Below are 57,194 nucleotides of genomic sequence, written 5' to 3' on the forward strand. Positions count from 1 at the left end.
AGGTACACCATCCCGAACTGGACGAAACGTTCCTCTACGTCGGCGGCAAGTGGGTGACCGAGGGAATGCCCTGGCGGCGCGGGCCGCGCCCGCCGCTGGTCGGCGAGCACACCGAGCAGGTGGCGCACGAGTGGCTCGTCGGGCGCCCCGGGCACGAACGCATCTCCACAGCGGACCGCGCACCGGCGCAGGCGCCAACCAGCCGGCGCGGCAAACCGTTCGCCCTCGCCGGCATCCGGGTCGTCGATCTGAGCTGGATGCTGGCCAGCGCCGGGGCTGGGCGGTTCCTGAGCGCCATGGGCGCCGAGGTCATCAAGGTCGAGCACCTCAGCCGCCCGGACCGGATGCGGTTCAGCCCGCTCGGCGCCTGCCCGCCCGGAGGCCGCCCGGAACGAGAACGGGCCACCTCGGCGCTGCCCACCCCGCAGATCACCGGGACCACCGGCAACCCGAACCGCAGCGGGTCCTTCATGGAGATCAACGCGGGCAAACTCGGTATGTCGCTGAACCTCAAGCACCCGCGCGGCCGTGAACTGCTGGAGGAGCTCATCCGCGATGCCGACATGGTGGTGGAGGGGTTCTCACCCGGGACGATGGCCCGCATGGGGCTGGGCTACGAACGGCTCAGGGAGCTGAACCCGGACATCATCTACGTCCAGCAGAGCGGCCTGGGCGAGTTCGGGACATACGGCCGGGCGCGCACGTTCGGCCCGAGCGCGCAGGCCATCTCGGGCATCAGCGAGATGTCGGGACTCCCTGAGCCGTTTCCGCCGGCCGGCATCGGCTATTCGCACCTCGACTGGTTCGGCGCCTACAACATGGCCACCGCCATGCTGGCGGCGCTCTACCGGCGCGACGTGACCGGAGAAGGCTGCCACATCGACGCCTCCCAGGGCGAGACGGGCCTCTACCTCACCGGTACCGCCGTGCTCGACCATGCCGTCAACGAGCGCCGCTGGTCGCGATACGGCAATCGCTCGCCGTACAAGCGGGCCGCACCACACGGCGCCTACCGCACCACGGGGGACGACCGCTGGATCGCGCTCGCGGCCTTCGACGACGACCAGTGGCGGGCGCTCGCCGAGGTCCTCGACCTGCCGGGCTGGGCATCGGACGAACGGTTCGCGGACCTCTCCGGGCGGTTGCGGCACCAGGATGCCCTGGACGAACTCGTCGGCTCGGCGACCGCCGCGTGGGACGGGTTCGAGCTGATGGCCGCCCTGCAGCAGCGGCGAGTCCCGGCCGGTGTCTGCCAGAGCGCCGAGGACCGCGTGGAGCGCGATCCTCAGCTGGCCCACCTCGGTTGGCTCGTCGAGCTCGAGCAGGCCGAGCTGGGCAGGTGGCCGGTCAAGGAACACCCCACCCACTTCTCCGAGACACCCACCTACATCGGCGGTCGCTGGAATCGCTCCGGGCCCAACTACGGGCAGGACACCGACTACGTCCTGGCGGAGATCCTCAAGCTCGACCGCGCCGAAATCGCCGAGCTTCGTGCACAGGGCGCGCTATGACGCGGCTCGCGCGCGCCCGCGTCGGAGGCCGGGCAGTTCACCACGGCTGGCTGGAAGGCGCCACATTCCGGCCGCTGCTCGGTGACGCGTTCGGCGGCCAGCCACATCCCGGTGCCGATCCGGTACCGCTCGACGAGGTGGAGTTGCTGAGCCCCACGGTTCCGCGAACCGTACTGGTGATGTGGCGGGCATTCCGGCAAAGCCCCGAGGACGTCGTGGATCACCCGCCCCACCTCGCCGTCAAGGCAACAGGGGCCGGGCCCGGCGCAGACCAGTCGCCGGTGGTCGTGCCGGGCCTGCTCCGGGGCAGGCTCGCCGCGGAGGCCGAGCTGGCCGTCGTGATCGGTCGCACCGCCCGGTCCGTCAGTCCTCGCGACGCATGGGACTCGATCGCAGGGTTCACCGTGGTCAACGACGTCACCGCGCCGGAGCTGCTGCATCCGAGCGGGGAATGGCCGGCGGAGCTGCCGAAGCTGGTCAGCGGTGCCTCGCTGGCAAAGTCGTTCGACACGTTCTGCCCGATCGGTCCGTGGATCGAGACCGCTGTTACGGAGGAGATGATCCGGGACGGCCTGGACATCATCACCCGCGTCAATGGCCAAGAACGTCAGCGCGGGTCGACGAGCCGCTTCAAGTTTCCGGTGGCGGACGTCGTGAGCTACGCCTCCCACGTGCTCACGCTGACCGCCGGCGATGTCATCAGCCTGGGCACTGTGGGGCCGGTGCTCGTCGACGAGGGCGACACCGTCGAGTGCGAGGTGGAGGGCGTCGGCGTCCTGCACAACACGTTCGTGGGCGGCCCGAAGGGAGGCACCGAATGAGCGTCTTCGACGGAGTGCGGGGCCTGCGCGGCGGCGCGGTCATCGCCGGCCCGCTGGAGGTCCGGTACGTCGACACCGGCGACGGCCCCGGCCGCGGCGGCGCACCGATCGTCCTCGTTCACGGCACCGGCGGTACGACCGGCACACACTTCGCCGATCTACTGCCGATGCTCGCCTTCCGCAGGCGGGTCATCGGCGTGGACCTCACCGATCCGCCCGGAGCCGCGACCCCGACGTTGCAACAGTTCGCCGCGCAGGTGGAAGCCGTGATCAGGACCGTCGCACCCGGCGAACCGGTCACCTTGCTGGGCTACTCGCTCGGCGCGGTCGTGGCGACGGTGGTGGCGAGCGACGCCCCCGAGCTGATCGACACGCTCGTCTTGGTCGCGGGCTGGCTCACCACCGACCGCGAACAGTCACTGCGGAACCGAATCGCGTTGACCCTGCACGCATCGGACCTCGACGCGCTCGCCCAGTTCCTCGTCTTCACCACGTTCGGCGCTCCCTACCTGTCGAAGCGGTTGCCCGCGGAGATCGACGCGCTCGTCGCCAGCTTCCGGGCAAGGATCGGCGCCGGTCCCGGATGGCGCGCGCAGATGGAACTCAACCGGACGATCGACGTCGCCGCCCACGCCTATCGGGTGCAGGCTCCGGCACTCGTCGTCGGCGCAACCTACGACAAGACGGCCCCGATCCATCACAGCAGGCTACTCTTCGGCGCCATCGATAATTCTAGATACGTCGAGATCGCCTCAGGGCACGGGGTCACCACCGAGCGCCCGGCCGAGCTGTACTGGCTGGTCGAGCAGTTCACCGCCAACCCAAAGCTCACCCCGCCGGGGTCGATCTGGCACAGCGCCCCGCTCAGCGTGCTGACGCCGACCGGCCTGGAAGGGCTGTCGATCCCGCCGGTATTGCCGACGCCCCAGCGCTGATGGAGCACGTATGAAAATCACCGATCCCCTGACCGCGGAGGCGGTCAGCCCGGAGGTCACCGACATTCTCATCGTCGGCAGCGGCTTCGCCGGGATCACGATGGCGACACAGCTGCGCCGCAGCGGCCGCCGCTCGTTTCTGATCCTCGAGCGAGCCGACGACGTCGGCGGCACGTGGCGCGACAACAATTATCCGGGCGCCCAGGTCGATGTCGCATCGCCGCTCTACTCGCTCTCCTTCGGGGCCGGGTTCGACTGGTCCCGGCTGAACGCGTATCAGCCGGAGATCTGGCAGCACCAGAAGACCGTATTCGCGAACGAAGGGCTGACGGAGCATTTCCGGCCCAGCACCGAGGTGTTGCGGGCCGAGTGGGACGACCACGCGAACCGCTGGACAGTCGAAACGACCCGGGGCACGTTCGTCGCCCGAGTACTCATCACCGCCGCCGGGCACCTGTCAGACCCGAAGATGCCAGACCTCCCCGGGCTGGACCGGTTCGAGGGCGAGATCTTCCACTCCGCGCAGTGGAGACACGAATTCAGCGTCGACGGCAAGCGGGTCGGTGTGATCGGGACGGGCGCGTCCGCCGTCCAGGTCGTGCCGGCGATCGCGGACGTCACCGAACATCTCATCGTGTTTCAGCGCTCCGCTGCGTGGTGCGCCCCGAAACGGGACCGTGAGTTCACCCTGGCCGAGCGGCGCATGTTCCAGCGGATGCCGGAGACCTTCCAGGCGTTGCGGGCCGAGTTGTACTGGACGCTCGAGAGTTCCGTGCCGCAACGCCACATGGTCGAGGGTGCGCTCGACCGCATCCGCACGATCGCGCAGGAACACCTCGCCGCCCAGGTCGCCGATCCCGAGCTACGCCGCAAGCTGACCCCCGACTACGAGATCGGCTGCAAGCGGATCCTGCGGACCGACGACTACTACCCGGCGCTCTGCAGGCCCGACGTCACCCTGGAGACCGCGCCGATCGTCGAGGTGACCTCCACCGGCATCCGCACCCCGGAACGGCTGCACGCACTCGACGTGCTCGTGATGTGCACCGGCTTCGAAGCGACCGACCTACCGATCGCCCATCGCATCGTGGGGCGTCAGGATGTCTCCCTGCACGAGTACTGGGATCGCGGCGAACGCGCATTCGCCACCACTAGTATGCACGGATTCCCGAACCTCTTCTTCATGAACGGCCCCAACGCCGGCCTCGGCGTGGGTTCGGTCGTGGACGTCATCGAGACGCAGGCGAGCTACATCCGCGGCGCGATCGACTGGATGGAGGCCCGGCACGCGGAGACGATCGAGGTCGACGCCAAGGCCGAGGACGACTACGTGGCGGGCATCGAGGCACGGATGAACGGGACCGTCTGGCTCGCCGGCGGCTGCTCGAGCTGGTACGTCGATCCGCGCAGCGGCAAGGTCACCACGCTCTGGCCCGACTTCGTCAGCCGCTTCCGCATGGAGAACGGCACGTTCGACCCCGCCGCATATCACTTCCGCGCGCGGCAAGACGCGTGATCACCGGGGGATCGATGGCCGCACAACACCAGAGTCCGGTCCTGGTCACCGGCGCCACCGGCCGCCAGGGCGGCCCATCGTCCAGCGACAACACACGGCGAGGAGCCTGAGGTGCAAGCGTATGCAGTAATGGCGAACGATCCCGCGATCCGCGCGATCGACGTGGACGTCCCCGAGCCGGAAGGCAGCGAGGTCGTGCTGCGCGTGGGCTATGCCGGCGTCTGTCACAGCGATGTCCACCTGCAGCTGGGGTACTACGACCTCGGCAGCCGTGGCCACATGCGGCTGACGGATCGCGGCATCCCCTATCCGCTGGTGCTGGGGCACGAGATCGTGGGTGTCGTCGAGCGGGTCGGCCCGGATGTCACCGGGACGCGCGCCGGCGATCTGCGGTTGGTGTACCCGTGGATCGGCTGCGGCACGTGTCATCGTTGCGCGGCTGGCACCGACCACCTGTGCTCGGCCGGACGGGTCATCGGCGTGAACCGGCACGGCGGATACGCCGAGCTCGTCCGGGTGCCGCACGAGCGTTACCTGCTGAACATCGAGGGTGTCGAGCCGGCCTACGCCGCCACGCTGGCCTGCTCCGGAGTCACCGCGTTCGGCGCCGTGCAGAAGGTGCTTCCACTGCCGCCGAGCACACCGGTGGTGGTGATCGGCGCGGGCGGTGTCGGCTTGACCGTCGTGGCGGTCCTCGTGGCGCGCGGCCACGAGCAGATCTGCGTGGTCGACGTCAACGAGGACAACCTCGAACTCGCCAGGAAGCTCGGCGCCTCGGCGACGGTCCTCGCCGGGCCGGAGCTGACCGCGGCCCAGATCACCGCCGTCACCGAGGGACCGGTCGCCGCGGTGATCGACCTCGTCAACAGCACCCAGACCGCGGCGGTGGCGTTCGACTCGCTTGCCAAGGGCGGGCGGCTGGTCCAGGTGGGGCTGTTCGGCGGCGAACTGGTCATTCCCACTCCGCTCATGCCACTGAAGGTCGCCACGCTGCAGGGCAGCTATGTCGGAAGCCTCGGGGAACTGCGGGAGCTGGTCGCACTCGCGAAACTGGGATCGCTGCCCCGGCCGCCGATCCTGACCGGCGTGCTCGATCGCGACGGGGTGAGCACCTCGCTGGGACGCCTGGCCGCCGGCGGCGTCCCCGGCCGGATCGTCCTCTCTGCGTCCCATCCTGGAGGTTCCGGCTCATGATCCGCATCGCGGGCACCGACCCGATCGGCGTCGTCGGCGCCGGGACGATGGGGTCCGGCATCGCCCAGGTCGCCGCCGTTGCCGGCCATCCGGTAACGGTGTACGACACGATGCCCGGCGCCGCCGAACGAGCGCTCGTGACCATCACCGACCGGGTACGCCGTCTCGTGGCCAAGGGACGGCTCGACATCGACGCCGACACCCTGCGACTGCGTGCGGCGACCACGCTGGACGACCTCGCGGAGTCCCGCTGCGTCATCGAGGCCGTCGCCGAAGATCTGGACGTCAAACGCGCGCTCTTCGCCGACCTGGAGAAGGTGGTTCCGGTCGGGTGCGTGCTGGCGACGAACACGTCCTCGCTCTCCCCGACCGCGATCGCCGCCCGGCTCCAGCATCCCGGGCGCCTGGTCGGCATGCACTTCTTCAACCCGGTCCCGCTCATGCGACTCGTCGAGGTGGTGAGCGGGCCGGCGACGGCACCGGAGACGGCCGATGCCGTCGCCGATCTCGCCGAGGCGTGGGGCAAGACCGTGGTGCGGGCCGCGCCCACCCCGGGCTTCATCGTGAACCGTCTCGCCCGCCCCTACTACGCCGAAGCGTTCCGGCTCATGGAGGAGCACGCGGCCACGCCGGCCACCATCGACGCCGTCCTCACCGAGGCCGGCGGTTTCCGGCTCGGCGCCCTCGCGCTGGTCGACCTCATCGGCCACGACGTGAACGAGGCGGTCACCCGCTCGGTGTGGGCGAGCTTCGACTACGACGCCCGCTTCGCCCCGTCGTCGCTCCAGCGGAGCCTGGTGGAGGCCGGCTGGCTCGGCCGCAAGAGTGGCCGCGGCTTCTACGAGTACACCGGTGACGCGCCGCCTCCGCCGGCGGACGCCGCCGCACCCCGCCCGACTCCGGCGGAGGTCGCCGATCACGGCGCCACCCAGCTGCGGTCGCTGCTGCGCCGGTCGGGCGCGGCCGTGCTGGAGCACGGGGGCGGTGAGGGGTTCGTGCGGCTGCCGACGGGCGGGCGCCTCGTGCGCTGCGACGGCCGCACGGCGACCGCGATCGCCGCCGAGGCCGGCGAACCGGTCATCGTCGTCGACCGCACGCTGGACGACGGCACCGCGACCGGCATCGCCCTGGCGGCGTCCGGCGGTTGCCCGCCCGCCGTGCTCGACGACGCCATCGGGCTGCTGCAGGCGGCCGGGCTGCGCGTCCACATCGTCGATGACGTGGCCGGACTCGTCGTCACGCGGGTCGTGGCGATGCTGGTGAACCTCGCCGTCGACGCGCTCCACCAGCGCGTCGCCACCGCACGGGACATCGACGCGGCGATGAAGCTCGGCACGAACTACCCGATCGGCCCGCTCGAGTGGGGACAGCGCTGGGGCGCGCCGACGGTGCTGCACGTACTGGAAGCAATGCAGCGATGGTACGGCGACGGTCGCTACCGCCCCTCGCCGCTGCTGCGCCGAATGGCCTTGACCGGTTGGGAGTTGACATGAGCAGAGCCCTCCTCGTCGACGGTGTCCGCACACCGATTGGGCGGTACGCCGGGGCACTGTCGTCCGTGCGCCCCGACGACCTCGCCGCACTCACCCTCCGGCGCCTGGCCGCACGGACCGGCATCGACCCGGCCGAGATCGACGATGTCGTACTGGGCAACGCCAACCAGGCCGGCGAGGACAACCGCAACGTCGCCCGTATGGCACTTCTGCTCGCCGGATTCCCGGAAACGGTCTCCGGCACCACGGTCAACCGCCTGTGCGGATCGGGCGCGGACGCGGTGGCGATCGCGGCGCGGGCGATCAACGCCGGGCAGGCCGACATCGTGGTGGCCGGCGGGGTCGAGAGCATGAGCCGGGCACCGTTCGTCATCCCGAAGGCGGCCAGCCCCTTCGCCCGCTCGCCGGAGATCTTCGACACGACGATCGGCTGGCGCTTCGTGAATCGCGCCCTGGAAACGGCCTACGGCGCCGAGTCGATGGGCGAGACCGCGGAGAACATCGCCGCGGAGTTCGGCATCACGCGGGCCGACCAGGACCGATTCGCGCTCAGCTCACAACTGCGCACCGCGAAGGCGCAGGCGGACAACCGGTTCGACGTCGAACTGACGGCGGTCGAAGTCCCGCAGCGCCGCGGTGCTCCTGTGGTCGTCGACCGTGACGAGCATCCCCGGGAGACGGACCTGGAGGCCCTCGCCCGGCTGCGGCCCGCCTTCCGTGCCGGAGGGACCGTCACCGCGGGCAACGCCGCGGGCGTCAACGACGGCGCCGCGGCGCTGCTGCTGATGTCCGAACGGGCGGTGGAGCGGACCGGGCTGACGCCGGTCGCGGAGGTCGTCAGCGCCGCCACCGCCGGTGTGCTGCCCCGGGTCATGGGTCTCGGCCCCGTTCCGGCGACGCGGAAGCTGCTCGACCGGACCGGCGTGCGGATCGGGGACATCGACGTCATGGAGCTCAACGAGGCGTTCGCGGCCCAGGCGCTCGCGGTGCTTCGCCAACTGGGCCTGCCCGACGACGCGGAGCACGTCAACCCGAACGGCGGCGCGATCTCGCTCGGCCATCCGCTGGGCATGAGCGGTGCCCGCCTCGTGCTGACGGCCGCGCGCGAGCTCGAGCGGCGAGGTGCCCGGCGAGCGGTCGTGTCGATGTGCATCGGGGTCGGTCAGGGGATCTCGCTGCTCCTGGAGCGTCGCCCGTGAGCCTCGTGGACGTTCGCCGGGAGGGCGCGATCTGGTGGCTCGCCCTGGCCCGGCCGGAAAAGCGCAATGCCCTGGACGCGGCGACGGTCGGTGCGCTGGACGAGGTACTGGCGCAGGCACACCGCCAGCCGTGTCTGCTCATCGTCCACTCGGCCACCCCGGGCATGTTCGCGGCGGGCGCGGACATCGCCGAACTGCGGGAGCGGGATGCGGATGCCGCGTTCCTGGCCATCAACGCCGGAGTGTTCGAGCGGCTGGAAGCGCATCGCTGGCCGACCATCGCCCTGATCGACGGCCCGGCCCTGGGCGGCGGCTGCGAGCTGGCGATGGCCTGCGATCTGCGGATCGCGTCACCGCGCGCCGTATTCGCCCAACCGGAGCTGGGCCTCGGCATTCTCGCCGGCGCGGGAGGCAACTGGCGGCTGCCGCAACTCGTCGGCGTCGGCATGGCGCGGCGCATGCTCTACACGGGCCTGCGCCTCGACGCCGAGGCCGCCGCCGACGCCGGCCTCGTCGACGAGGTCGCCGACGACGTCATCTCCCGAGGCGCCGAGGTCGCAGCGGTGATCACCCGCCAGTCGTGGCGCGCACTCGAGCTGACGAAGCTGGCGCTGCGCGCACACCGTCCGGCCACGACGAGCTTCGACATCACCGCTCAGGCGTTGCTGTTCGACAGCCCGGACAAGTACGAGCGGATGACCCGATTCCTCGAACGGAAGTCTCGCTGATCGCCCATGCCGGTCGGGGCGGCGTCCGGGGAGAGCCTGCCGCGACGCCGCCGCCGGTGCCCGCGGGTCAGCCGTCGAGCGAGGCGCCGAACGCGCCGACCACGTCACGGAGGTCCATGACCTCCGTGATCGTGGCGATCTTCCCCGCACGGACCCGCATGATGAGCACGACCTCAACGTTGATGCGGCCGCCGTCGCGCAGCGCGAGGGCGTCAACGTTGTGCGCGACGATCGCGCCCTGCGCCTCGTCCACGAAGAGGTCCTTCGTCGTGATCTCCGACTTGGCGGAGTCCAGATGCTGCTGGAGCTTGCCCAGGTACTGGCCGTAGACCTCGGCCTTGCCCAGGTAGACGCGTGCGTACTCAACACCGTTGCCGACGAGCTCCCAGGTCACGTCGTCGGCAAGCAGGGCGTCGAACAGGCCCGGGTCGGCGTCACCGCCGGGGCTGGTGGCGGCCAGGAACCGATCGGCGATCTCCCTCGTCGAGGGCTGGCCGGAAGCCGGGCCGCCATCCGCCGGCGTCCCGGGCTCCGACTCAGCCAGGACACCGTTGTCGTTTCCGCTCGCGGTCATGCGTCCTCCGAAACATGCTCGGCGCGTCGCCCTCAGATGGTGGCGCGGTTGGGCCGATTCTATCGAAACGACTCCGCGATGTATACGCTTCTTGTTGCGATCGTCATGAAAGCGCTACAGTCTTGGCAGCCCGCCGGCGGCTATCCCAGGAGCGTGAACGTGCCGAATCAGGAACCGTATCCGATCGTGAATGTGCGCGATGGCGCGTTGTGCGGCCGGGAGGAGGACGGGGTGCGCGCCTTCCTCGGCATACCGTTCGCGGCTCCCCCGGTCGGCGAGCGGCGGTTCGCCGCTCCGCAGCCGCCCACGCCGTGGACCACCGTGCTCGACGCGTCCCGTCCCGGGCCCGCCGTGCCGCAACCACCCGGCCGGCTCAACGCCCTCATGGGCAAACCCAGCGGCGAGTACTCCGAAGAACGCGCCCTCACCCTCAACGTCTGGGCACCGGCCGGCGCGAAGGATCTCCCGGTGCTGTTCTGGTTGCACGGCGGAGCGTGGGTCAGCGGCTCCGCCGGCTGGGGCTGGTACTCCGGGGCGCGCCTGGCGGCGGAGCACGAGATCGTCGTCGTGACCGCCAACTACCGGCTCGGTGTTCTGGGGTACCTCTGCTTCGCCGACCTCCTCGACGGCCTCGGCGACGGCAACTTCGGGCTGCTGGACCAGATGGCCGCGCTGGAGTGGACGGCGGAGAACGTCGCCGCCTTCGGCGGCGATCCGGGGCAGATCACCGTGGGCGGCCACTCCGCCGGTGCGCACTCGGCGGCGCTGCTCGCCGCCTCGCCCCGGACCGGTCACCTCGCACAGCGGCTCATCTTCCAAAGCGGCGGCATCACGCCCGCGGCACAGAGCCGGGAGCAGGCGACCTCGGTGGCCGCGGAGTTCCTCGCCGTCCTGCGGCTCGAGCGCCGCGGGGCGGCGACCGCCTTGCGGGACGCCGGCGTGGACCAACTCCTCGCGGCTCAGGTCGAGCTGATCTCCCGCGTGGCGGCGTCCGGCGTCGCCACGCCGTTCGGACCGGTCGCCGACGCGATCGCTCCTGCCGGCGGCGCGATCCAGTCGCTGGGATCGCGCTCGGGACTGGACGTGCTGACCGGATGGACCCGCGACGAGCTGTTCGGGTTCGCCAGGTTGAACCCCGCGGCCGCGTCGATAGGGCGTGACACCGCGATCGCGGCGCTGCGCGGCCAGTACGGCGACGAGACCGCGCCGCGACTCTACGCGCGGTACGAGGCACTCCGCCCGACCGCCACGCCGGCCGAGTTGGTCGCGGCGGTCAACGGGGACCGGGTCATGTTGTGGCCGGCGTTGCGCTTCGCGGAGGAACGCGCCGCGCGCGGCGAAACCACGTACGTGTACCGGTTCGACTGGGCCGGCTCCGCGTTCGGCGCGTGCCACTGTGTGGACCTGCCGTTCACGTTCGACCACCTCGAAGCCTGGGGCGACGACGCCGGCATGCTCGGCGACGTTCCACGAGACTCCCTGCGCCCACTCGCACGGGCATTCAGCGGCTCGATCGGCCGGTTCGTGCGCACCGGCCGACCGGCCACTCCCGGCGCCGGCGGCTGGACGCCCTATCGTGCCGGCGATCGGAGCATCGCGCGCTTCGACACGCCGGGCGTCGCAGCGGACGCCGAGCTCGGGCGGGCCGAGCAACTCGCGTTCGAGGACCTCGGGGTACCGCCCGTGTAGGTGCCGGCGGAGCGTCTCGCTGAGCCGGCCGCGGCTCAGCGAGACGCTCCCGTCTGAGCCGCGAGGAAGCGTTCCACGCATCGCACACCCCGCCGCGCTTCGGCCTCGATCCTCGCGATACTCATGATCTCCTCCAGCTGCGCGGGGCTGTGCGCGATCCCGAACGGCGCATACGCGCCGCTCGTCGCGGCCGCTTCCAGCAGCAGACGCTCGACGAACGCGCGGAGCAGCCGGCGCGCCGAGTCCCGGCGCGAGGCGACCCGCCTGGCAGAGAACGCGCTCACAGCAGACCCCTCCGTCCTGCTTCGTCGACGGCCTTGCGCTCGCCGAGATAGCTTGATTCCAGCAGCTCCACGTCGCGACGCAGCTCGGCGGCCGTACCTTCGGCCACGACATTGCCGTGCGCGAGGACGTATCCCCGGTCAGCGATCCTCAGGGCGGCCAGGACATGCTGCTCCACCAGCAGCACCGCCATGCCTTGCTGATCGGCGATGTTCCGGACGGTCGGCAGCAGCTGCTCCACGATGGCCGGGGCCAGGCCCAGGCTCATCTCATCGAGCATCATCACCTTGGGGTCCGACACCAGTGCCGCGGCCAGCGCGAGCATCTGCTGCTCCCCGCCGGAGAGCAGACCGGCCTTGCGGTCCATCAGCTTCGTCAGGGCCGGGAAGTGCCGCAACACCTGCGAGGTGTCGACCCGCGAGCGGCGGTGGCGCCGCAGCCGCAGATTCTCCGCGACCGTCAACCGGTAGAACAGCCCGCGACCTTCCGGGACGATGCTCACGCCCCGCCGCGCTACTTCGTAGGGGCGGGCGCCGCGCACCGGCTCACCGAGCACCTCGACGGTTCCGGAGAGCTTCGGCAACGCACCGGCGATCGTGAGCAGGGATGTGCTCTTCCCAGCCCCGTTGGCGCCGAGCAGGCACACGACCTCACCCGGTCGCACCGTCACATCAAGACCACGAACGACCGGCAGCTTCCCGTAGCCGCACACCAGTGCCCGGGTCTCGACCACCGCGCCGGCGGCGCTCATGACGCCACGCCCGGCGCGTTGGGCACCGGCAGCGGGCCGGCGGCGGCGGCCGTCGCCGGCACCGCCGCCGCGGGTCCGGTCAGGTCCCCACCGAGATGCTCGGTCCCGAGATAGGACGCCAGCACCCTGGGATCACGGCGCACCTCGTCCGGCGTTCCGGCGGCGATCTGCTTGCCGAACTCGAGGACGTAGATCCGGTCGCACACGCCGAGAACGAGGTGCATGTCGTGGTCGATCAGCAGGCAACCCACGCCGGTGGAGGCGATCTGTTCAAGATGGGTACCGAAGTGCAGGCTTTCGCTGGTGTCGAGCCCGGCGGCCGGCTCGTCGAGCAACAACACCGCCGGTTCCAGTGCCAGAGAGCGGGCGATGCCCAGCGCCTTCTGCCGGCCAAGCGGCAGTTCACTCGGCCGGCGTTCCGCGACATCGTCGAGTGCCATCAGCGCGATGGCCCGGTCGACCGACGCCGAAGGCGCAGGATTCGGCCGCACGGCGTCCCGCAGCAGCTTCACGGCGTCCCGTCCGATGTCATCGGCGACCCGCACGTTGTGCGCGACCGACAGATCCTCGAAGAGCTCCCCCGACTGCCAGGTCCGGACGAGTCCCTTGCGCGCGCGCCGGAACGCCGGCACGTCCGACAGCTTCTCCCCGCGCAGGTACACGTCCCCGGCACACGGTGTGAAGCCGGTGATGGCGTCGACCAGGCTGGTCTTGCCCGCACCGTTCGGCCCGATCAGCCCGACGATCTCGCCGGCCCGGACCTCGATCGAGACCCGGTCGACCGCCCGTAGCCCTCCGTAGGTCACTGTGATGTCCCGGGTCTTGAGCAACACGTCTCCGATCTCCCGCCGTATCGGAGCGATCCGCTCCACGGCGTGCGCCTCGTCGTCGGCGTCCCGCCCGGTCCGCGCCGGGTCAGGCGCGTCCGCCGCGCGCCGCGTCCGGAGCCAGGCGCTCAGTTTGTCGATGTCGGCCCGCGTCCGGCCGGCGATGCCGATCGGGTTGAGCACGACGGTCAGGATCAGCGACAGCCCGGTGACCAGGGGGTAGTACTGTCCCAGGTGCAAGGCGTTGTCGAAGATGACGAACACGATGCCGAGGGCGGCGGAGGCACCCGCCACGATCGCGCCGCTCGCGCTGGTGATGCCGGCCAGGTAGGCCATGGCGAGGAAGCTCAGGCCCACGAAGACGCCGAAGGAGCCCGAGGACAGCTGCCCGCGGCTGTATCCGATGAGCGTGCCCCCGAGTCCGGCGAGGAAGGATGCCAGCGCGAAGGCGGACAGCTTCACACCGGCGACACCGATCCCGATCGACGCCGCGGCCCGCTCGTTGGAGCGCACCGCGAGCATTTTCCGGCCGGTGCCGGCCCGCATCAGATTGCACACCAGGACGAAGACGACCACCACAACGATCAGCACCATGACGCCGAACTGGATTCGGGCGATGTCCCGGCCGCCGCGCACGGCGAGATCGAGCCCGAAGAGCCGGGGGTCCGGGATCAGGTTCGATGTCGATGACGCCAGCGCCGGATTGGCGAGGACGAACCGCTCCAGCGTCAGGGCCGCGGCCAGGGTCACGACCGCGAGCTGAGCCCCTCGGATCCGCAACGCGGGCAACCCGACGACGACGCCGGCGCACGCGGCGAGCAAGGCGGCGACGATCATCGACAGCGGGAACGGAAGACCCGTCCCGATCTTCGACAGGAACAGCCCGGCGGCGCCGGCGAAGGCGGCTTGCGCCAGCGAGATCTGCCCCACCATCCCGGTCAGCACGACGAGCGACAACGCGATCAGCGACGCGGCCAGACTGGTGATGAGGCCGAAGCGATACGTGCCCTGGGTCAACACCAGCAGCACCAGCCCGCCCGCAGTGAATGCGGCGACCACGACGGGACGATTCCGGGGCAGTATCACGGGCGGGAGCGCCGAACGCGTGTCGTCACCACGCGTCGGGATCGATCGACCGAGCAGGAACAGCGCGACGACGATCACGACGAACGGCACAGCGTCGGTGATGCCCTGCTTGGCCCAGGCCGGCCACCATGCCTTCGACAGGGACAGGAACTGCAACTCCGACTGCATGACGCCCAGCAGCAGCGCGCCGACGAGCCCGACCAGCAGTGAACGCAGCCGGGCGACCAGCGCCGCCGCCAGTGCCGGGACCACCAGCAGCGTCAGGATGTCCGGCGTGAGGACGCCGGTCGCGGGACCGGCGAGGATCATGATCAGGCCGATGAACAGCGACCCGAGGACCCAGGTGACCATGCCGAGCTTGTTCGGGGACAGCCGCGCGAACGACGCGGCGCGCTCGTTCTCCGCCGCCGCCTGGATCGCCAGGCCGGTTCTGGACTTCTTGAACCAGACGGCAAGCGCCCCGCCGGCGACGAGGACGATGCCGATGAGCCACAGCCGGTCCACGGCGACGGCCGCACCGCCGATCTCGACCGATCCTGTCGGCAGCAACACTGAACGCGGCCGGGCGTCGGTGCCGTACTTCAGTCCGACAGCCGCCTGCAGGGTGAGCATGACGCCCACGGCGGCCACGACTTTCGCCAGCACCGGCGCCGTACGCAGCGGGCGTGAGATCGCCACTTCGATGAGCGCCCCGATGAGCCCGGCGACCGCCAACGCGATCAGCACCGCGGCCCACGTCGGCGGCGGGTCGAGCTGGAATGAGGGCACCCACGGAATCGGAAGGGTGAGCTTGCCCTGGGTCAGGTCGTCGTACACGTACAGGGGCACGGTGGCCATGGCCGCCGCGGCGAAGTTGATCACGCCGGTGCCCTGATAGGTTGCGATGATTCCCAGGGTCAGTGCCGCATACACCGACCCGATGCCGAGACCGAGCACGAAGAACAGCAGGTACTCGCTCACGTCAAACCTCCTTCGGTTCCGAGCCTGTGGGTGCCACTCGCCAGTTCCCGCCGGTCAGCTGGTCGGCAGGACCACGCTGACGTCGACCGGCTGATCCGGAAGGACCTCGTTCTTCCGGTCGGCCGTCGCCTTGGTGAAGATGTAGCCGCCACCGCATGCTGTGGTGCCCGGCCACGTCGGCTTCGAACAGTCGTAACCGTTGGTGCGGAACAAGAGCGGGCCCTTGGTCTTGCCGATGTTGTCGTGGACGGTCTTGGCGGTCAGCGGATCACCTGGTATCTGCCGCAGCATGTCGGCCGCCCAGACGGCGACGAAGAAGCCCTGCTGCGCCTGCCCCCGGTTCTTCAACTCCTTGTGCGCCGCCATGTACCTGCTGAAGATGTCGAGGTCCTTCTGCGGACCGGCCGGAATCGGCGTCATCGTCGAGTTGTAGAAGGGGCTTCCGATGATCACGTTCTTGAGCATCGAAGGATTGAGCTTGTCGACGACCACCGAGCACACGCCCGCATGGATCAACCCCGTGTAGCCGGATGAACGCAGCGCCGGCACCGCGCCGAGACAGTCCGCATCGGTCGCGAACAGCGTGACCCCGTCCACCTTGGCGGACACCACGGTGGCCGCGAACGACGTCCAGTCGGTCTGCGCGGGGTAGAAGAACGGGCTGAGCTTCAGGCCGAGCTTGTCCGCCGCGGGCTTGATGACCTTCGTCATGATCGTGTGGTTCGCGGGCACGTCCGCCAGGACTTCCGCCACGGAGGTCGCCCCGAGTTTCTTCAGGGCGACCAGGCTGGAGGCGTAGCCCTCCTCGTTCGAGCCTTCCGAGATGTAGGCGTCACCCAAAGCGGTGTTCTCGGACGGACCGTACGCGAACGCGCTGACGTCAACGATGCCGGCCTGCTTCAGGACGGGCAGCGCGGCGTCCCCGGCGTAGTCGACCCCCTGCACCGCGAGGACGACGTTCTGGGAGACGAACTTGTTGGCGCAGTTCACCGACGACTCTGGGGTGACGTCCGTCTTGCAGATCTCCGCCCGCAGCGGATGTCCGTTGATGCCGCCGAGCTCCTGGTTGACGTAGTCGACGCCCGCCTCGAACCCCAGCCGCATGTCGGCGAGGGAGATCTGGCCGCCTTCCAGGCCGTGGAAGCCGACGAGCACCGGCGGCAAGCCGTTGTCCGCCGGCTTGCCGCCGCCGCCCGCGGTCACGGACGGCGAGTCGGCGTTCGCGCTGCCTTCGTTGCTCTGGTTGCCGCCGCACGCGGCGGCGAGTAACGCGGTCAGCACGCCGACCGCAAGCAGTGGAATGCGTCTCGGATGATTCACGATTTCTCCTGGCGTTGGGGGTGTGAAGCTTCCGAGCCCGTGCGATTCGAACATCCCCGTACCCGCAGACCTGAGGCTCGTGACAGCCGGATGCCGGGGCGGCGTCCGCGCGCCGCCGGTGGGCCTTGCAGTTGAGGTCGACCATGCTGCGGTCGTCCGGCCCGGCTGACGCCGACCATAGCGTCAATCAGACGCCCACAACAGATCCACATCGCCAAAATTTGAAGCGCGCTTGATTTTTCGGTTACGTCTCCAAGACGGCGGTCGCCGGGTACCGCCAGAAGACACGACGGCGGCGGCCGGACCCGCAAACTCGGGCCGGCCGCCGCCTCAGGTCGACGGGTAACAGGGGGTCAGTCGGTGGCCAGAACCGTTCCGCTCTTCGCCGCGAGCTCCTGCCACTGCTCCTCGGTGATACCGCCGGGCTGCTTGAGGTAGTTGTGGTACCGGATGAAGGTCTGCTCCGCCCCCGGCGGCGTCCACCCACTCACGAACAGCGTTTCCTCGTCGGTCGGATTCCAGAAGGTATGGATCGCGCCCCGCGGCACGAACAGATAGCTCCGTGGACCGAATACGTCGCGCTGATCGCCGGCGCGCATGCCGAGCTCGCCCTTGACCACATAGAACAGCTCGTCGTGCCCGGGATGCCAATGAGTGGGCGGACCCTCTCCGCGGGGTGCGATCCGATACTCGATGAAGGACGCGAGCCCGCGGGTGTGCGACCCGTCGGCCAGGATGCTCAGGAAGTCGGCGGACGACGGCTCCGGCATCTCGATCTCGCCGGGCGCCAGGATGACGATCCCCTTGTCGGTCGGTTCGCTCACGGTCGCCCAACCGTCGTGCGTATCTGCCATGTGGCCTCCGATGCGGCTCGTAGTGACGTGCTATGGCTTGAAGACCTGGAAGTCCGGATTGACGGCCGCGAGGCCCACCCACTCGTAGTTCACCCGCGCGCTGAGCACCGCGTGACTGGCCCCGGTGTGCGCGTCGCGCCACACCTGCGCGAGCGGGCTCGCGGTCGCGTACGAGCTCGAACCGGCCAGGTTCATCAGCTCGTCGATGGCCAGCGTGACCAGCCGGGTGCCGTGGGCGACGCCGGCCCGCGTCCTCACGAGCTGTTCGTCGGAAAGCATCTCGGCCTTGGCCGCGGCGGCGTCGAGCGTCCGCGCCACCTCAGCCAGATGCAGCCGTCCGCTCTCGACCCGCATGATGCACTCCCCCAGGCTCGCCTGGAATGCCTGCGAGTCGGCGGCCTTCTCGTACGGCGTCATCATGATCGGCCGCTTGCGGCCCAGTTCCGACACGAGCTGACATCCGTGCTGCCCGATACCGACGATCACCGAGCCGAGGAGCAGGGCAGAGGTCTCGACGATGGGAAGCCGCAACTCCGCCGGCAGGCCGGGATCGGTACATGCGTCATAGCCCATGACCTTCTTGAAGGTGGCGACGCGATGACTCGGCACGAACACGTCCTCGACCACCGTCGTGTGGCTGCCCGTACCCCGCAGGCCCACGGTCTCCCATGTCTTCTCGATGGTGACGTCGCCGATCGGGAGGATGGCCTGAAACTCGGCGTTGCCGAGCACTGCCCAGTCGTCGTGCATGATGCCGGAGCTGAACGGCCAGCGCCCGTTGACGATGTAGCCGCCCTCGGTCTCGGTGAACGTGCTTGCCAGGCTCGTGACGGAGGCGAGACGGGCTCCGGGGTTGGGACCGTACACATCTTCCTGCGCCTGCTGCGGGAATCGTGATGCGTAGAAGTTTCCCCCGTTGGTGATCATCGTGACCCAGGCGGCGGATCCACACCGCCTCGCGACCGCCTCGACGACCGCGCTCGCCGTCTGAGCGTTTGCCCCCAGGCCACCGTGGCGCGCGGGCGCGAGCATCGAGAACAGGTGCGCGTCGGCCAGCGCTTGGACCACCTCGGGCGCCAGCTGGCGCTCCCGGTTCGCGTATTCCGTGCCGGCGGCGATGACATCGGCGACCGCGTCGACCTGGCGAAGCAGTCGATCCTGGAGTTCGCGCTGATCGCCAACGGAACCGGTGCTTGCTGCGACTTCAGCAATGGTCATCAAGGACTCCACTCATAACTTGGATCTGTGCAGGACCTGGATCTCGGTGAACCCGTAGAGACCCCAGGGCCCGTTCTCGACGCCGATGCCACTCCATTTCGCTCCGCCGAACGGCTGGTGGGGCTGGAGTACCAGATGGGTGTTGACCCACGCCGTCCCGCACTCCAGACGGGCGGCCACCGCCGCGGCCCGATCGGCGTCGGCGCTCCACACGGATCCGGAGAGGCCGAAGTGCGTCGCGTTGGACCGCTCGATCGCGTCGTCGAGGTCCCGGTAGGGGATGATCGGAAGAACGGGACCGAATTGCTCTTCGTCGACGATGCGGGTGCCGTCCTGCACGCCGACGAGGATCGTCGGCTCGTAGAAGTAGCCGGGGCGGTCGAGCGCGCGTCCGCCGGTCACGGGCTTGGCGCCGGCCGCGATGGCGTTCTCGACGAGTTCCGCGACCCGCGCGAGTTGCGGCTTGTTGTTGAGCGGGCCCAGTTCGGTTCCCGCTTCGGCCCCGTCGCCGACCCGCACCGATCGCGCCTGCGCGGCGAGAGCCTCCGCGACATCGTCGTACAACCGCTCCGGCACGTACACCCGCTTGACCGCCGAGCACACCTGGCCGTTGTTGCGGAAGGCCGCCCAGAACAGTCGTTGCGCGATGGCGGCCGGGTCGACGTCGTCCAGGAGAATCGCCGGATCGTTGCCGCCCAGTTCGAGCGTGACGCGCTTCAGATCGGGGGCCGCGGCCGAGGCGACCCGCTTACCCGTGGCCACCGAGCCGGTGAACGAGATCTTCCGAGGAATCTCGTGTCCCGTCATCCATGGGCCCAGTTCGTCGCCGCCCGCGACGACGTTGAGCACGCCGGGCGGCAGGACTCGGGCGAGCAGCTCACCCATTCGCAGCGTGGCCAGGGGCGTGAACGGCGAGGGCTTCAGCACCATGGTGTTGCCCGCCATGAGCGCCGGCGCGATCTTCCACATGGCGAGACTGAGCGGGTAGTTCCACGGCGTGATCGCCGCCACGACGCCCAGCGGGCGTCGAGTGACCTCGACATACGCCTGGTCGTTGTCCTGGATCACCTCGCGGGGCAGATCGAGGTCCGCGTAGTACCGGCACCAGGTGGCCGTGCTCGCCGCCTCGCGCCGGGCTTCCGCCAACGGCTTGCCTTGTTCCGCGGTGAGGATCGACGCCAACTCGTCGACAGCGCCGGTGAGCACGCCGGCCGCGGCTCGGAGCACCTCACGCCGGGCCGATTCGTCCGTGCGCCAGCCCCGGTAGGCGGCCGCCGACGACCGCATGGCGGCGTCGAGTTGCTCGCGAGTGCATTGCGGAGCCTGCTCGAAGACCTCGCCGGTGGCCGGGTTGACCACCCCGAAGGTCGAGTCGGTGCCGACGGCCTTTCCGTCGACGGTCAAGGTGTACTGGCTCATCTGGACCTCATCACTCGGCGCCGGGCCGGACGGGAGCCGGTCAGCTATTTGCATTCCAAGCCGGTGAGCAGCCCTTCGTCCTGCCAGGCGCACAGCAGGTGGTCGAAGGCGACGATCCCCGGCGAGTACGAGCCGTTGCGACGGAACAGCAACAGGTTCGGATTGCCCTCGTTGTTGTAGTACCCGGGAGTGCACGACTGCAGGAACTCGATATTCGCCCGGGACGCATCGATGACCGTCCGCACCCAGTTGTTCTCGGCCTCCTCGATCACGTCGACCGTGCCGGCGCCGCGCGTCCTGGCCTCGCCGATGACGTAGGAGATGTGCCGGCTCTGGGCATCGAGCACGTGCGTCTGGTTCGAACTGATGCCGACCTGCGCAAGCGCCACGATGAAGAAGTTGGGAAAGCCTCGCGTCTGCATCCCGAAGAACGTCGAGATACCGGTCTTCCACTTCTCGCTCAACGCCAGGCCGCCACGTCCGTAGACGTCGTAGCCGACGCGGTTGACGAGCGGGCCCCCGACCTGGAAGCCGCTGGCGAAGATGATGCAGTCGAGTTCGTACTCCTTGCCGTCGGCGATGACGCCCCGCTCGGTGATCTCCGATACGCCATGGCCCTCGGTGTCGACCAGCGACACGTTCGGCCGGTTGAACGTCTCCAGGTACTCGTCATGGAAGCACGGCCGCTTGCACAGCGCCCGATAGTACGGTTTCAGCGCCTCGGCGACCGTCTTGTCGTGGACCACCCGGTCGACCCGGGCTCGGACCTCTTCCATCTTGAGAAAGTCGAGGCGCTCGTCGAGCACGCCGCTGCCCAGGCTGCGAAGCCGGTAGATCGCGGTCCAGCCGTCGTTGACGAGGTCGGTCTCCGCCTCACCGCCGGCGACGTACGTGGAGAAGTTCTCCATGCGGTCCCGCTGCCAGCCGGGCCGCAGCGTCTTGACCCACTCGGGATCGGTGGGCCGGTTCGCGCGAACGTTGATCGACGAAGGCGTGCGCTGGAAGACATACAAGTGCTTCGCGCTCTCGCCGAGGTGGGGAATGGCCTGGACGCCCGTGGCGCCGGTGCCGATGATCCCCACCCGCTTGTCCCGGAGGCCGGTGAGGTTTCCGCGGCTGTCGCCCCCCGTGTATTCGTAGTCCCAGCGCGTGGTGTGGAAGGCGTGGCCCGTGAAACGTTCGATGCCCGACACACCGGGGAGCTTGGGCCGGCTCATCGCTCCGGTCGTCATGCAGACGTACTTCGCCCGAACCCGGTCACCCCGGTCGGTGGAGATGGTCCAGGCGAGCGTTTCGTCGCTCCAGCGCACCTCGGTGACGCGCGTCTGGAGCAGCGCGTTGCGGTACAGGTCGAAATGCCGGGCGATGCGCCGGCAGTGTTCGAGGATCTCCGGGCCCTTCACGTACTTCTCGGTCGGCATGTAGCCGACCTCCTCCAGCAGGGGAAGGTAGATGTAGGACTCCGTATCGCAGGCCGCGCCGGGATACCGGTTCCAGTACCAGGTGCCGCCGAAGTCACCGCCCTGCTCGATGATGCGCACGTCCGTGATGCCGGCCTGACGCATGCGTGCGCCCAGGAGCAGTCCGCCGAATCCACCGCCGATGATCGCGACTTCGACCTCGTCGGCGACCGGTTCCCGCTCGACCCGAGCCGTGTACGGATCCTCCACGAAATGCGCGAGGTCACCGGTGACCGCCCGGTACTGCGCGCTGCCCTCGGCCCGCAACCGCTTGTCCCGCTCCGTGCGGTACTTCTCCCGGACGGCCTCCAGATCAAGATCCAGTTCGCTCGAAGCCAGTTCGGCCACGCGTGCTCTCCTCTCGATCGAGCTGCCGCCGCAAGCGAAGACCCCCTGACGGACGCCGTCGCGGGGGAACTTTCAAAGCTCAGTTGATTTTTTCTAAGAGGAATTGAAAGTAGCACCGGGTGGCGTTGGCGACAAGGTCTTCGGCGCACGCGCCCGAGGCGGTCACCGGGCACCACCGCGCGGCGCCGGGCCGTCTCAGCGGCGAATGCCCTCGATCATCAGCTCGAGCAAGCGGTCGGCCTCGGCGGGCCCCTGCGGGTGGCGCTCGGTGACCAGCGAGATCGCGTTGACCAGTGTGAGCAGGTCATCGATGGCGACCTGCGGACGGACCATGCCCGCCCGGACCGCGGTGTCCAGCAGGTCGGAACCCGCCGCGGCGAGCATCGCGTAGCACGTGGACGGTTCGGCCTGGTCCTCGGCGCCGGCCTGGGGCAGCGGCAGCATGGATGCGGCGAGCCCCCGGGTCGAGGCGACGTATGTGCCGACCTCGCGGAGCCATGCCGTCAGCGCCACCTCGGGTCGCACCTCGCGAGCGAGCGCTTGGGCCCGGTCACGCAGTGACTCGACGCCCTCGTGGAACACGGCCTCCAGCAACGCGTGACGGGACGCGAAGTGCCGGTGCAGGGTGGCGGATCCGACGCCCGCCTTGCGCGCGATGTCCTCGAGCGAAGCCTCCGCACCGTCCTTGGCGAAGGCCGCCGCGGCCGCCGCCATGATGCGCTCGCGATTGCGGCGGGCGTCAACGCGCAGCGGTCGGACAGCTGCGCTGGCCTTAGCCGCGTTCGACGACACCTGGGCTCCGGGTTGTCAAATCGGGGTGGACCCCCATATCGTAGCGCAGCCGAACCGGGGGGTCCCCCTGGTTCCTCTGATCAGGAGCTGATGTCATGAGCACAGCTGTCAGCGAGTCCCCCGTCCTGGTGATCGGCGGTACCGGCAAGCAAGGCGGCGCCACCGCGCGAGCACTGCTCGCCCGGGGCGCGCCGGTCCGCGCCCTGGTCCGCGATCCGGCCGCGGACCGGGCCCGCGACCTGGAACGACGCGGTGCGGCACTCGTCCTTGGCGACCTCAACGACCCGGAGTCGCTGGTCGCGGCGGCCACGGGAGCACGGGCGGTGTTCTCGGTACAGACCCCGGATCCGTCGGACCTCGCCTCGGACTCCGAACGCGTCCAGGGCAAGAACCTGGTCGAAGCCGCGCAGGCCGCCGGCGTGCCGCACTTCGTCCACACCTCCGTATCGGGCGCCGGCGACTACCACCGCGCTGCTCCCGGCTGGACGGAAGGCCGCTGGAACGAACACTGCTGGGAGAGCAAGGCATACACCGACGAACTGGTCCGCGCGGCCGGGTTCCGGCACTGGACGATCATCCAGCCGGCATTCTTCATGGAGAACTTCATCCGCCCGTCCTTTCTGTTCAGGAACTGGGTGGAGGACGAGTTCCGCACGGTCCTGCGCGCTGACACATGGTTGCCGCTGGTCGCCGTCGACGACATCGGCACGACGGCCGCCCTGGCCATCGCCGACCCGCAGAAGTTCCACGGGGTCACCGTCGACCTCGCCGGCGACTACCTCCCCATGACCGAGATCGCCCGGATCCTGTCGGAGGCCTGGGCGGCCCGCATCGAGCTTCCCGCCCTGTCGCCGGCCGAAGCGCTGGCACAGGGCCTGATCCCGGAGCTCGTCAACGGCCACGAGTGGATGAACGAGGTCGGAAGCCCGGCAAGGCCGGAGCACGCCCGCGCACTGGGCATCCCGACCACGCTCTTGCGCGACTGGGCCGCCCGGACCGGCGGACCGGCTTCCTGACCGCCGGCGCCTTGCCCCGCGCCCGGACGTGCAGTACATTTTCGAATCACATTTGAATATTCCGCACGGTACACCAGGGGGCCTCGATGAACGCTTCCGCGAGCATCGCCTACGAGGGCGGCGCAGACCGGCTTTCGGGATCGCTCAGCGACCACCGAAGGCTCACCGACCGGGCGCCTCGCGTGGTCGCGCCGATCCGCCACGACACCGTGGAACGAGCCGTCGCCGAGGTCCGCGCCGGACGGCCGGTCGTGGTCATCGACGACCACGACCGGGACGCCGACGGTCACCTGGTGTTCGCCGCCGAGCTGGCCACGCCCGACCGCGTCGCGTTCATGGTGCGCCACACGTCCGGCTACATCCGGGTCGCGATCGCCGAGGCCGACGCCGACCGGCTCGATCTCCCGCCGATGTTCCACACGAGCCAGAGCGTCCGGGGCATCGGCTACGCCGTCACCGTCGACGCCCGCCACGGCGTCACGACCGGCATCTCCGCACACGACCGGGCGCACACGATCCGGCTGCTGGCCGATCCCGGGGCGGGCGCCGCCGACCTCGCCCGCCCCGGCCATGTCGTGCCGTTGCGTGCCCAGGACGGCGGCGTGCTGCGCCGCCGCGGGCTTGCCGAGGCCGCCGTCGACCTCGCCGTGCTCGCCGGGCTCCGCCCGGCAGGCGTGCTGTGCGAGGTCGTCAGCCAGCAGGAACCGGCCACGATGGCACGCGCCGACGAACTGCGGCTCTTCGCCGACGAGCACGACCTCGCACTCGTCTGCATCAGCGACCTGATCGCCCACCGGCGCCGGTCCGAGAAGCTCGTCCGGCGAGTCGCGGCGGCCCGGTTGCCGCTGCGCTACGGGGAGTTCACCGCGATCGGCTACGCCTCCAGCTACGACCGGCGTGAACACGTCGCCTTCGTCTGCGGCGAGCTCGGCGACGGCGAGGACGTGCTGGTGCGGGTGCACACCGAGTGCCTCGCCGGGGACGTCTTCGGCTCACTGCTCTGCGACTGCGCGCCACAGCTGCGCGCCGCCCTCGCCGCCGTGGCACAGGCAGGACGTGGCGTCGTGCTGTACATCCGGGGTCACGAAGGCCAAGGCCTCCCCCTGGCACCGGCCGGCCGGACCGGCACCGCCGAGGCCCACGACGACAGCACCGGCGCCCACGCGCTGGTCGATCTCGGGGTCAGGTCCGTCCGGCTGCTCACCAACAACCCGCGCCGGTGGGCCGGCCTCGAGTGGTATGGGCTGCGCGTCACCGGCACCCGGCCGCTGCCGGTACAGACCGTCCAGGGAAGCAGGACCGATGTCGTCGAAGCGTATGACGGGCGGGCCATGTCGGCGTGACGAAGGTCCGCGGGCGTGTCGCTCGGGTCGCTCAGCCCGGCGGCCGGCCGTTGGCCGAGGGCTCGGCCAGCCAGCGGCGCACCCGGTCGGTGGCGCTCCCGAGCGCGGGAGGCACGAGATCGTGGCCGGCGGGCGTCCGGCTGAAGGTGACCGGGTGCCGGATCATCGGGACGGAATCGTCGCCGTCGCCGACCGTGACGACCGGCTCCAGCCCGAGATCGACCGCAGTGGCGATGCCCTGGGCGACGTCCTGTATCGGTGCGGACGGAACGCCGGCGCGGCGCAGGCGGCGGAACCACTCCTGCGCGTCGTGGGCCGACAGCGCCTCCTCGAGCAGCGGGCGCAACGCGGCTCGGTTGGCATTTCGCCGCGCGACGGTGACGAATCGCTCGTCATCGGCGAGTTCCGGCCGGCGCAGTGCCCCGCAGAGCGTGCGGAACTGCCGGTCGTTTCCCGCGGCGATGATCAGATCACCGTCGGCCGTGGGCATCGGCCCATACGGGTAGAGGCTGGGGTGCTCGTTCCCCATGCGCATCGGGACGACGCCCGCCATGACGTACGTGGCGGACTGGTTGACGAGACCGGAAAGCGCCGACGACATGAGGTCCACCTCGACGAGCTGTCCTTCGCCGCTGCGGTCCCGGTCCCGCAGTGCCGCCAGGACACCCAGACCCACGTGCAGGCCGGCGATCACGTCGAAGACCGCCACACCGCTGCGGAAACCGGGTCCCTCGGGCGCGCCGGTGAGCGACATGAGGCCCGATAACGCCTGCACCAGAAGGTCATAGCCGGGAAGGTCCGCCCCTTCCCGCGTGCCGAAGCCGGTGATCGACGCGTAGACGACGGCCGGATTGGAGCTGCGCACCGACTCGTAGTCCAGTCCGAAGCGGGCCAGCCCGCCCGCACGGAAGTTCTCCACGACGACGTCCGCGCGGCGGGCGAGGTCCCTCGCCACAGCCAGGTCGCCGGGTTGCGCGAAGTCGAGGACGATCGAATGTTTGTTCCTGTTGATGGAAAGGTAGTACGAGGACTCGTCGCCGCGCACCGGCGGCCGCCACCGGCGGGTGTCGTCGCCCTCCGGGCTCTCGACCTTCACGACGGTAGCGCCCATGTCGGCGAGCAGCATGGTGCAGTACGGCCCCGCCAGAATACGGCTGAAATCGGCTATCAACAGGCCGGCGAGCGGTCCGGTCGGAGCGCGGCCGAAGGGATCGGCGGCGGCGGCCGCGGATGAGCGTTGAGGATGCGCAGACACGCAGCCAACGTTTCAGCCCACAGGCACGGCTGTCCAATACCTATCCCGGCTTGCTTCATTTCGATGCCAGAAATAATCTCCGGCACTATGGAGCTGGCACACGTTCGAGCGTTCATCTCAGTCGCCCAGGAGCTGCACTTCGGCCGGGCCGCACGCCGGCTGCACATGTCGCAACCACCGCTGACGCGGCTCGTCCAGCAGTTGGAGCAAGAACTGGGGACCCGGCTCTTCGAGCGCACCACGCGCCGGGTCGCGCTCACCGCGGCCGGCCAGGCGTTCCTGCAACCCGCGAAGGACGTGCTCGAAGCGGCACGGAAGGCCGAGTCGGCCGCGAAGGCGGCCGAGCACGGCGAGGTGGGGTGCGTCCGCCTCGCATATGCGAGCGCCAGCACACAAATGCTCGTCAGTCGAATCGCGAAGCGCACGCGCGAGACGTTCCCCGGCATTCAGATCGAGCTGTACAGCTCCCACTACGCGTATCCGGCGCTGGAGAGCGTGGTCAACGGCGACATGGATCTCGCGCTGGGACGGTGGGATCACATCCCCGCCGGGGTGAGCTCCCGACTCGTCGCCAAGGACTCGCTCGTCATCGCGCTGAGTGCGACCCACCCGCTGGCAGGCAGGCCCTGGGTGACGATGGCCGAGCTGGCCCGCGAGCCGTTCGTCTCCCTGCCGCCGCATGCGGGGTCGGTAATGGTCGACCGCCTGCGGCGGCTCTCCCTGGAGGCGGGTTTCGTCGCCGACGTGGTTCAGATCGCCCCGGATTCCTGGACGATGCTGTCGCTCGTTGCCGTGGGTCTCGGCTGTTCGTTGACCCTCTCTTCGGTGCCCGAGAACGTCACGTACCCCGGTGTCGTCTTCATCCCGTTGGCCGGCGAGACCGAACCCGTCCCGGTTCGGCTGGCCTGGCGCGATGACACCACGAACGCGGCGACAGCGACAGTGCGGCGGGTCTGCGGTGAGGTGCTCCCGACCCTCGCGTGAGCGGCGCCGTCGCCGTCACCGATCGCCGTACCCAATATTATCAATGTATGGTATATCAGATATCAGATGCCTGCCGCACGGCGTGATGGCGCCTCGGGATGTCCGACGAGAAGGAGGCCAGATCATGAAGGAACTGGACGGGAAGGTCGCGGTGGTCACCGGCGCCGGCAGCGGTCTGGGCCGGGCGATGGCACATGCGTTCGCCGCCGAGGGCATGGTGGTCGTCGTCGCCGACCGGCGCCTGGACGCCGCGGAACAGGTCGCCGGTGAGATTCGCGCGGAAGATGGACGCGCGCAGGCCATGGAGGTCGACGTCACCGATCTCCGCTCGACGGAGGCGCTGGCCGACCGTGTTGACCAGGAGCTGGGCGGGGCGCAGCTCCTGGTCAACAACGCCGGAGTGATGCCGACGACCCCGCTGCTGATGACCGACGAGCTCAGCTGGCGCTGGATCGTTGAGGTGAACCTCCTCGGCGTGGTGCACGGCATCCAGGTTTTCGTGCCGCGGATGCTGCGCAGCGGACGAGACGGTCACGTCGTCAACACCGCCTCGATCGCGGGGATGGTCGCCGGCGCGGGAAACCGAGCCAACCGAGTGCTGCTCGGCGACCGGGGTTTCCCCGAGTCGCCCGGGATGATGCATGGATACACGGCCACCAAGTACGCGGTAGTTGGACTCACCGAAGCGTTGAGCGCCGAGCTGGCGTGGACGCGGGTCGGGGTCTCGCTGTTGTGCCCGCACGGGCACGAATCGACGAACATCAGCCGGAACTCGGCGAAGTACCGGCCCGCGGCATTCGGGGGACCATCGGATCCCGAAGCGCTGAACGACACGATTCGCCGCACCAACTGGGCGGCGGCACAACCGGAGCGTCCGACGATGGTGCCGAAGCAGCCGGAAGAGCTGGCCAGGCGTGTGGTCCGCGCGATCCGTGCGGGCCACTTCTACGTCTTCACCCACGCAACGGACCGCTGGGCCATCGAAGAGCGGAGTGAGCAGATCCGGGCCGGCCTGGACGATGCGGACGGCTTCGCTCCCTGAGCGCCTGGTGTACCGCGATCGGCCACGACGGTGTGCGCGCCGAGCCGGAGAGTCCACATCTTGTGCGGGTGTCCACCCGCTGCTACTTTCAATGCTCGTTAGAAAATATCAATGATGGTTTGAAAGTGGGGAGCCATGATCACCAGCACCCCTCGCGGCCGCGCGGCCGATCGACTGGATCTCGCCTCCTGCCGTCTCGACGCGCTCGCGGAACACGCCACCGCCGTGACTGCCGAACGGGCGAACGCCAACCACACACCCCTGGAAGGCTCACCGGCATGACCACCGTAGACCTGGGCGCACAGTCGCTGCGCGAAGCGTTCGGAACGTTCCCGACCGGAGTGGTCGCCGTCTGCGGTCTCGACAGCACGGGCACACCGGTCGGCATGGCCGTGAGCACCTTCGTGCCAGTATCCCTTGAGCCACCGCTGGTCGGCATCTGCCTCCAGCAGGCGTCGCGCACCTGGCCCGTACTGCGCAAGATGACAACCCTGGGCATCAGCGTTCTGGGCAGCGAACACCGAGACGTGGCACGGCAACTGGCGGCGCGGGAGGGTGACCGGTTCGCCGGAATGACGACCTCCGTGACCGATCGAGGCGCCGTGCACCTCGCAGGATCGCCGACGCTGTTCGAATGCGCGCTCGAGCAGGAATTCGAAGCCGGAGATCACGTCATCGCGGTTCTGCGGGTGCTCACCGTCGACTTCGAGCCCGAAGCGCAGCCGCTGCTCTTCCATCGCAGCCGCTTCGCCGAGGTCTCATCGGCGTCGGCCTAGCGGCACGCTCGCCCGGGGTACGATGACCCGCGCGGCGCCAGGCGGGTCGCTTGCCTCACCGGCCGATGACGGAACGCGCGTACGACGCCGCCGGTCCGGCGAGCTTACGCCGGACCCAGGTGAACAACTCGGATGCGTCCTGTGCACGCCAGTCCGGCGGAAGCAGCTCGGCCGGCAAGCCGGGATCAGCGTAGGGCAGGCGTCGCCATTCGGTGAGAATCGTCAGGTAGTCGCGGAAGGCCTTACGCGGCTCAGGTCGGCCGGGATACGCGGTCCACCCGTCTCGGATCGGCGAGTTCCGATCGAGGAATTCGCCGTACAGATCCTGCAACGCATCGAGGTCCCACCATGTCGCGACGGCTGCCGTGAGATCTTCGAACCCGCGATGGTCCGCGGCGAAGATGACCGCGTTGTCCACAAGGCCGAGGCGCCGCAGTACGCGCACAGCCGCGTCTTCGAGATGGCCGGGTGCTATCCAGAGGCCGGGTGTGACGATGCCGAACCCCATGCGGGTCAGTTCCGTGCGCAGGAGATGCCGCTTTTCTCGTTCCGACTCGGGCACAGAGAAGACTACCAAGACCCACCCGTCCTTCACCGTGGCGCGATGCCGGCCGAAAATCCGGATGTCCCCTTCATCGAGGATGCTCGCGGCCTCGTCGGACAGCCGATAGCCCGCCGCGCCGTCGATCTTCTGCGCCACCAGCAGGTTGCGCCGCTTCAGGCGCGAGATGGACGAGCGCACGGCCTGAGCCTCGACCCCAAGATCGGCGAGGAGCCGGACCACTGACGCGACGGAGAGCCAGCCGTCGTGCTCACGGGCGTAAAGACCGTAGAGGCTCACGATCAGCTGCCGCGGCTGCGCAATGCCGGCGACGTACTCGTCTTGCTCATCTTGAACGGCAGTCACCAGTAGACGATAGCGGCCACACCCCGGACGGCCCGTTTCGACCCCGTGCCTCCGCGCCGGCACCCGTGTGACTAATATGCTGCCATCTTGACTGCCGTCACCAAGACGGCATACTTGAAGGATGAACTTGAGCCGCCCTGGTTCCCTGCTGCGGTCCGGGCACGTGGACACGTTCTGCCGGGACAACCTGCCGCCCCTCTCCGAATGGCCCGAGCTGCTCTTCGAGCTGGACGAGCTGCGGTACCCCGAACGGCTCAACTGTGTCGCGGAGCTCCTCGACAACGTGGTGGCCCGACTCGGAGCGGACCGGCCTTGCCTGCTGACGCCCGACGGGCCGGCTTGGACGTACGGCCGCTTGCTGGACACCGTGAATCGCGTCGCCAACGTCCTGAGCCAGCAACTCGACGTCATCCCCGGCAACCGGGTACTGATCCGGGGCCCGAACTCGCCCTGGCTTGCCGCGTGCTGGCTGGCCACGCTCAAAGCGGGCGCGGTGGCCGTTACCACTATGCCGCTGCTCCGGCCCGGCGAACTCACGGTCATCACCGAGATCTCGCGCCCCCGGGTCGTGCTCTGCGACGCCCGGTTCATCGAGGGCCTGCAGAGCGCCGACCTCCACGGCGCCCGCACGGTGACCTTCGGATCCGACGCCCAGGACGACCTGTGCAGCCTCGCCGCGACGGCCGACGACCACTTCGACGCCGTGGATACTGCGGCCGATGACGTCGCGCTGCTCGCCTTCACCTCGGGGACGACCGGCCGGCCCAAGGCAACGATGCATTTCCACCGCGATGTGCTCGCCAACGCCGACACCTTCGCCAAACAGATCGTCGGCATCCGCGCGGACGACATCGTGACGGGCACTCCGCCACTGAGCTTCACCTTCGGGCTGGGCGGACTGCTCGTCTTTCCGCTGCGGGTCGGCGCCGCGACGCTGCTACTGGAACGAGCGACGCCACAGGCGCTGGCCGAGGCGATCGAGGCTCACAGCGTGTCGATCTGCTTCACGGCCCCGACGGCGTACCGGGCGATGCTGTCCGGCGGCACCGCCGGCAAGCTGCGGACGCTGCGCCGCGCGGTCTCCGCCGGCGAGCACCTGCCGGCCACGACCTGGCATGCGTTCTACGAGGCAACAGGTGTCAAGCTCATCGACGGCATCGGATCGACCGAGATGCTGCACGTGTTCATTTCAGCCGCGGACGACGACATCAGGCCCGGATCGACGGGGCGTGCGGTTCCGGGATACCGGGCCGCCGTGCTCGACGAGGACGGAAACCCCGTGCCCGCCGGAGTCCCCGGCCGGCTGGCGGTCAAGGGACCGACCGGTTGCCGGTATCTGTCCGACGAACGGCAGAAGACCTACGTGTCCCGCGGCTGGAACATCACGGGCGACGTGTTCTTCCAGGACGAGGACGGTTACTTCCACTACCAAGCGCGCGCCGATGACATGATCGTCTCGTCCGGTTACAACATCGCGGGTCCGGAGGTCGAAGAAGCGCTCGGCTCCCACCCGGCAGTGTTGGAGTGCGCCGTGGTCGGCCTCCCCGACATCGCCCGGGGGCAGTTGGTGAAAGCCTTCGTCGTGGTCAAGAACGGCTTCACCGCCGGCGACGATCTCGTTGCCGAGTTGCAGCACCACGTCAAGCAGACGATCGCGCCCTACAAGTATCCGCGGGCGATTCAGTTCGTCGAGGAGTTGCCGCACACGTCAACGGGCAAACTCCAGCGTTTCGCCGTCCGGACCTTGGCAGCCGGGTCCGGGACGGAGCCGGCGTGAGCGACGAACGCCGCGGCGTGGAGCACAAGGTCAGGGTGCAGTGGATCGACACCGACGCCGCGGGGCACTACCACCATTCGTCGGTGCTGCGGTGGGTCGAGGCGGCGGAAGCCCTCCTGTACCGGGAGTTGGACATCGACGGAATCTTCGGCGCCGTTCCGCGGGTGCGCTATGAGGTGGACTACCTGAGCCCGCTCTGGTTCGACGACGTCGCAACGGTCCGGCTCTGGATCGATCGCGTGGGCTCGAGCTCACTCGAGTTCGAGTTCGAAGTCGTTGCCAATGCGGGCGTGATCGCCGCCCGTGGCCGCCAGACGGTGGTGCACGTGCCGAAGGCGGGCGAAGGCTCAGCGCGCTGGCCGGCGGGTTGGTCGGCGAAGCTTACGGCGGCGTCCCGTGGTTGACGCGAACCCAGAGCAGGGAACGGAGACGCAATGCGAATCGCCGTGATCGGCGGTGGACCAGGTGGTCTGTACTTCGCCGCACTCGCCAAACAGCTGTGCCGCGACCACGAAATCGTTGTCTGGGAACGCAACGCGATGGACGACACCTTCGGATTCGGTGTGGTGTTCTCCGACCAGACCCTGGACGGGATCGAGCACGCGGACGCCGAGATCTTCGCCGCGATGGAGCGGGAGTTCGCGCGGTGGGACGACATCGACGTGCACTTCCGGGGGCAGGTCCTGACCAGCGGCGGCCACGGCTTCGCGGCGATGAGCCGGCGCAGGCTGCTGCAGATCCTTCAGCAGCGATGCGGCGCGCTCGGCGTCGATGTGCGGTTCCGCGCGGTCGCGCCGGACGTCGAACTGCTGTCGGCCGAGTTCGACCTGGTGGTCGCGTGCGACGGGCTCAACTCGACGGTGCGATCGCAACTTGCCGCTTCCTTCCGGCCCACACTGGAGGCGCGCGACTGCAAGTACATGTGGCTGGGCACGGACAAAGTCTTCGATGCTTTCAAGTTCTACATCGCCGAGACGCCCTTCGGCGCCATGCAGGTCCACGGATATCCATACGACCGGCACGGCAGCACGTTCATTGTCGAGATGACCGAGCAGGTGTGGAAAGCGGCCGGCTTCGCCGCCTTCGCCGGTGATGCTGTCGTCCCGGGCGCCTCGGACGACCGGTCCGTCGACATCATCCGCGAACTCTTCGCCGACGTCATCGACGGCCACCGGATCCTGACCAACAACTCAAAGTGGATCAACTTCACCACGGTTCGCAACGAGTCCTGGCATCACGCAAACGTCGTGCTGCTCGGCGACGCCGCGCACACCGCGCACTTCTCGATCGGGTCCGGCACGAAGCTCGCGATGGAGGACGCGCTCGCGCTGGCCGCCTGCCTGCACGAACAGCCAGACGTCGCCGCTGCCCTCGAGGCTTACGAAGCCGAGCGCCGGCCGGTCGTCCTGTCGACGCAACGGGCGGCGCAAGCGAGCCTGGAGTGGTTCGAGAACTTGCAGCAGTACGTCCACCAGGATCCGCTGCAGTTCGCGTTCAACATCATGACCCGCAGCCGCCGGGTCACATACGACAACTTGCGCATGCGCGATCCGGAATTCGTCGCCCAGGTCGACACCTGGTTCGCCGAGCACGAGGCCGACCGTGGCGTCACCGCCGGTATCGGGCGGCCCCCGATGTTCCAGCCGCTGAAGGTGCGCGGGCTCGAACTGGTCAACAGAATCGCGGTGTCGCCCATGGACATGTACATGGCCGAGGATGGACTCCCGACTGACTTCCATCTGGTACACCTCGGCGGCAAGGCCCTCGGCGGAGCCGCCCTTGTGTTCACCGAGATGGTCTGCGTCTCCGCCGAGGGGCGCATCACCCCGGGATGCACCGGCATCTACACCGACGATCAGGCTGAGCGCTGGGGACGCATCACCGAATTCGTGCACGCGCGGTCCGACGCCAAGATCGCCATCCAGTTGGGGCACTCGGGCCGGAAAGGCTCCACGCGCCTGATGTGGGAGGGCATGGACGACCCGCTCCCCGGCGGGAACTGGGAAATCGTCGCCCCGTCGCCGATTCCCTACCGGCCGGGCTTGAGCCAGGTACCGGTGGAGCTGACAGTCGATCGAATGCGGGCTATCAAGCAGCAGTTCGTCGATGCCGCGCGCCGAGCGGACGCCGCCGGGTTCGACCTGCTCGAATTGCACTGCGCGCACGGCTATCTGCTGTCGTCGTTCATCTCGCCGATCACCAACCGGCGCAGCGACGAATTCGGAGGCTCGCTGGAGAACCGGCTCCGGTTCCCGTTGGAGGTGTATCGCGCGATCCGCGCCGTCTGGCCGGAACACAAACCGACGAGCGTGCGGATCTCGGCGACGGACTGGTACGACGGCGGCGTCACCGGCGACGAGGCCGTCACCATCGCGTCCGCGTTCGCCGATGCGGGCGCCGACCTCATCGACGTGTCATCCGGGCAGGTGACGCCCGACGAACGGCCGGCCTTCGGCCGGTCGTACCAGACGCCGTTCGCCGACCGGATCCGCAATGAAGCGGGCATCGCCACGATGGCGGTTGGCATCATCTCGTCGTACGACGACGTGAACTCGATCCTCCTGGCGGGACGCGCCGATCTGTGCCTGTTGGGCCGGGCCCACCTCTACGACCCCAACTGGACGCTGCACGCGGCAGCGGAGCAGACGTACTCCGGGCCAGGGGCGAAGTGGCCGGCGCCGTGGCGCGCGGGTGCACGGCGCCCGCAGACGGGCCGGACGGAAGGCCCAGGGCCACGCCTGGAACTGATCCGGGAGGGTGCGACCGCGACGGCGCACGGCCGGTGGACGCCATGAGCCCGGACGGCAGGATCGCGCTGGTGACCGGTGCGGGACGAGGCATCGGCCGGGCGATCGCGGTGAAGCTGTCCGCCGAAGGACTGCGTGTCGCGATGACCGCCCGGAGCGCCCACGAGCTCGAGGCCACCGCGGCGATGTGCGCCGGGCCCACACTCACCGTGCCGGCCGACATCACCGAGGCGACATCCACGGAAGCGATCTTCGGAGTGGTCGAGCAGGCGTGGGGCGCCGTCGAGGTGCTCGTGGCCAATGCCGGTGCGGGCTTCGCCTCCCGGATCGAACGCACCAGCGACGGGGACTGGCAGCGCATGCTGGACCTGAATCTCACCGCCCCGTTCAGGTGCGTCCGGCGGGCCGTCCCGGCCATGCGGAGGAGCCGGTTCGGTCGGATCGTCGTGATCGCCTCCAACGCGGCACGGATCGGCGAGCCGTACATCGCGGCCTACGCGGCGAGCAAACACGGTGTGCTCGGCCTGGTCCGTTCGGCGGCCGCCGAACTCGCGGCCGATGGGGTGACGGTCAATGCGGTGTGTCCAGGCTATGTGGACACGTCGATGACCGATCACACGGTGGACTCGATCGTCGCCGCATCAGGTCGATCCGCGGAGCAGGCGCGAGCGGAGCTTGCCCGGAAGCAGCCGATCAACCGGCTGATCACCCCCGACGAGGTCGCCGAAGCGGTCTGGTTCTGCGTACTCAGCGGCGGGATGTCCGGGCAGGGAATCACCGTCGACGGAGGAGCGGTGCAGGCATGAGTGTGAGCCGTGTCAACCCGGCCGAGCTGGCCAAACCCGCGGGCTTCTCACACGCCGTGGTAGGCACCGGCAGGGTCGTGTTCCTCGCCGGGCAAACCGCGATGGACCCGGATGGGCGGATCGTCGGCAGGGACGTCGTGTCCCAGTTCGAGACGGCCCTGCAGAACCTGCTGACGGCCCTCCGCGCCGCCGGCGGCTCACCGGAGCGGCTGGCCAGCGTGACGATCTACATCACGGACATGGACGACTACCGCGCTCACTCGCGTGAGATCGGCGAGGTGTGGCGGCGTCTGTGCGGACGGGAGTACCCCGCGATGGCAGGCATCGGCGTCTCCCGGCTCTGGGACGCCGAGGCACTCGTCGAGATTCAAGGCTTCGCGATCATCTAGCCGAGTGGAAACGAGCCCGGCCACACGACGTGGTGGTCGACGCCTTCGACACCCACGAGGACGCCGTCCTCGCGCCAACGACCGGGGCGCGAGGACGCGGGCCCCTCAGCGGAAGGCAGGGATCCCGGTGACGGCGGCGCCGACGCTCAGCGCGTGCATCTCTTCGGTCCCCTCGTAGGTGGAGACTGTCTCGAGGTTGCACATGTGCCGCATGACCGTGTGGTCGAGGGTGATGCCGGCGGCACCGAGCATTCCCCGCGCCGTACGGGCGACCTCCAGCGCCGCTCGGGTGTTCGCGAGCTTGCCGTAGCTGACCTGAGCGGGGTGCAGACGGCCCGCGTCCTTGAGCCGCCCGATCTGCGCGGCGGCGAGGCCGGCGTTGTTCACGGCGATCACCATGTCCGCGAGCTTTCGCTGGGTGATCTGGAAGGAGGCCAGCGATTTGCCGAACTGGGTGCGCTGCATCGTGTAGGCGAGTGCCTCCGCATAGCACGTACGTGCCGCCCCCACGACACCCCACAGGATGCCGTACCGGGCCTCGTTCAGGCACGACAGCGGGCCACGTAGTCCACGGACCTCAGCAAAGACGGACTCCGCCGGCAATCGGAGGTCGGTGAGAACGAGTTCCGCCGTCACGGACGCGCGCAGCGAGAGCTTGCGATGGATCTCGTATGCCTCGAAGCCGGGCGTGTCGGTGGGCACGACAAATCCACGGACACCCTCGTCGGTGCGGGCCCACACGACGGCTACGTCGGCCATCGTGCCGTTGGTGATCCACATCTTGCTGCCGTTCAGCACCCAGTCGCCGCCGTCGCGGACCGCACGGGTGCGCATGGACGCCGGGTCACTGCCGGCGTCGGCCTCGGTGAGACCGAAACAGCCGATGGCCTCGCCGCGCGCCATCGCCGGCAGCCAGCACTGCTTCTGTTCATCGGTTCCCCAGCGGTGGATGGCGAACATCGCGAGGGATCCCTGCACCGAGACGAAGCTGCGCAGCCCGGAGTCGACCGCCTCGAGCTCGCGACAGGCGATGCCGTAGGCAGTGGCGGACGACCCGGTGCAGCCGTAGCCGGTCAGGTGCATGCCCAGCAGCCCAAGCGCGCCGAAGCTGCGTCCGAGATCCTTGGGCAGCTTGCCGTGCTCGTACCATTCGGCGACGTTCGGTGCGAGCTCGTTGCGCGCGAAGTCTCGGACGGTGTCGCGGATCGCGCGATCCTCGTCTGACAGTCCGGCGTCGATGTCGAGGTAATCGTTGACGTCTATCGATGTCTGGGTGGACGCGGCGGTCGACATGTCAGCGGCCCTGCCACCGCGGGGCTCGACGCTCGTTGAAGGCCGCATGGAACTCGGCATGATCATGCGTCGTCATGAGCAGGGCTTGCGTCATCGCGTCGAGCTCCATCGCGCTGCCGATCGGCATGTCCAACTCCCTGGTGAGTAGCGATTTGGTCTGGGCCACGGCGAGCGTCGGGCCGGCGGCGAGCGTCGTCGCCAGCTCGCCGACCGCCTCGTTCAACGCGTCGTCGGTGACGAGCCGGGTCACGAGCCCGAAGCGGTCCGCCGTCGTGGCGTCGATCGTTTGGCCAAGCATCAACAGTTCGGTGGCCCGGCCGAGGCCGATCACCCGCGGCAGGAGATAGGCCGCACCCATGTCACCGCCCGACAGCCCGACCTTGGTGAACAGGAATGCGAACTTCCCCGAGGCGCTGACCACCCGAAAGTCCGACGCGAGCGCGATGACAGCGCCGGCCCCCGCGGCGATGCCGTGGACGGCCGCGATGATCGGGATCGGGCATTCCCGCATGGCGCGGATGACGTCGCCGGTCATCTTGGTGAACCGGATGAGATCTCGCGGCTCCATCTTGATCAGTTCGCCGATGATCTCATTGACGTCGCCGCCGCCGCAGAATGCGCGTCCCTCGCCGCGGACGACGAGGACTCGCACGTCCTGGTGATGCGGCAGTTCGGCGAGGAGGTCCCGCAGGTCGGCGTAGCTTTCGAAGGTCAGCGGATTCAGCTTCTCGGGACGGTTGAGCGTGACGGTGGCGACGCCGTCGGCCTTCTCGAATCGGAAGTGCTCCCAGTCGGTCGTGAGCCTGGCAGAGGCGCGGAAGCGATACTCGTCGGTCACCTGCTCGCGTCCTTCCCGATCAATGCACGGGCGATAATGGTGCGCTGGATCTCCGAAGCGCCTTCATAGATACGCAGCGAGCGCACGTCCCGGTACAGGTGCTCCAGGAGATGGCCGCGCTGCAGCGCTCGAGCGCCGTGCAACTGCACGCAGCCGTCCACGATGTCCTGTGCGACCTCGGTGGCGTAGAGCTTCGCCATCGCGGAGCGGCGTGTCTGCCGGCCGGTCTCCTCGCCCGCGTCGTAGGCGGCGGCGGCCGCGTACACGAGCAGGCGAGCCGCCTCGAGCTGCGTGGCCATGTCGGCGATGCGATGAGCGACGGCCTGCTGGCCGGCGAGCGGGGCGCCGTGCACGTGACGACTACGGACGTGCGCGACGGTGGCGTCGAGCGCCGCCTGCGCCATGCCCACCGCAAAGGCACCGACGCTGGGCCGGAACAGGTCGAGGGTGCGCATGGCGACCGCGAACCCGGCGTCGACCTCGCCCAGCACCGCGTCCGGTCCGACCCGGACTCCCTCGAAGAACACATGGCCGATCGGGTGCGGCGAGAGCAGATCGAGGTGCCGGCCGGACAGCCCGGCACTGTCTCCCGGCACCGCGAACGCGGTGACCCCGCGGGCGCGGGCACCGGGTGTCGTGCGCGCGAACACGGTGTAGATGTCCGCGTCGGGAGCGTTCGAGATCCAGATCTTCTCGCCGTGCAGCCGCCAGCCGTCACCCTCCCGCTCGGCGCGGAGCGACAGCGCGGCCGCGTCCGAACCGGCGTCCGGTTCGGACAGGGCGAAGGCGGCCACCGCCTCGCCGGCAATCACTCGGGGTATCCATCGATTCGTCAACTCCCGGGACCCGGACTGAAGGATCGGATAGCTGCCGAGCCCTTGCAGCGCGAGCGCGGTCTCCGCCTCGCCGCTGACCTGCGACAGCGCCTCGCGCAAGAGGCACAGCCGCAGGGCGGCGGCGTCGGTCGGCGGCGCACCGGGCTCCCCGCCGAAGAGGTCACGCAGCAGGCCATGCTCACCGAGAACACGCAACAGCCGGCGATTGACGCGGCCGTCGGCGGCGGACTCGATCGGCGCGATCACCTCGACCGCGGTCCGCCGCACCCGGTCGAGGTATCGCTGTTCTTCGGTCGAGAGTTGGAACGCCGCCATGCCTGCCCCTTCCCTGAAGATCGACTCGTGTGTGCGTATTTTTTACGATCGTCAGAGGAACAGCATACACCGACCGCTCAGTCCCTGGCCGCCGCGGCAGTGAGGCGTTCGATCAGGGATGCGGGCGCCGCGAGGCGGGGCCCCTGCTCGGCAGAAATCTGCCCGAGTCGAACGAGCGCATCGGACGGGCCGTCCGGATACGCCTCGAGGTACTGCACCGCACCGCCGGTCCAGGCCGGGAAGCCCGCCCCCAGCACCGAGGCGACGTTCGCCTCGGTCACCGAGCCCACGACGCCGTCGTCCACCGCGCGCCATGCCTCGATCGCAACGGCGAAGAGCAGGCGCTGTGCCCGCAGTTCCGTTGCCGGGTCCGGGCCATCGGCCGGCTCGAGCGCCGCGCTGCCGGCGTCAAGCACGGGGAGCCCCGGTACGGGCGCCCGGAAACCGGCTCGCCGGACGGCCCGCCGGACCGCGTGGGCATCGTTTCCCTCGGCGACCAGTGCGGTGACCTCGTCGGCATAGGCGGAGGTGAGCCGCTGAACGAAGGTGGGCGCGGCGTCCTGAGCCAGTACCGGAATCAGACCGATGGCGACGGCGGCGTCGAACGCCCGCCGAGTGGTGGACTCGCTCGCCCGCGTGATCTCCGCAAGGGGAGTCTCCTCGTCAAGACCCCACAGCGTCATACGCGCGGCATCGTCCGCCGCCGGTGCGGTCGAGGGCTCGACGACGATCACAAGCCCGTCGCCGTCCGGCGCATGGCCCGCATCGCCCGCCGGCTGCGGCCGGCAATCCAGCACGAGGTCGGTTGAGCCGGGCGTCGCCGCGGCAGCGGAAACGGTCAGTCCAGCCCCGGCCGCCCTGGTCCGCAGCGCGGATGCGACCTCGCCGTCGCCGAGTATCGCCACGGTCCGCGGGCGCCACACGGGCCCGTCCGGACGCGCCAATCCATCGCGGACCAACCGGACATCGACGAATACGAGCTTGCTCAGTCTCGGCGTGACCGGATTGGCCAGCAGCTGGAGCTGTGCCGCCGTTTCCAGCTTGAAGGCGGTGTCCACATCCGTCGTGGTGCTCTCGATGGCGACGTCGAGGATCGCTCGCGGCGCCGCGAGCGGCGCGTCGCCGACGCGATCGTCGAGCCATTCCAGGACCGACGGGAGCGACCGAGCGAGCTCGGCCGAGCCCTTCACGCCGCCCGGAATGCTGTAGCCGTCCCGTTCCCATCGCTGTGAGAACCACCGGTCCCCGTCGTGCCACTGCTGCTCGATCCAGGCGCGCGCCGCCCCGAGCATCGCCTCTTCGCCGGCCGCCAGTTCGTCGAGGATGCCGATCTCGAGAGCGCGGGCCGGTGGCAGCATCCGCCCTGCCCCGAGAACCTCGAGGAACGCGCGCGCGACGCCGAGCATGCGGGTGACGCGTACCACGCCGCCGCCGCCGGGCAACAGCCCCATCGTGACCTCGGGCAGCCCGTAGACGACTCCAGGCGCGTCGAGACCCACCCGGTAGTGGCTGGCGAGCCCGATCTCGAGGCCGAAGCCGAGCGCCGAGCCGGTGAGCGCGGCAACCACCGGTCGTCCTGTCCGTTCCAGCCGGCGAAGCTGATCCTTTACCGGCGCCATCAGCTCGTAGGCGGCGGCCGCATCGTCCGGCGACACGTCGTTGGGCCCGATGTCGTCGCCCGAGAAGAACGAACGCTTCGCCGAGCGCAAGATGATCCCGCGCACGCGATCGCGGTTGGCCTCGACATCATCGAGCACGGCCGCCATGCCGTCGAAGTAGCGACGGTTGACGGTGTTCGACTTCCGTCCCGGATCGTCGAGGACGACCTCCACGATCCCATCCGGCTGCCATACCCATCGGATCGCACCCACATGTTGTCCGTTCACGGCACTACCCCTCTCGTTCGCGATGGCTCCGCGGGAGCCGCCAGCGACCGTCGTCGCCGATCCGGCACAGCCCGACCGCCGCACAAACGGAGGGCCACCCTGTTTACCGCCTCAAACTATATGGGGTGCCACCCCGGTTGTCCACCACGGCGCCCTGCCCCTGTTTGCAAACCGGGGCGCCACTCCGTATCGTGGCGAGACATAAATGGTGGGGTACCCCAGTTATCCACCCGGAAGGAGAGCGGGCATATGACAACCCGACAAGCAGGCCCGGGAGCGGTCGCTTCCACGGGCGTTGACGACGTCATCGACATCGATGTCTGGTCTGACGTCCAGTGCTCCTGGTGCTACATCGGCAAGCGGCGCTTCGAATCCGCGGTGCAGCGGTTCGACGGCGAGGTCCGGGTGCACCTCCACACGTTCGAACTCGCGCCCGACGCTCCGGTCGACATCGACGTGGACGCCACGACCTTCCTGATGCGGGCGCGCGGCGTCGGACCGGAGCAGGCGGCGGGGATGCACGGCGCTATGGTCGAGCTCGCCGCCGCCGAAGGGCTGGAATACCGCTTCGACCGGCTACAACCGACGAATTCGGCCCTTGCCCATGAGCTGCTGCAGCTCGCCGGAGCACACGGCGTGCAGCAGGCGATGCTGGAGCGCTTGTTCCGGGCGTACTTCACCGAAGGACGGCACATCGGCCATCATGACGAGCTCGCGGATCTCGCGGCCGAGGTCGGTCTGGACCGGGCGTTCGTCGTCACCGCGTTGCGTGAGCATCGGCACCTGGCCGATGTGCGGCGCGATGCGGCGCAGGCCCGCGCTTTGGGCGTGCGCAGCGTGCCGTTCTTCGTTCTGGACGGCAAGTACGGCGTCGCCGGCGCGCAGACCAGCGCCGCATTCGTCGACATCCTCGACCAGGTCCGCGCGGGCCGGAACGGATGACGGCGAGCCGCCCCCGCGGACCGGTCCTGCCGGCTCAAGAGCCGGCGGGACCGGTAAACGTGATCGGTCGCCCGAGCGCCCCGATGCCGAGCGTCTGCTGAATCTGATCCGTCTTCCACGCCATCACGATGCCGCCGATGAGGTCCCGGAAGATTCGCTCGAGCGGACGTTCGGTGACGAATCCGTGCGCGCCGCAGGTCTTCATCGCCCCCATGGCGACTTCCTCGGACATACGGCGAAGGTGGAACAGCGTACGGAGCAGATCCCTGGTCAGGACGGATTCGTCCGCGTAGTCGTTCAGCCGCGCGACCATGTCTCGCAGCAGCACACGACCGGTACCGAGCCAGTGGTCCATGTTGCCGATCGCGGACTGCGCCCACGCCTCGTCAGCGCGATATTGTGACGCTGAAGCGTTGAAGGTTCCGGAGGCCATGTAGCCGTAGCGGTTCTGGGTGTAGTCGACCGTGAAGTCGAACGCGGCCTGCGACAGGCCCAGCCAGATCGCCGTGATCCCGAACGCCACCGCCGCGGTCTCGGTCTGCCGCCGCGCCTTGAACGAGCTCATCGGTGCGATCAGACAGTCCGATTTCGGGATGCACAGGTCGCGGCACTCGATGTCGTTGCTCGCCGTCGCGCGCATCCCCATGGCGCTCCAGTTGTGGTGGTTGATCAATCCCGGCTCGCCGAACCTGCCCACCGTGATCGCGAATGCCGGGTCGCTCGCATCACTTCCGGCGACGGTCCCGCCCAGCATCGCGTAGCTCGCCGCATCGCTCATCGAACCGAAACCGGCCCGTCCGTTGAAGACAAGATCGTCGCCTGCTTCGCGACAGGTGAGCGCCGCCTTGCGGGAGTCCAGGCCGCCGGTAGGAATGGAGAACGCCCCACAGATGAGAGCCTCATGGGCGGCGATCGCGGCCAGCGCCTCGTCGCGACGCGGGAAAGAGGGTAGCCGGGCGAGCGTACGCCCGCCGAGCCAGTGCATGTTGAGCGCGACCGACGTGGAGGCATCCCGGTACGCGAGCGCCTCCATGACGCGAACGACGAGCTCAAGGCGGGCACCGTTGGGCCCGAACCTCGGGTCGACCACCAGCCCGGTGATCCCGGCTTCCTGGAGTGCGCGGACGTTGTCGATCGACAGCTGCCCGGCTCGGTCCGCGTCGACCGCGCGCTGCAGGTAGTCGGGGGCACCCACAATTTCACGGACCCGGTCCACTAGCGCATCCTCGAGCGCGCCGCGATCGTCATCGATCGCGCTGCTGCTGGTACCGAACATGTCTTACTCCGATTCGATTTGGAGCCGGATTGGATGCAGGTTCCGCACGGGTCGGCCTGCGAAACGCTCGGCCGGCGGTCCGGATAGTCTGGGCGCCACAGCACAGCAACGCCCAGACAAGACAACCCGGACATCACAGCGAGTGACTCAGCGACAAAGTAACCAAAATTTGTTAGACTCGGAGTCTAATGATCAGTAACCCGGCGGTCAAGCGCCCATACCGGTCGGACGTCCGTGAGGAGCGGGCGCGCGCCCGCCGCCTTGCGGTGATCTCCGCGGCATCACGCCTCTTCGCTGAGCACGGTTACGCGGCAACATCGGTGGACGCGATCGCGAAGGCCGCCGACGTGGCGCGAGCGACGGTCTTCAACGCCGTAGGGGGTAAGCCGGCGCTGATACGCGCGGCTTACAGGGTGGCGGTCCTCGGGGACGACGAGCCGATCGCCGCGACCGAGCGCCCGTGGGCCAAGCAGGTGTATGAGGCGCGCACCCAATCGGATGTGCTGGATGCCTACGCACGCGTTCTGTTGGATGTTTTCCGGCGGGTCGCCCGCGTCTACGACGCCCTTCGCGTTGCCGCCGGCGTGGAGCCCGAGCTGATCGATTTCATGCGCGAGGTCGAGGAGAGCCGCTTGTCCGGCGCACGGGCGATAGTCGACGAGCTTTTGCTCCGAGGCGGCCTCCGCCCCGACGTTTCACCCGAGATGGCAGCCGACATCCTCTGCATCTTCAATGACCCTGCGCTGTACAGCCGAATGGTACTTCACCGCGACTGGGACGAGCCGGCCTTCAACGCGTGGCTCGCTTTCGCGATGAGAACTCAGGTGCTGCCTCAACCGGGTTACAGATCACCGAGCAGTCCGAGCACGTAGTCGCGAACGGACTCAGCGTCGACTCCGACGGCCAGGGAACAGTTTGGGCTGCGGCTGCGCGGGGAATCGAGGCGATCGACGACAGCAACGCCTCGGCCGAGTTGGTCGTGCGTGATGAGGTCCACGTGCGCATCTTGCCAATCCAGAAGATCTGGTCTGACCACTGCCGCCACCGCCAGCGGGTCGTGCATCGAACATGAGTCGCCCGTGTCCGGGTCGCCCGGGTACTCACTCGCCAGCCGTTCAATCCAAGCCAGCGCGCATGCACCGGCGTATTCGGCAAACCGTCCGCCACGGTCGCGCAGCAATTGGGCATCGGCGCGTGACATTCGCACCTGCGTGGTCACATCGAGACCGACGAGGCGCACCTTGGCCCGGCTGCGCAGCACGACCTGGGCGGCCTCCGGATCCAACCAGAAGTTGAACTCGCTCGGCAGCGAACCCCAGCCGAAATTCCTGAAGTACGTCCCGCCCATGACGACGATCTCCTTGACGGCATCGGCGAATCTGGGCTCGATATTGATGGCCACCGCGAGGTTGGTCAACGGGCCGATCGCGACGACCGTGATCTCCCCGGGAGATTCCACGACCCGGCGCGCGATCTCCGCGGCGGCGTACCCGTTCGCCAGGCCCTCGACGCTTTCAGCTTCCGGCATGGTCAAGACCGACGGCCGACGCGGCACAGGGTCACACAGTGCCGACATGGCACCCCTGAATACGGGGACGTCATGGACGTCGAGCCGCTCGAACAGATCGAGCACCAGGGAGGCGGCGCTCGCGGCATCGACGTTGCCGCTGACGGTCGTGACCATCTGCAGGTCAAATCGCGGCTCAGCCACCACCATGGCCAGGGCCAGGCCATCGTCGATTTCCGATCCGGGCGCGCCCAGTGACAGATCGGTGTCGACGATCACCCGCAGGGGACCCGGGTCGCCCGAGGACGGGGATACCACAGTTCGCTCACACTCTTTCCTACTTGGTGGTGGGCGAGTACCACTTGCCCGTGATGAGCGCCAGCAAGCCTGACAGCACCGTGAACATGGTGATCCCCAGCAAGGCGGCGAGGATGACGTCGCCGTACAGTTGCGGGGTCAGCAACTGGGTGCTGTATGCCTGCAGGAGCACACCGAGTCCGGCCTCGCCGCGTTGGAAGAAGAAGTCGCCGACCACCGCGCCGACCACCGCGGCTCCACCCGAGATGCGCAGTCCGGTGAAGATCGACGGAAGCGCTGCCGGGAGCTGCAACGTCAGCAGTCGCCTCGCTCGCCCGGCCTTCATCAACGTGAAGAGCTCGTGCATGCTCTTGTCGGCTGCCTTCAAGCCGAAGAGTGTGTTGGTGATGATCGGGAACAACGCGATCAGGACGCAGACGATCACCCTGCTCGTGAAGCCGAACCCGAAGAGGAGCCCCAGCAGAGGGGCGATTGCCAGGACCGGAATGACCTGAAGGAGGATCGCGTAGGGGTAGAACGAGTCCTCCAGCCAATCGGCCAGACTCATCACCACGGCGAACGCCATGCCGATGAGCATCGCGATGAGCAGGCCGCACAGCGAGACCTTGGTCGTCACCCACAGCCCACGCAGGAGCTCGTCCCGGTTGGCCGCGTTCGCGATGCTCTCCTGCCAGACGGCGTGTGGTGGCGGCACCAGGAAACGGCGACTCGGGGGCATCAGCACCTCCGCGAGGAGATACCACACGCCGACACAGAGCAGGAACACCACCGCTGGGGCGGCGATGCGCCGGACACGCCGGCCACGCGCGCGGACAGCTGCGGCGCGTGGGCGGCGCACCGGCACCGACTCCACGGTCTCAGCACCTACCCGGGGAGCCTGACCGCCCAGGACCAGCGAGGGCTCCGTCACTTCGCGAAGCCGATGCTCGGATCGAGGAACTTGTTGGTGAACAACGCCCCGGGCTTGACCTCCGGGTCGAAGTTCGCAGTCCCCGTGAAGACCGGGCTCACGACCTCGACCATGTTCTGCACGCGCGAGGCGTCGAACAGGCCGAACGTCGGCGATCCCGCCGCATTGGCCACCAGGCCCTGCGAGCTCATCACATCCCGCGCGAACTGTTCCGAGCCGATGGTGACCGGAGTCGGGTTCTTGAGCTTGGTGGAGAGATCCGCGATCAGGGCGTTCGTGGCGTCCGGGCGCTTGAAGTAGCCGATCATCGACTGCTGCATCAGCGGTACCAGTCGCTGGAGGCATGCTGCCTTGCTCTGCAGGTTCGCCGGAGTGACCACGAAGTCGTTCTGATAGTTGGGGTAGCCCTGATCAGCCAGCAGGAGCACCTTGGTCGGCTTCTTCCAGAACGAGGAGTTCTCGTAGGCGTACGGCTCTTCCGTCGCGAATGCCTGCTGCGCTATCTTGCCGTTCGCCGCGACGAACTGGGCAGGGCTGTATTTGTAACTCGAGTCGATCTGGCTCTTGTCCAGCTTCCCGAGCCCGACCAGTGCCGCGATCGAAGTCTGGCCGGAGGCCGCCAACACTGTCGTCTTCGAGTCCTTGACGTCCTGCAACGACGTGAAGCTCACGGCGTCCGGGTTGTACATGAGCCCGAGGGGGGACTTCTCGAAGGGCGCGATGACGCCCACCGTCGGGAACTTCTTCGACTGTGCGATCGCCTCGTCCAGGCTCACATCGCCGAGCAGAATATCGGGATCGGCGTACATCAGCGAGGAGACCTGCTGATAGCTCACGAGCGGCCCGCCGCCGATGATCTCGATCTTCTGATTTGGATCGGCAAGCGCCGTGCCGGCGTAGCCGGCCTTCCCGGTGTCAAGCTTCCCACCGGGTGCGAGCAGACCGAAGACCATCGCGTAGGGGTCGGGCTGGGGGTACCAGCCCAGTTGGATCTTGATCGTCGAGGGGCACACGCTCGTCAGATAGCCGGCCGTGCCCGACGCCGCGGTGTTCGCGGGGTTCGAGTCGTCGCCGCTGGACGAGTCGCCGGCGCTACAGCCGGCCGCGGCCAGCAACAGTCCAAACGCCGCGGCGAACAGGTAAAGGGGCCTTGTCTTCATCGGATTCCTTTCGTGGAAACTCCCGGCGTCAGCCCGCTCCCGGAAGGTCAGGACTATCGGCCTCATATCGAATGAGCTGTACCAACGCTCCCGAGGGCAGGCTGACCATCGCCGTGGTGGCCTTCGCGGCCTCGATCCATCGCAACTCGCCCTCGCCGACACATCCGGCCGCGATCGCGGCGGCACGAGCGACGGTTACGTCTTCGCTCCTGAAGGCGAGATGCGCCAGAGTGCCGGTGGGCGACTCGACTTCGATGAGCTCGATCTTGACGCCTTCGGCGTCGCTCAGCATCGCGATGCGCCCTCCCGTCACGCTGTGAGTTCCCCACCGGATCTGGCTGAGGCCGAGGGCTTCGACGTAGAGGCGCGCATCCTCCTCGATGCGAGTGGTCTCTATCGCGGCGTGGTCGAAGACGGCGCTCACGACGGCCGGCCTTGGATCCCGCCCGCGCCCTGGGCCCCGAGCACCCGGTCGGCCTCACGACCTGCGTTCGCCGGTTTCTTGCCCAGTTCGAGGCCGGCGAGCTTCGCGTTGATGTTCTCCTCGACGGTGATCGGCGGGTACAACTCCTCCCCATCGGCGACGAGCGTCGCGATGGGCTCGATGACGGCGTCGTAGTTGCCGTCGAGGAAGAAGGCCACCGAGCGGCGACGCTGCACCCGGCCCGCCGAGATGGGCGGGTTCACCCGGTGAATGGTCGACAGCCACTGGTCGTTCGTCCAACGCGCCATGGCGTCGCCGAGGTTGACCAGGAAGGCCCCCTCATCCGGCATGACGTCGTGCCAGGTTCCCTCCTTGTCGAGGATCTGCAGCCCGGCGACGCGGTCGGCCCACAGGACGGTCAGGATGCCGAAGTCCGTGTGCTCGCCCATGCCGATCAGTTCCTCAGCGAAATCGACCGGCACCTCAGGGAGGGCGTAGTTGTTCATCTTGAGTGTGTCGATCGAATGGTCGGTTACCGACTCGAAGAACGGTCGTCCCACGCCGAGGGCGTCGGCGAACGCCCAGAGGACGGCCCGGGCGACGACGCTGACCGCCTCGTTGTACCTCGCCACCGCCGCATGGAAGCCCGGCGCCTCCGTCGGCCACACGTTGCGCGGATAGGTCCTTTCAGGCAGGTCCACGTGCGGGTAGTCGTTCGCCTCCCGCCCGATCGTGAACGCCTCGTAGAAGTCGTTCATCATGTTGGCGGGCGGAATGCCGAGGCTCATGCTGAGTGAGGCCGACTTCGGCGGCGTGTAGCCACGATTCGATCCGGCCGGCTTCCGGTAGTGGTCCTTCGTGTCGTCGTCCAGGGCGAAGAACTCGTCGAGCGCAGCCGCGAGGCCGCCGATGGTCGAGGGATCGACGCCATGGCCGACGATCTGGATGAAGCCCACCTCCCGGCACGCGCGATCGAGCTGGGCGGCGACTTCGGCGCGCTGGACCGCGTTCGCCTCGCTCGGCTCCGCCAGGTACGGAGAGATATCAACCGTAGGCACGGTGAATGAGCCGTTGGTCATGAGAGGTTCCCTTCTGCTGTGCCTGCATGAGCGCCTTGGCCTGGGCCCCGCCACGCGCGGCCGGCGTAGAAGCTGGTGCCGAGCTTGCCCGGGTTGAGGATCCCGTAGGGGTCGCACGTGGCCTTGAGCGCGAGCATCTGGGTGATGTCGCCGACAAACCCGCCCTCCTCGACCACGTAGCTGTGCGGGTTGAGGACCTTGACGCCGACCGACTGGCAGTAGGCCATCAGCTCGTCGAGGGCTTCGCCGTGGTCGGGCATGTCCAGCAGGACGTCGACGCCCCAAGCGCGGACGACGCCGCCGGGATGGGTGGCGAACTCCAGGTGGAACTTGTAGATGTCCGGGTACTTGTCGGCGATCGCCTCGACCTGCCGGACCAGGGCCTCCTGGTCCGTGGCCGCGTAGGTGGCCTGCATCCACGAGGAATGCGGGTAGGCGCGGCGGACCCAGATCACGGCGTGGCTGAACGAGAAGTGGATGATCTCCTTGACCTCCTCCGGCGCCGCTTGGAGGTGGCCGCCATGCGCGGCGACGAGCGCCGTCAGCGCCTCGAGATCAGCCGGGTCGGCCCAGAGCAGCGCGACGGCGTTGCCGGCCGGGAACAAGTCGGCGATCCCGCTCATCGTGGCGCCGAGCGGCGCCGAGTGGATCGAGGCGAGGCGGAGGTGGACCTTCTTGCTCGCGGTGACCTGCCAGCCGAAGCGAACGCAGTCGGGAAAACGTTCGAAGTCAATCACATACTGGGCGTATTCGTGCGCAGGCACGGTGCGCAGCTCGACGCGGGTGATCACGCCGACGGTGCCGTACAGGTGCAGGACGTTGTTCACTTCCTCGCCGAGGAGCCTGATCACTTGGGGCTCTTCCTCGACGGTGAGCAGCTCCACCGACAGGACGTTTCCGTCCCAGAGGTTGCCGTTGGTGACCTGACCCGGGCCGCCCGAGCCTCCGGCAATGAAACCGGCCACGGCAGCGATGCGGTAGGTGCTGGGCATCACCGCCAGCTCCCGGCCGGCCCGGCGGGCGGCCTGCTCCATCTCGGTGACTCTGGTGCCGGCCAAAGCGACGACGCTATGGTTGGTGACCCTTTCGATCCCGGCGATCTTGCGCACGTCGACCACGAGACCGTCCTGCAGCGGGAGCGACTGGCCGTAGTTGCCGGTGCCGGCGCCGCGCATCGTCAGGGGCATCCGGTACCGGGCGGCGATCGAGACCAGCTCGGTCAGTTCGTCGACCGAATGCGGGATCGCGACGGCTTCGACGGTGGTGTCGGCGAACTCGTTCTCTAGTACGGGGCTGTACCACGAGAAGTCCCTGAGGTACCTGGTGACGCCCTTGCCGGCGGGGATGACCCGGTCGGAGCCGAGCAGCCCGACGAGTTCTTCGATGGCCCGGGGATGGGTTGCGGGCATGGCTGATCTCCTGCGGGAGGCGGAGGCGCGACGGTGTGCTGGAATGGCGAGACGGGACAGCGGCCGAGGGCTCGTCAGGCGAGCGGGTGCAGCGACCGGCGCTCCGCGATAAAAGCACGGTCCGGCCGGGCCATGTCGCGGCTCAGCGTGGATCGAGCCACGAGGTTGCCGCGACGCACGACGAGCCGGTCGGCCGGACCCTCGGCGATCGCCTGGACCAGATTCGCCGCGGGCACCGCGAGCAGGTCGGCCTGTGCGCCGACCCGAGGGCCGACGAGGGGCAGACCCATGACCGCGCGGGCGCCGTCAGTGACCAGGTGCCACGCCTCGGCCGGAGCAAGGTGACCGGCGGTCACCAGCAGGGAGGCCGTCTCGAAGGCGTCGCTTCGGCCGACGGGATTGAACGGGTCGCGAACATTGTCTGCTCCGGCGGCGACCCTGACCCCGGCATCGATCAGCGGGCGCAGTGCGGTGAGCCCGCGGGGGACGGCGGCGGCGTGCTGGCGTCCCTGGAGGTAGAGGTTCGTAGCGGGCAGCCCGATGACGCCGAGATCGGAGCGGAGGACCTCCTTGATCACGGCGTCTCGCTGGTCCGGGGGCAGGGTGCCGAGCCGGACGCAGTGACTGGCGGCGTACGACCTGTCGTGCGGCAGGCGGCGGACCAGTCGCGCGTAGTGGTCGAGGCTGACGGGACCGTCGAGGCGCTCGTCGGTGTGGAGGTCGAGACCCAGGCCGTATTTTTCGGCGAAGGCCACCATCCGCTCGACCTCGCCGAGGGGGTTCGTGGCGTGGTGGGGTGCGCCGCCGACGAGGTCGAGCCCCAGGTCCAGCGCGGCGGCGATCTCGGCGTCGCCGGCTCGCCAGTGGGGCAACGCCACGATCTGCAGGTCGATCAGGCCGGCGAGCTCTTCACGCACCCGGACCAGCGCCTGGGCACCCCTGGTCGCGGTACCGGGGTGGATATCGACGTGGGTACGGATCGCGGTGATGCCGTTGGCGAGCATCGCGAGTGCCTGGGTCCGGGCGCGCTCGGCAATCGAGTCCACGGTCAGGCTGGGTGCGTATCCGACCCACGAGGCGACGGCGGAGTCGAGATCGCCCAGCGGCGGCCGGACGAGGTCGAAGCTGAGCGCCTTGTCGAGGTGGGCGTGCGGCTCGGCAGGCGCCGCGAGGAGCAGCCAGCCGTCGAGGTCGAGGACCTCAGCGGCCGGGTCCGCGACCGGGAGGGTCCCGGTAGGCGCGACGTCGACGACGACGCCATCCTTGATCCGCACGTCCACCAAGCGGCCGCCGGCCAGGCGCGCGCGGGACAGACGGGTGATCGGCTGCGGCAGTGCGGAGACTGCCGGGACAGGAAATGACACGATTGCTCCTCAGCGGCCGTGGGAGTCATCCCGCTGCATGTGAGGCACTTCGCGTATTTCTGTCATGGCTCGCGCTTGCGAGGCTCCAGGAACACCATGTGCTGGAAGCAGAGTTCCAGCACGAGCGTTATTCCTCGATTGCGTCTGGGTAAATTCCGTGTTGCACCGGCCCGGGCTCGGACGGCGGCGTGAGTTCGTAGCAGAAGCGCGTCGCGTCGAGCAGTCCGGCCCTCGCGAGTACCGCCGCGGCCTGCTCCATGCGTCCGATGAGCGCGGCGCTGACGCTTGATTCCGTCGCCAGAACGAAGGTGCTCCGCGGAGCCCCCGAGGAGAGCACGAGATCGGCGGTGCCGGCCCGGCACAGTCCGAGGCCCTCGCGCAGGCGGGCCATCTTCCGCAGGTGGGACAGTGCGCCGGGGTCCGCCGCGACCCAGGCGTCCCAGAGCGCGATGTTCTGTGTCGCCCGTGACGGCGCGAATCCGACCTCGGCCGACCTCGGCGCCTCGGCGTCCACGAGCAGGAGACGGCCCGACCGGTCGATCATCAGCGCGTCGCAGGAAGGCTTCGGCGGCAGGTTCCGGGGGATCCCTCCGACCTCGAGCAGAGCGTCACGCACACGTCCGGTGATGTCCGCGAGCCATGGGGCTCCCGTCCGCTCGTCATCGAACCGGGGGCCGAAGCTCCGCGCGAGTACGCTGCGTCCTCGGCCCGCCCGCAGCGTCCGGCCGGCCCGCGTGTGGCTCTCCGGCAGCACGGGCACGGCGCGGTCGACCAGCGAGACGACGTGGGCGGCCAAGTCGGTGTGGTCCTCCTCGCGGATCCACGCGGCTTGGTTGTCGGGCAGCGACAGGCGCCGACGCACCAGGCCGGTCGTCTCCAATCTCAGTCGCCGGCCCCGGCCTGCGTAGATGTCGACCAGCTTCGCCAGCCCGCAGTAGACCGAGGCCCGCTCGAGGTTGGCTCGGCTGTCGACCCAGAAATCCAGGTCGAGGCGCCCATCCGACGCACGCACCAGGCCGGCTATGCCGGCGAGGGCTCCGCCCGGGAGGAACATCGCCGCGAACTCCGGGCGCGGCACTCGCTCGACGAACACCTGGGCGCGGGACACGCCGCCATGATGGCACGCCCAGCCCGCGTCACCGTCCTGTTCTCCCGATCCGCGGGAGCCGGACGGCTGCTGGACACCGATGTCGTCGTCGGCCGGCTCGGGGCCCGAGATCCCGCCCGGCGCGGGCCCCGGCCGACTGCGGTTGATATCTCTACACGCAATGCAGTAGCGTGAGACGCAATACCGGCAGCGCCTTGGAGGAACGTGCTCATGCGTCCACGCGCCACCCGTTGCATCCGCTGCGGCGCCGAGGGCTCGCCCGCCGGCCCGTTCAAGGGATGCCCGGCCTGCCTCGCGGACGGCAAGCCCAGCAACGTGCAGGTCGTCTACGACGACGCCGAACTGCTGAGGGCACTGCGCCGGGTTGCCGGGCACGCGGAGACGCTGCGGGACATGTGGCACTACCGCGAGGTGCTGCCGATCGACGAATCGTCGATCGTCACCCTCGGCGAAGGTGCGACCCCTCTGCTCGCCGCGCCCCGCTTGGGCGCCAAGCTCGGGATCCCGCGGCTCTACCTGAAGGACGAGAGCCGCAACGCCACCGGCTCCTTCAAGGACCGGCTGGCGGCCGCGGCGGTGTCGGCGGCGCGCCAGCTCGGCCGGCGGGTGGTCGTGGGGTCGTCCTCGGGCAACGCCGGGGCGGCGGTGGCCGCGATGGCCGCCCGGGCCGGCTTGCCGTGTGTGATGTTCACGACGCAGAAGTTCCCGCTCGCGATGAAGACGCAGATGGCGATCTACGGCACCTACCTGCTGGCCGCGCCGACGGTGCAGGACCGGTGGAGTCTCATGGAAGCCGGCGTGGATGAGCTCGGCTGGTTCCCGGTGACCGTGTACGGTTCCCCGTTCTTCGGCAGCAACTGCTACGGCATCGAGGGCTACAAGACCATCGGCTACGAGATCGTCGACCAGTTGGGCGTTGCGCCCGACCACGTCGTGTTCCCGGTCGGTGCCGGCGACGCGTTCTCCGGCGCCTTCAAGGCGATGGCCGAGTACCAGCGGGCCGGCGTCATCGACCGGGTGCCGGTGATGCACGCCGCCGAGGTCTACGGCCCACTGGAGCAGGCCCTGGCGGGCGGCGCCGACGTCGTGGAGGCGGTCGACGTGCCCGCGCCGACGGTGGCCGTGTCGGTCGGGTCGAACCTGTCGACCTTCCAGGCCCTCGACGTCCTGCGTCGCACCGGCGGCTCGGCGCGCACCGCGTCGAACGAGGAAATGCTGCGGGCGCAGCGCGATCTCGGCGCCCTCGAGGGCATCTGGGTGGAGACCTCGTCGGCGCTGTCGGTCGCGGCGCTGCCCCACCTGGTCGCCGCGGGCGCCGTCGACCCCGAGTCGGTCGTCGTCGCCGTGCTCACCTCCGACGGACTCAAGGATCCGCAGACCACTGCGGCCGCGCTGCCGCCGATCCCCGAGTGCTCGGCCGAGTTCGGCTCAGCGCTGCGTGTCCTCTCGGACACCTACGCCTTCACAGCAAAGGATTTCGCCGTCCCGGCGTGACGCCGGGGCGAATGGAAGGGGAAGCATGTCCATCAACGTGGCTCGGGCCAGAGCTCTGATGAAGGCCGCAGGAGTCGACGGCATCGTGTCCGCGACCCTCGAGAACAACTTCTACCTGTCGGGTGTGTGGGACGACGGGCAGGAACTGTTCCCCCTCGACTCCGAGTTCTACACGGTCGCGACCGCCGACGCCCCAGAAGCGGGGATCGTGGTCTGCTCGATCGGCGCTGCCGACCTCACCCTGGGCGGCTACCCGACACTGCGCGACGTGGTGACCTTCGGCACCTTCTTCCGGGACTTCGTCGACGGTGTCGCGCTGAACGCGGACGAGGAGCGGGTCAAGACCATCACCGTCGCCCACCAGGTGGGCCGCGCCTCGGTCGACGCACTCGCCGAGGCGATCACCCGGCTCGGCCTTGCCGAGGGGGTGGTCGCCGTCGACGAACGTGGGCCCAACCGCGGCCTGTTCGAAGCGCTGGCGGAGAAGTTCCCCCGCGCGCGGTTCCGGCCGGCGTCGGTGCTGCTGCGCAGCATCCGGGCCGTCAAGATGCCCGACGAGGTGGAGCGCATCACGGAAGCGCTGCGCATCACGGAGAGCGGCCTGCGCGCGGCCTTCGCGGAGTTCGCCGAGGGCGTCAGCGAGAAGGCGGTGCAGAACGCCTTCGAGCGCACGGTGGCCGCCGAGGGTGGCCGCACCGGATTCTGCCTGGTCCGGTTCGGCAAGGGTCTTGCGCTCGGGCAGGTGCCGGCGTCCGAGGACATCAAGCTTTCCGCGAACGACTTCGCGTTCTTCGACGTCGGCATCAAGTACCGCGGATACCGCTCCGATATCGGCCGGCTGGTCTCCTTCGGTGAGCCCTCCGACGAACTGCGGTTCCTCTTCGACGCCTCGAAAGCCGGCCAGCAGGTGGCCATCGACATGATCCGCCCAGGCGTGGTCGCGCGTGACGTCTTCGACGCCGCGGTGCAGGCGGTGCGGGACGCGGGCATCCCGAGCTACAAGCGCCAGCACGTCGGGCACGGCATCGGTATCGAGTACTACGACCTGCCGGTGCTCTCGCCCAACGCGGATACCGTGATCGAGCCGGGTATGGTCTTCGAGGTCGAGACGCCCTATTACCGGCTCGGCGTCGGTGGCGCGTTCATCGAGGACACCGTGGTCGTGACGGAGGACGGTCCGTCGATCATCACCACGCTCAGCCGCGACCTGACCGTCCTGTAGAGCCCGGCGTCCAGCGAGGAGTCCGGATGAAGTTCGGCATCAGTATCCCCACCTGCGTCGAGGGAATGGCGTACCCGATCCGGTTCGCCGACCACGCCGAGGTGATCGCGCTGGGCGTCGAGGCCGAGGAGCTCGGCTACCACTCGGTGCTTGTCAACGACCATTTCAGCACGATGCCGTACGTGCGCGCGCAGTTCGCCGAGCCGCCGCGGTTCTACGAGCCGCTGGTCACCCTCGGCTTCCTCGCTGCCCGCACCGATCGGATCCGGATGATGACCGGCGTCGTGGTCATGCCGATGCGCGAGCCGGTGCTGCTGGCCAAGCAGGCGGCCACGATCGACCAGCTGAGCAACGGCCGGCTGACGCTGGGCATCGGTGTCGGGGCCTATCGGGCGGAGTTCGAGTCGGTGCATCCCGAACTCGCCGGAGCGGCGCGCGGCGAGCTCGTGGCGGAGGGCATCGAGGCGCTGTCGCGGCTGTTCTCCCAGCGCGTTGCCGAGTTCTCGGGAACCCACTACCAGTTCACCGACGTGGAGATGTACCCGAAGCCGGTGCAGGATCCGTTCCCGATGTTCTCGTGCGGCAACGCCGAGGGCCCATCCGGCGGGCGGCCAGCTGGTGCGCCGGATGGATGCCCGCCGGCATGCCGACCGACCGGCTGGCCAGCGGTGTGCGGCGCCTGCACGCCTACGCCGCCGAGGCGGGCCGGGACGGCGCCGCGATCGAGGTGGCTCCGCAGCTGGTGCTCTGCGTCGACCGGGACCCCGAGCGGGCGGTGGAGCGTTTCACCGCGTCGCAGGCGTACGAACACCTGGTGAGCTTGCGCAAGTCCACGCTCAAGGGCATCGAGCTGGGCAGCTACACCTCACAGAACCTGATCGGGACGCCGGAGCAGATCATCGAGCGGGTCAACCGGCTCGCGGAGGCCGGCGCGACGCAGCTGGCCGGCATGATTGTGGTGGCCAACACGACCGACGAGATGCGCGAGCAGATGCGGATCTTCGCGGCGGAGGTCCTGCCGGCGTTCGCCGAGGAGAGCGCATGAGGGTCGGATCGTCCGGCGTCATGTTGCGCTCAGCGCTATCGTGTTGCGTTTCGCGCGACTATGCTACGGGTACTGGAGACGGGAGTAAGCTGTGGCCCTGCTAACCCTTGACCGCACCGCTGTCGTCATCGTCGACATGCAGAACGGCTTCTGTCACCCGGAAGGGTCGTTCGGCCGGGCCGGTGCCGACGTCTCCGGCTGCGGCGCCGCCACGCCGGGCTGCGGCGAGCTCGTCGAGATCGGGCGTGCCGCCGGGCTGCCGGTGGTCTGGACGCGGGCGATTCACCACAACGACCTCTCCGACTGGCGGATGCTCACCGAGGTGCCGATGTACGCCGGCCTGATCGGCATCGGCAGCTGCGTCGAGGGCACCTGGGACGCCGAGTTCGTCGACGGGCTCGCCCCGGCCGACGGCGAGCTCGTGGTGAGCAAGTCCCGGTTCAGCCCGTTCGTGGAGACCGACATCGCCGACCGGCTGCGCGCGCTCGGCGTGGAGAACCTGCTCGTCGGTGGCGTGGGCACCAGCGCCTGCGTGGAGAGCACCGTGCGCGACGCGAGCCAGCGGGACTTCCGCACGTACGTGGTGGCGGAGGCCACCGGGGACATCTCCGCGGCGGCGCACGAGCACTCGCTGCACGTCATGGGATCGCTGTTCGGCTGGACGGTCTCCCTCGACGCCGTGCGCGCCGCGGCCCGCGCCGCCGGGTGACGCTCAGGTCTCCGCCTCGCCGCCCGACGCCTGGATCATC

Annotated in this window: 52 protein-coding genes and 1 pseudogene (2 of these 53 only partly in view); 27 read left to right on the forward strand and 26 right to left on the reverse strand. The window is 69.0% G+C overall.

The window, feature by feature from the left end; translation table 11 throughout:
• The 8 genes from ACQPXD_RS34705 to ACQPXD_RS34740 form a co-directional block, all read left to right on the forward strand.
• Window positions 1–1,511 carry the 3' portion of a CaiB/BaiF CoA transferase family protein gene (locus ACQPXD_RS34705; protein WP_432825544.1) on the forward strand. Its footprint begins 1,084 nt before the window's first position, so 1,511 of the gene's 2,595 nt are visible here — the last part of the coding sequence; its start codon lies beyond the left edge, outside the window; its stop codon occupies window positions 1,509–1,511.
• Window positions 1,508–2,332 (forward strand): fumarylacetoacetate hydrolase family protein, encoded by an 825-nt coding sequence (locus tag ACQPXD_RS34710; RefSeq protein ID WP_432825545.1) that lies wholly within the window; start codon window positions 1,508–1,510, stop codon window positions 2,330–2,332. Before ACQPXD_RS34705 ends, ACQPXD_RS34710 begins: the two co-directional genes overlap by 4 nt.
• On the forward strand, window positions 2,329–3,267 hold the full coding sequence (locus ACQPXD_RS34715) for an alpha/beta fold hydrolase (RefSeq protein WP_432825546.1): 939 nt from the start codon (window positions 2,329–2,331) through the stop codon (window positions 3,265–3,267). The genes ACQPXD_RS34710 and ACQPXD_RS34715 overlap by 4 nt, the downstream gene beginning before the upstream one ends.
• Before the next feature lie 10 nt (window positions 3,268–3,277).
• Window positions 3,278–4,783 (forward strand): flavin-containing monooxygenase, encoded by a 1,506-nt coding sequence (locus ACQPXD_RS34720; protein ID WP_432825547.1) that lies wholly within the window; start codon window positions 3,278–3,280, stop codon window positions 4,781–4,783.
• Window positions 4,784–4,912: 129 nt separating this feature from the next.
• Entirely contained in the window at window positions 4,913–5,977 is a 1,065-nt protein-coding gene (locus ACQPXD_RS34725; RefSeq protein WP_432825548.1) for an alcohol dehydrogenase, read from the forward strand.
• Window positions 5,974–7,470, forward strand: coding sequence for a 3-hydroxyacyl-CoA dehydrogenase (locus ACQPXD_RS34730; protein WP_432825549.1), 1,497 nt, complete (start codon window positions 5,974–5,976; stop codon window positions 7,468–7,470). Before ACQPXD_RS34725 ends, ACQPXD_RS34730 begins: the two co-directional genes overlap by 4 nt.
• The gene (gene pcaF / locus ACQPXD_RS34735; protein ID WP_432825550.1) at window positions 7,467–8,669 is read left to right on the forward strand and encodes a 3-oxoadipyl-CoA thiolase; all 1,203 of its coding nucleotides are present in this window, start codon (window positions 7,467–7,469) and stop codon (window positions 8,667–8,669) included. Before ACQPXD_RS34730 ends, pcaF begins: the two co-directional genes overlap by 4 nt.
• A complete protein-coding gene (locus ACQPXD_RS34740) occupies window positions 8,666–9,397 on the forward strand; it encodes an enoyl-CoA hydratase/isomerase family protein (protein ID WP_432825551.1) in 732 nt (243 codons plus the stop codon). The genes pcaF and ACQPXD_RS34740 overlap by 4 nt, the downstream gene beginning before the upstream one ends.
• A 67-nt stretch (window positions 9,398–9,464) precedes the next feature.
• Here the strand turns inward: ACQPXD_RS34740 and ACQPXD_RS34745 are convergent, their stop codons facing one another.
• Complete coding sequence (locus ACQPXD_RS34745; protein ID WP_432825552.1) at window positions 9,465–9,971, reverse strand: nuclear transport factor 2 family protein; 507 nt, start codon at window positions 9,969–9,971, stop codon at window positions 9,465–9,467.
• Window positions 9,972–10,157: 186 nt separating this feature from the next.
• Here ACQPXD_RS34745 and ACQPXD_RS34750 point away from each other — a divergent pair, with 186 nt between their 5' ends.
• Window positions 10,158–11,660, forward strand: a complete 1,503-nt coding sequence (locus tag ACQPXD_RS34750) for a carboxylesterase/lipase family protein (RefSeq protein ID WP_432825553.1) — start codon at window positions 10,158–10,160, stop codon at window positions 11,658–11,660.
• Between the two features lie 35 nt (window positions 11,661–11,695).
• Here the strand turns inward: ACQPXD_RS34750 and ACQPXD_RS34755 are convergent, their stop codons facing one another.
• From ACQPXD_RS34755 to ACQPXD_RS34795, 9 genes are all read right to left on the reverse strand, one after another.
• Entirely contained in the window at window positions 11,696–11,944 is a 249-nt protein-coding gene (locus ACQPXD_RS34755; RefSeq protein WP_432825554.1) for a hypothetical protein, read from the reverse strand.
• Window positions 11,941–12,693 (reverse strand): ABC transporter ATP-binding protein, encoded by a 753-nt coding sequence (locus ACQPXD_RS34760; protein WP_432825555.1) that lies wholly within the window; start codon window positions 12,691–12,693, stop codon window positions 11,941–11,943. The genes ACQPXD_RS34755 and ACQPXD_RS34760 overlap by 4 nt, the downstream gene beginning before the upstream one ends.
• Window positions 12,690–15,566: an ABC transporter permease subunit gene (locus ACQPXD_RS34765; RefSeq protein ID WP_432825556.1), complete on the reverse strand. Its 2,877-nt coding sequence runs from the start codon at window positions 15,564–15,566 to the stop codon at window positions 12,690–12,692. Before ACQPXD_RS34765 ends, ACQPXD_RS34760 begins: the two co-directional genes overlap by 4 nt.
• A gap of 54 nt (window positions 15,567–15,620) precedes the next feature.
• Window positions 15,621–16,940 (reverse strand): ABC transporter substrate-binding protein, encoded by a 1,320-nt coding sequence (locus ACQPXD_RS34770; RefSeq protein ID WP_432825557.1) that lies wholly within the window; start codon window positions 16,938–16,940, stop codon window positions 15,621–15,623.
• A gap of 299 nt (window positions 16,941–17,239) precedes the next feature.
• Window positions 17,240–17,710, reverse strand: coding sequence for a cupin domain-containing protein (locus ACQPXD_RS34775; RefSeq protein WP_432825558.1), 471 nt, complete (start codon window positions 17,708–17,710; stop codon window positions 17,240–17,242).
• 60 nt (window positions 17,711–17,770) lie between these two features.
• Complete coding sequence (locus tag ACQPXD_RS34780) at window positions 17,771–18,958, reverse strand: acyl-CoA dehydrogenase family protein (protein WP_432825559.1); 1,188 nt, start codon at window positions 18,956–18,958, stop codon at window positions 17,771–17,773.
• Window positions 18,959–18,970: 12 nt separating this feature from the next.
• The gene (locus tag ACQPXD_RS34785; RefSeq protein WP_432825560.1) at window positions 18,971–20,470 is read right to left on the reverse strand and encodes an aldehyde dehydrogenase family protein; all 1,500 of its coding nucleotides are present in this window, start codon (window positions 20,468–20,470) and stop codon (window positions 18,971–18,973) included.
• Window positions 20,422–22,185 (reverse strand): flavin-containing monooxygenase, encoded by a 1,764-nt coding sequence (locus ACQPXD_RS34790; protein ID WP_432825561.1) that lies wholly within the window; start codon window positions 22,183–22,185, stop codon window positions 20,422–20,424. The genes ACQPXD_RS34785 and ACQPXD_RS34790 overlap by 49 nt, the downstream gene beginning before the upstream one ends.
• A 195-nt stretch (window positions 22,186–22,380) precedes the next feature.
• Entirely contained in the window at window positions 22,381–22,977 is a 597-nt protein-coding gene (locus ACQPXD_RS34795) for a TetR/AcrR family transcriptional regulator (RefSeq protein WP_432825562.1), read from the reverse strand.
• 95 nt (window positions 22,978–23,072) lie between these two features.
• Here ACQPXD_RS34795 and ACQPXD_RS34800 point away from each other — a divergent pair, with 95 nt between their 5' ends.
• Window positions 23,073–23,993 carry an NmrA/HSCARG family protein gene (locus ACQPXD_RS34800; protein ID WP_432825563.1) on the forward strand — a complete coding sequence of 307 codons (921 nt, stop codon included), beginning with the start codon at window positions 23,073–23,075 and terminating at the stop codon, window positions 23,991–23,993.
• 86 nt (window positions 23,994–24,079) lie between these two features.
• Window positions 24,080–25,336 (forward strand): 3,4-dihydroxy-2-butanone-4-phosphate synthase, encoded by a 1,257-nt coding sequence (ribB, locus tag ACQPXD_RS34805; protein WP_432825564.1) that lies wholly within the window; start codon window positions 24,080–24,082, stop codon window positions 25,334–25,336.
• A gap of 31 nt (window positions 25,337–25,367) precedes the next feature.
• On the opposite strand, the gene ACQPXD_RS34810 is transcribed toward ribB, so the two are convergent.
• Entirely contained in the window at window positions 25,368–26,462 is a 1,095-nt protein-coding gene (locus ACQPXD_RS34810) for a CaiB/BaiF CoA transferase family protein (RefSeq protein WP_432825565.1), read from the reverse strand.
• Window positions 26,463–26,678: 216 nt separating this feature from the next.
• Between ACQPXD_RS34810 and ACQPXD_RS34815 the strand changes: the two genes are divergently transcribed.
• The 4 genes from ACQPXD_RS34815 to ACQPXD_RS34830 all read left to right on the forward strand — a co-directional run bounded on the left by ACQPXD_RS34815 (window position 26,679) and on the right by ACQPXD_RS34830 (window position 29,393).
• Window positions 26,679–27,575, forward strand: coding sequence for a LysR family transcriptional regulator (locus ACQPXD_RS34815; RefSeq protein WP_432825566.1), 897 nt, complete (start codon window positions 26,679–26,681; stop codon window positions 27,573–27,575).
• A gap of 124 nt (window positions 27,576–27,699) precedes the next feature.
• The gene (locus tag ACQPXD_RS34820; protein WP_432825567.1) at window positions 27,700–28,617 is read left to right on the forward strand and encodes an SDR family NAD(P)-dependent oxidoreductase; all 918 of its coding nucleotides are present in this window, start codon (window positions 27,700–27,702) and stop codon (window positions 28,615–28,617) included.
• Window positions 28,618–28,752: 135 nt separating this feature from the next.
• Window positions 28,753–28,899, forward strand: coding sequence for a hypothetical protein (locus ACQPXD_RS34825; RefSeq protein ID WP_432825568.1), 147 nt, complete (start codon window positions 28,753–28,755; stop codon window positions 28,897–28,899).
• Window positions 28,896–29,393, forward strand: a complete 498-nt coding sequence (locus tag ACQPXD_RS34830) for a flavin reductase family protein (RefSeq protein WP_432825569.1) — start codon at window positions 28,896–28,898, stop codon at window positions 29,391–29,393. Before ACQPXD_RS34825 ends, ACQPXD_RS34830 begins: the two co-directional genes overlap by 4 nt.
• Before the next feature lie 55 nt (window positions 29,394–29,448).
• Here the strand turns inward: ACQPXD_RS34830 and ACQPXD_RS34835 are convergent, their stop codons facing one another.
• A complete protein-coding gene (locus ACQPXD_RS34835) occupies window positions 29,449–30,300 on the reverse strand; it encodes a PaaX family transcriptional regulator (RefSeq protein WP_432825570.1) in 852 nt (283 codons plus the stop codon).
• 121 nt (window positions 30,301–30,421) lie between these two features.
• On the opposite strand from ACQPXD_RS34835, the gene ACQPXD_RS34840 reads away from it, so the two are divergent.
• From ACQPXD_RS34840 to ACQPXD_RS34860, 5 genes are read left to right on the forward strand one after another with little or no spacing between them, the layout of a single operon-like run.
• Window positions 30,422–32,077 (forward strand): AMP-binding protein, encoded by a 1,656-nt coding sequence (locus tag ACQPXD_RS34840; RefSeq protein WP_432825571.1) that lies wholly within the window; start codon window positions 30,422–30,424, stop codon window positions 32,075–32,077.
• On the forward strand, window positions 32,074–32,481 hold the full coding sequence (locus tag ACQPXD_RS34845; RefSeq protein WP_432825572.1) for an acyl-CoA thioesterase: 408 nt from the start codon (window positions 32,074–32,076) through the stop codon (window positions 32,479–32,481). Before ACQPXD_RS34840 ends, ACQPXD_RS34845 begins: the two co-directional genes overlap by 4 nt.
• Before the next feature lie 30 nt (window positions 32,482–32,511).
• The gene (locus tag ACQPXD_RS34850; protein ID WP_432825573.1) at window positions 32,512–34,872 is read left to right on the forward strand and encodes a bifunctional salicylyl-CoA 5-hydroxylase/oxidoreductase; all 2,361 of its coding nucleotides are present in this window, start codon (window positions 32,512–32,514) and stop codon (window positions 34,870–34,872) included.
• The gene (locus tag ACQPXD_RS34855) at window positions 34,869–35,630 is read left to right on the forward strand and encodes an SDR family NAD(P)-dependent oxidoreductase (protein ID WP_432825574.1); all 762 of its coding nucleotides are present in this window, start codon (window positions 34,869–34,871) and stop codon (window positions 35,628–35,630) included. Before ACQPXD_RS34850 ends, ACQPXD_RS34855 begins: the two co-directional genes overlap by 4 nt.
• Complete coding sequence (locus tag ACQPXD_RS34860; RefSeq protein ID WP_432825575.1) at window positions 35,627–36,019, forward strand: RidA family protein; 393 nt, start codon at window positions 35,627–35,629, stop codon at window positions 36,017–36,019. The genes ACQPXD_RS34855 and ACQPXD_RS34860 overlap by 4 nt, the downstream gene beginning before the upstream one ends.
• Before the next feature lie 105 nt (window positions 36,020–36,124).
• On the opposite strand, the gene ACQPXD_RS34865 is transcribed toward ACQPXD_RS34860, so the two are convergent.
• The 4 genes from ACQPXD_RS34865 to ACQPXD_RS34880 form a co-directional block, all read right to left on the reverse strand.
• Window positions 36,125–37,312: an acyl-CoA dehydrogenase family protein gene (locus ACQPXD_RS34865; protein WP_432825576.1), complete on the reverse strand. Its 1,188-nt coding sequence runs from the start codon at window positions 37,310–37,312 to the stop codon at window positions 36,125–36,127.
• Between the two features lies 1 nt (window position 37,313).
• The gene (locus tag ACQPXD_RS34870) at window positions 37,314–38,150 is read right to left on the reverse strand and encodes an enoyl-CoA hydratase family protein (protein ID WP_432825577.1); all 837 of its coding nucleotides are present in this window, start codon (window positions 38,148–38,150) and stop codon (window positions 37,314–37,316) included.
• On the reverse strand, window positions 38,147–39,232 hold the full coding sequence (locus ACQPXD_RS34875; RefSeq protein ID WP_432825578.1) for an acyl-CoA dehydrogenase family protein: 1,086 nt from the start codon (window positions 39,230–39,232) through the stop codon (window positions 38,147–38,149). The genes ACQPXD_RS34870 and ACQPXD_RS34875 overlap by 4 nt, the downstream gene beginning before the upstream one ends.
• 146 nt (window positions 39,233–39,378) lie before the next feature.
• Window positions 39,379–41,133, reverse strand: coding sequence for an enoyl-CoA hydratase-related protein (locus ACQPXD_RS34880; RefSeq protein WP_432825579.1), 1,755 nt, complete (start codon window positions 41,131–41,133; stop codon window positions 39,379–39,381).
• A gap of 303 nt (window positions 41,134–41,436) precedes the next feature.
• Between ACQPXD_RS34880 and ACQPXD_RS34885 the strand changes: the two genes are divergently transcribed.
• Complete coding sequence (locus ACQPXD_RS34885; RefSeq protein ID WP_432825580.1) at window positions 41,437–42,129, forward strand: DsbA family oxidoreductase; 693 nt, start codon at window positions 41,437–41,439, stop codon at window positions 42,127–42,129.
• Between the two features lie 34 nt (window positions 42,130–42,163).
• On the opposite strand, the gene ACQPXD_RS34890 is transcribed toward ACQPXD_RS34885, so the two are convergent.
• A complete protein-coding gene (locus ACQPXD_RS34890) occupies window positions 42,164–43,405 on the reverse strand; it encodes an acyl-CoA dehydrogenase family protein (RefSeq protein WP_432825581.1) in 1,242 nt (413 codons plus the stop codon).
• A 188-nt stretch (window positions 43,406–43,593) separates the two neighbouring features.
• Here ACQPXD_RS34890 and ACQPXD_RS34895 point away from each other — a divergent pair, with 188 nt between their 5' ends.
• A complete protein-coding gene (locus ACQPXD_RS34895) occupies window positions 43,594–44,277 on the forward strand; it encodes a TetR/AcrR family transcriptional regulator (protein ID WP_432825582.1) in 684 nt (227 codons plus the stop codon).
• Here ACQPXD_RS34895 and ACQPXD_RS34900 read toward each other — a convergent pair.
• The 8 genes from ACQPXD_RS34900 to ACQPXD_RS34935 all read right to left on the reverse strand — a co-directional run bounded on the left by ACQPXD_RS34900 (window position 44,247) and on the right by ACQPXD_RS34935 (window position 52,684).
• Window positions 44,247–45,191 carry a nucleoside hydrolase gene (locus ACQPXD_RS34900; protein WP_432825583.1) on the reverse strand — a complete coding sequence of 315 codons (945 nt, stop codon included), beginning with the start codon at window positions 45,189–45,191 and terminating at the stop codon, window positions 44,247–44,249. The genes ACQPXD_RS34895 and ACQPXD_RS34900 overlap by 31 nt on opposite strands.
• Window positions 45,192–45,249: 58 nt before the next feature.
• Window positions 45,250–46,083, reverse strand: coding sequence for an ABC transporter permease (locus ACQPXD_RS34905; RefSeq protein WP_432825584.1), 834 nt, complete (start codon window positions 46,081–46,083; stop codon window positions 45,250–45,252).
• Between the two features lie 53 nt (window positions 46,084–46,136).
• A complete protein-coding gene (locus ACQPXD_RS34910; protein ID WP_432825585.1) occupies window positions 46,137–47,300 on the reverse strand; it encodes a hypothetical protein in 1,164 nt (387 codons plus the stop codon).
• Between the two features lie 28 nt (window positions 47,301–47,328).
• Window positions 47,329–47,724, reverse strand: coding sequence for a VOC family protein (locus ACQPXD_RS34915; protein ID WP_432825586.1), 396 nt, complete (start codon window positions 47,722–47,724; stop codon window positions 47,329–47,331).
• Window positions 47,721–48,803 (reverse strand): isopenicillin N synthase family dioxygenase, encoded by a 1,083-nt coding sequence (locus ACQPXD_RS34920; RefSeq protein WP_432825587.1) that lies wholly within the window; start codon window positions 48,801–48,803, stop codon window positions 47,721–47,723. The genes ACQPXD_RS34915 and ACQPXD_RS34920 overlap by 4 nt, the downstream gene beginning before the upstream one ends.
• A complete protein-coding gene (locus tag ACQPXD_RS34925) occupies window positions 48,800–50,212 on the reverse strand; it encodes an FAD-binding oxidoreductase (RefSeq protein WP_432825588.1) in 1,413 nt (470 codons plus the stop codon). The genes ACQPXD_RS34920 and ACQPXD_RS34925 overlap by 4 nt, the downstream gene beginning before the upstream one ends.
• Window positions 50,213–50,286: 74 nt before the next feature.
• Entirely contained in the window at window positions 50,287–51,576 is a 1,290-nt protein-coding gene (locus ACQPXD_RS34930; RefSeq protein WP_432825589.1) for an amidohydrolase family protein, read from the reverse strand.
• 127 nt (window positions 51,577–51,703) lie between these two features.
• Entirely contained in the window at window positions 51,704–52,684 is a 981-nt protein-coding gene (locus ACQPXD_RS34935; protein ID WP_432825590.1) for a hypothetical protein, read from the reverse strand.
• Between the two features lie 210 nt (window positions 52,685–52,894).
• On the opposite strand from ACQPXD_RS34935, the gene ACQPXD_RS34940 reads away from it, so the two are divergent.
• The 5 genes and pseudogenes from ACQPXD_RS34940 (at window position 52,895) to ACQPXD_RS34960 (ending at window position 57,154) form a co-directional block, all read left to right on the forward strand.
• The gene (locus ACQPXD_RS34940) at window positions 52,895–54,178 is read left to right on the forward strand and encodes a threonine synthase (RefSeq protein ID WP_432825591.1); all 1,284 of its coding nucleotides are present in this window, start codon (window positions 52,895–52,897) and stop codon (window positions 54,176–54,178) included.
• 58 nt (window positions 54,179–54,236) lie between these two features.
• A complete protein-coding gene (locus tag ACQPXD_RS34945) occupies window positions 54,237–55,400 on the forward strand; it encodes a M24 family metallopeptidase (protein WP_432825592.1) in 1,164 nt (387 codons plus the stop codon).
• A 65-nt stretch (window positions 55,401–55,465) separates the two neighbouring features.
• A pseudogene (locus ACQPXD_RS34950) lies at window positions 55,466–55,912 on the forward strand (LLM class flavin-dependent oxidoreductase); the annotation flags it as partial.
• A 131-nt stretch (window positions 55,913–56,043) separates the two neighbouring features.
• A complete protein-coding gene (locus ACQPXD_RS34955) occupies window positions 56,044–56,445 on the forward strand; it encodes an LLM class flavin-dependent oxidoreductase (RefSeq protein ID WP_432825593.1) in 402 nt (133 codons plus the stop codon).
• Between the two features lie 91 nt (window positions 56,446–56,536).
• Window positions 56,537–57,154: a cysteine hydrolase family protein gene (locus ACQPXD_RS34960; RefSeq protein ID WP_432825594.1), complete on the forward strand. Its 618-nt coding sequence runs from the start codon at window positions 56,537–56,539 to the stop codon at window positions 57,152–57,154.
• A 3-nt stretch (window positions 57,155–57,157) separates the two neighbouring features.
• Here the strand turns inward: ACQPXD_RS34960 and ACQPXD_RS34965 are convergent, their stop codons facing one another.
• Window positions 57,158–57,194, reverse strand: partial view of an IclR family transcriptional regulator gene (locus ACQPXD_RS34965; protein ID WP_432825595.1) — the 3' portion only. 722 nt of this gene lie beyond the right edge of the window; 37 of the gene's 759 nt are visible here — the last part of the coding sequence; the start codon falls outside the window, past its right edge; the stop codon is at window positions 57,158–57,160.

This window comes from Dactylosporangium sp. CA-092794 (assembly GCF_050948465.1).
Taxonomy (GTDB): Bacteria; Actinomycetota; Actinomycetes; order Mycobacteriales; family Micromonosporaceae; genus Dactylosporangium.

Coding starts and splice junctions, on each gene's coding strand:
- ACQPXD_RS34710 (WP_432825545.1), top strand. CDS start 1,508: ATGACGCGGCTCGCGCGCGCCCGCGTCGGAGGCCGGGCAGTTCACCAC.
- ACQPXD_RS34715 (WP_432825546.1), top strand. CDS start 2,329: ATGAGCGTCTTCGACGGAGTGCGGGGCCTGCGCGGCGGCGCGGTCATC.
- ACQPXD_RS34720 (WP_432825547.1), top strand. CDS start 3,278: ATGAAAATCACCGATCCCCTGACCGCGGAGGCGGTCAGCCCGGAGGTC.
- ACQPXD_RS34725 (WP_432825548.1), top strand. CDS start 4,913: ATGGCGAACGATCCCGCGATCCGCGCGATCGACGTGGACGTCCCCGAG.
- ACQPXD_RS34730 (WP_432825549.1), top strand. CDS start 5,974: ATGATCCGCATCGCGGGCACCGACCCGATCGGCGTCGTCGGCGCCGGG.
- pcaF (WP_432825550.1), top strand. CDS start 7,467: ATGAGCAGAGCCCTCCTCGTCGACGGTGTCCGCACACCGATTGGGCGG.
- ACQPXD_RS34745 (WP_432825552.1), bottom strand. CDS start 9,971: ATGACCGCGAGCGGAAACGACAACGGTGTCCTGGCTGAGTCGGAGCCC.
- ACQPXD_RS34760 (WP_432825555.1), bottom strand. CDS start 12,693: ATGAGCGCCGCCGGCGCGGTGGTCGAGACCCGGGCACTGGTGTGCGGC.
- ACQPXD_RS34770 (WP_432825557.1), bottom strand. CDS start 16,940: ATGTTCGAATCGCACGGGCTCGGAAGCTTCACACCCCCAACGCCAGGA.
- ACQPXD_RS34780 (WP_432825559.1), bottom strand. CDS start 18,958: ATGACCATTGCTGAAGTCGCAGCAAGCACCGGTTCCGTTGGCGATCAG.
- ACQPXD_RS34800 (WP_432825563.1), top strand. CDS start 23,073: ATGAGCACAGCTGTCAGCGAGTCCCCCGTCCTGGTGATCGGCGGTACC.
- ribB (WP_432825564.1), top strand. CDS start 24,080: ATGAACGCTTCCGCGAGCATCGCCTACGAGGGCGGCGCAGACCGGCTT.
- ACQPXD_RS34810 (WP_432825565.1), bottom strand. CDS start 26,462: ATGCTGCTCGCCGACATGGGCGCTACCGTCGTGAAGGTCGAGAGCCCG.
- ACQPXD_RS34815 (WP_432825566.1), top strand. CDS start 26,679: ATGGAGCTGGCACACGTTCGAGCGTTCATCTCAGTCGCCCAGGAGCTG.
- ACQPXD_RS34820 (WP_432825567.1), top strand. CDS start 27,700: ATGAAGGAACTGGACGGGAAGGTCGCGGTGGTCACCGGCGCCGGCAGC.
- ACQPXD_RS34825 (WP_432825568.1), top strand. CDS start 28,753: ATGATCACCAGCACCCCTCGCGGCCGCGCGGCCGATCGACTGGATCTC.
- ACQPXD_RS34830 (WP_432825569.1), top strand. CDS start 28,896: ATGACCACCGTAGACCTGGGCGCACAGTCGCTGCGCGAAGCGTTCGGA.
- ACQPXD_RS34840 (WP_432825571.1), top strand. CDS start 30,422: ATGAACTTGAGCCGCCCTGGTTCCCTGCTGCGGTCCGGGCACGTGGAC.
- ACQPXD_RS34850 (WP_432825573.1), top strand. CDS start 32,512: ATGCGAATCGCCGTGATCGGCGGTGGACCAGGTGGTCTGTACTTCGCC.
- ACQPXD_RS34855 (WP_432825574.1), top strand. CDS start 34,869: ATGAGCCCGGACGGCAGGATCGCGCTGGTGACCGGTGCGGGACGAGGC.
- ACQPXD_RS34860 (WP_432825575.1), top strand. CDS start 35,627: ATGAGTGTGAGCCGTGTCAACCCGGCCGAGCTGGCCAAACCCGCGGGC.
- ACQPXD_RS34865 (WP_432825576.1), bottom strand. CDS start 37,312: ATGTCGACCGCCGCGTCCACCCAGACATCGATAGACGTCAACGATTAC.
- ACQPXD_RS34885 (WP_432825580.1), top strand. CDS start 41,437: ATGACAACCCGACAAGCAGGCCCGGGAGCGGTCGCTTCCACGGGCGTT.
- ACQPXD_RS34890 (WP_432825581.1), bottom strand. CDS start 43,405: ATGTTCGGTACCAGCAGCAGCGCGATCGATGACGATCGCGGCGCGCTC.
- ACQPXD_RS34895 (WP_432825582.1), top strand. CDS start 43,594: ATGATCAGTAACCCGGCGGTCAAGCGCCCATACCGGTCGGACGTCCGT.
- ACQPXD_RS34910 (WP_432825585.1), bottom strand. CDS start 47,300: ATGAAGACAAGGCCCCTTTACCTGTTCGCCGCGGCGTTTGGACTGTTG.
- ACQPXD_RS34920 (WP_432825587.1), bottom strand. CDS start 48,803: ATGACCAACGGCTCATTCACCGTGCCTACGGTTGATATCTCTCCGTAC.
- ACQPXD_RS34925 (WP_432825588.1), bottom strand. CDS start 50,212: ATGCCCGCAACCCATCCCCGGGCCATCGAAGAACTCGTCGGGCTGCTC.
- ACQPXD_RS34940 (WP_432825591.1), top strand. CDS start 52,895: ATGCGTCCACGCGCCACCCGTTGCATCCGCTGCGGCGCCGAGGGCTCG.
- ACQPXD_RS34945 (WP_432825592.1), top strand. CDS start 54,237: ATGAAGGCCGCAGGAGTCGACGGCATCGTGTCCGCGACCCTCGAGAAC.
- ACQPXD_RS34955 (WP_432825593.1), top strand. CDS start 56,044: ATGCCGACCGACCGGCTGGCCAGCGGTGTGCGGCGCCTGCACGCCTAC.